The 55,961-nt window shown below is 66.0% G+C and carries 55 protein-coding genes and 1 other RNA gene (1 of these 56 only partly in view); 18 read left to right on the top strand and 38 right to left on the bottom strand.

The annotated features are described in order from the left end of the window. On the top strand, nt 1–492 hold the 3' portion of the coding sequence (locus tag DVH29_RS03795) for a shikimate dehydrogenase family protein (protein ID WP_114644825.1). 318 nt of this gene lie to the left of the window's left edge; the window shows 492 of its 810 coding nt (coding positions 319–810); its start codon lies off the left edge, out of view; it ends in the stop codon at nt 490–492. 66 nt (nt 493–558) lie between these two features. Here the strand turns inward: DVH29_RS03795 and DVH29_RS03790 are convergent, their stop codons facing one another. From DVH29_RS03790 to DVH29_RS03735, 12 genes are all read right to left on the bottom strand, one after another. Next, entirely contained in the window at nt 559–1,389 is an 831-nt protein-coding gene (locus tag DVH29_RS03790) for a shikimate dehydrogenase family protein (protein WP_114644824.1), read from the bottom strand. Then, entirely contained in the window at nt 1,386–2,204 is an 819-nt protein-coding gene (locus DVH29_RS03785; RefSeq protein ID WP_114644823.1) for a sugar phosphate isomerase/epimerase family protein, read from the bottom strand. Before DVH29_RS03785 ends, DVH29_RS03790 begins: the two co-directional genes overlap by 4 nt. A gap of 14 nt (nt 2,205–2,218) precedes the next feature. Then, entirely contained in the window at nt 2,219–3,043 is an 825-nt protein-coding gene (locus tag DVH29_RS03780) for an ABC transporter ATP-binding protein (protein ID WP_114644822.1), read from the bottom strand. Nucleotides 3,044–3,057: 14 nt separating this feature from the next. Then, nucleotides 3,058–3,870, bottom strand: a complete 813-nt coding sequence (locus DVH29_RS03775) for an ABC transporter permease (protein WP_158541547.1) — start codon at nt 3,868–3,870, stop codon at nt 3,058–3,060. Nucleotides 3,871–3,953: 83 nt separating this feature from the next. Next, entirely contained in the window at nt 3,954–4,955 is a 1,002-nt protein-coding gene (locus DVH29_RS03770; RefSeq protein WP_114644873.1) for an ABC transporter substrate-binding protein, read from the bottom strand. Nucleotides 4,956–4,996: 41 nt separating this feature from the next. Then, nucleotides 4,997–5,755: an ABC transporter permease gene (locus tag DVH29_RS03765; protein ID WP_114644820.1), complete on the bottom strand. Its 759-nt coding sequence runs from the start codon at nt 5,753–5,755 to the stop codon at nt 4,997–4,999. Further along, complete coding sequence (locus tag DVH29_RS03760; protein WP_114644819.1) at nt 5,752–6,576, bottom strand: IclR family transcriptional regulator; 825 nt, start codon at nt 6,574–6,576, stop codon at nt 5,752–5,754. Before DVH29_RS03760 ends, DVH29_RS03765 begins: the two co-directional genes overlap by 4 nt. Nucleotides 6,577–6,699: 123 nt before the next feature. Then, nucleotides 6,700–8,088, bottom strand: a complete 1,389-nt coding sequence (locus tag DVH29_RS03755) for an NAD(P)H-dependent flavin oxidoreductase (protein WP_114644818.1) — start codon at nt 8,086–8,088, stop codon at nt 6,700–6,702. Continuing rightward, complete coding sequence (locus DVH29_RS03750; protein WP_114644817.1) at nt 8,085–8,453, bottom strand: DUF488 domain-containing protein; 369 nt, start codon at nt 8,451–8,453, stop codon at nt 8,085–8,087. Before DVH29_RS03750 ends, DVH29_RS03755 begins: the two co-directional genes overlap by 4 nt. Before the next feature lie 78 nt (nt 8,454–8,531). After that, complete coding sequence (locus DVH29_RS03745; protein ID WP_114644816.1) at nt 8,532–9,230, bottom strand: MOSC domain-containing protein; 699 nt, start codon at nt 9,228–9,230, stop codon at nt 8,532–8,534. Between the two features lie 10 nt (nt 9,231–9,240). Next, nucleotides 9,241–9,636, bottom strand: a complete 396-nt coding sequence (locus DVH29_RS03740; protein ID WP_199562515.1) for a YbaN family protein — start codon at nt 9,634–9,636, stop codon at nt 9,241–9,243. A gap of 12 nt (nt 9,637–9,648) precedes the next feature. Further along, entirely contained in the window at nt 9,649–10,842 is a 1,194-nt protein-coding gene (locus tag DVH29_RS03735) for an NnrS family protein (RefSeq protein ID WP_114644871.1), read from the bottom strand. Nucleotides 10,843–11,036: 194 nt separating this feature from the next. On the opposite strand from DVH29_RS03735, the gene DVH29_RS03730 reads away from it, so the two are divergent. Beyond that, nucleotides 11,037–11,726: an NnrU family protein gene (locus DVH29_RS03730; protein WP_199562514.1), complete on the top strand. Its 690-nt coding sequence runs from the start codon at nt 11,037–11,039 to the stop codon at nt 11,724–11,726. 42 nt (nt 11,727–11,768) lie between these two features. Here DVH29_RS03730 and DVH29_RS03725 read toward each other — a convergent pair whose 3' ends face one another. Beyond that, on the bottom strand, nt 11,769–13,040 hold the full coding sequence (locus DVH29_RS03725; RefSeq protein WP_114644815.1) for an O-acetylhomoserine aminocarboxypropyltransferase/cysteine synthase family protein: 1,272 nt from the start codon (nt 13,038–13,040) through the stop codon (nt 11,769–11,771). A 225-nt stretch (nt 13,041–13,265) separates the two neighbouring features. Here DVH29_RS03725 and fgd point away from each other — a divergent pair, with 225 nt between their 5' ends. Then, nucleotides 13,266–14,270 carry a glucose-6-phosphate dehydrogenase (coenzyme-F420) gene (gene fgd, locus DVH29_RS03720; protein ID WP_245944866.1) on the top strand — a complete coding sequence of 335 codons (1,005 nt, stop codon included), beginning with the start codon at nt 13,266–13,268 and terminating at the stop codon, nt 14,268–14,270. A gap of 17 nt (nt 14,271–14,287) precedes the next feature. On the opposite strand, the gene sseA is transcribed toward fgd, so the two are convergent. The 5 genes from sseA to msrB form a co-directional block, all read right to left on the bottom strand. Continuing rightward, nucleotides 14,288–15,163 (bottom strand): 3-mercaptopyruvate sulfurtransferase, encoded by an 876-nt coding sequence (sseA, locus tag DVH29_RS03715; protein WP_114644813.1) that lies wholly within the window; start codon nt 15,161–15,163, stop codon nt 14,288–14,290. Nucleotides 15,164–15,253: 90 nt separating this feature from the next. Then, the gene (gene glgX, locus DVH29_RS03710; RefSeq protein WP_114644812.1) at nt 15,254–17,320 is read right to left on the bottom strand and encodes a glycogen debranching protein GlgX; all 2,067 of its coding nucleotides are present in this window, start codon (nt 17,318–17,320) and stop codon (nt 15,254–15,256) included. Continuing rightward, on the bottom strand, nt 17,313–18,416 hold the full coding sequence (locus tag DVH29_RS03705) for a sugar phosphate nucleotidyltransferase (RefSeq protein WP_199562513.1): 1,104 nt from the start codon (nt 18,414–18,416) through the stop codon (nt 17,313–17,315). The genes glgX and DVH29_RS03705 overlap by 8 nt, the downstream gene beginning before the upstream one ends. A gap of 194 nt (nt 18,417–18,610) precedes the next feature. After that, entirely contained in the window at nt 18,611–19,315 is a 705-nt protein-coding gene (locus DVH29_RS03700; protein ID WP_114644811.1) for a glutamine amidotransferase-related protein, read from the bottom strand. Between the two features lie 54 nt (nt 19,316–19,369). After that, the gene (gene msrB, locus DVH29_RS03695) at nt 19,370–19,852 is read right to left on the bottom strand and encodes a peptide-methionine (R)-S-oxide reductase MsrB (protein WP_114644810.1); all 483 of its coding nucleotides are present in this window, start codon (nt 19,850–19,852) and stop codon (nt 19,370–19,372) included. A gap of 141 nt (nt 19,853–19,993) precedes the next feature. Between msrB and argB the strand changes: the two genes are divergently transcribed. From argB to DVH29_RS03680, 3 genes are all read left to right on the top strand, one after another. After that, on the top strand, nt 19,994–20,881 hold the full coding sequence (argB, locus tag DVH29_RS03690) for an acetylglutamate kinase (RefSeq protein WP_114644809.1): 888 nt from the start codon (nt 19,994–19,996) through the stop codon (nt 20,879–20,881). A gap of 65 nt (nt 20,882–20,946) precedes the next feature. Further along, complete coding sequence (locus tag DVH29_RS03685; protein WP_114644808.1) at nt 20,947–21,651, top strand: pyrimidine 5'-nucleotidase; 705 nt, start codon at nt 20,947–20,949, stop codon at nt 21,649–21,651. A gap of 148 nt (nt 21,652–21,799) precedes the next feature. Continuing rightward, the gene (locus DVH29_RS03680; RefSeq protein WP_114644807.1) at nt 21,800–23,029 is read left to right on the top strand and encodes an aq_1923 C-terminal domain; all 1,230 of its coding nucleotides are present in this window, start codon (nt 21,800–21,802) and stop codon (nt 23,027–23,029) included. 39 nt (nt 23,030–23,068) lie between these two features. Here DVH29_RS03680 and DVH29_RS03675 read toward each other — a convergent pair whose 3' ends face one another. Then, nucleotides 23,069–23,950 (bottom strand): LOG family protein, encoded by an 882-nt coding sequence (locus tag DVH29_RS03675; protein ID WP_114644806.1) that lies wholly within the window; start codon nt 23,948–23,950, stop codon nt 23,069–23,071. A gap of 216 nt (nt 23,951–24,166) precedes the next feature. On the opposite strand from DVH29_RS03675, the gene dapD reads away from it, so the two are divergent. The 8 genes from dapD to DVH29_RS16340 all read left to right on the top strand — a co-directional run bounded on the left by dapD (nt 24,167) and on the right by DVH29_RS16340 (nt 32,567). Further along, complete coding sequence (dapD, locus tag DVH29_RS03670) at nt 24,167–25,012, top strand: 2,3,4,5-tetrahydropyridine-2,6-dicarboxylate N-succinyltransferase (protein WP_114644868.1); 846 nt, start codon at nt 24,167–24,169, stop codon at nt 25,010–25,012. Nucleotides 25,013–25,041: 29 nt separating this feature from the next. After that, nucleotides 25,042–26,211, top strand: a complete 1,170-nt coding sequence (gene dapE, locus DVH29_RS03665) for a succinyl-diaminopimelate desuccinylase (protein WP_114644805.1) — start codon at nt 25,042–25,044, stop codon at nt 26,209–26,211. Nucleotides 26,212–26,286: 75 nt separating this feature from the next. Beyond that, the gene (locus DVH29_RS03660; protein ID WP_114644804.1) at nt 26,287–26,856 is read left to right on the top strand and encodes a hypothetical protein; all 570 of its coding nucleotides are present in this window, start codon (nt 26,287–26,289) and stop codon (nt 26,854–26,856) included. After that, nucleotides 26,856–27,458, top strand: coding sequence for a hypothetical protein (locus tag DVH29_RS03655; protein WP_114644803.1), 603 nt, complete (start codon nt 26,856–26,858; stop codon nt 27,456–27,458). The genes DVH29_RS03660 and DVH29_RS03655 overlap by 1 nt, the downstream gene beginning before the upstream one ends. A 233-nt stretch (nt 27,459–27,691) precedes the next feature. Then, nucleotides 27,692–28,912, top strand: a complete 1,221-nt coding sequence (locus DVH29_RS03650) for an NAD-dependent epimerase/dehydratase family protein (protein WP_114644802.1) — start codon at nt 27,692–27,694, stop codon at nt 28,910–28,912. Next, nucleotides 28,909–30,552, top strand: coding sequence for a cellulose biosynthesis cyclic di-GMP-binding regulatory protein BcsB (locus DVH29_RS03645; RefSeq protein WP_114644801.1), 1,644 nt, complete (start codon nt 28,909–28,911; stop codon nt 30,550–30,552). The genes DVH29_RS03650 and DVH29_RS03645 overlap by 4 nt, the downstream gene beginning before the upstream one ends. A gap of 5 nt (nt 30,553–30,557) precedes the next feature. After that, the gene (locus DVH29_RS03640) at nt 30,558–32,339 is read left to right on the top strand and encodes a glycosyltransferase family 2 protein (protein ID WP_114644800.1); all 1,782 of its coding nucleotides are present in this window, start codon (nt 30,558–30,560) and stop codon (nt 32,337–32,339) included. Between the two features lie 69 nt (nt 32,340–32,408). Continuing rightward, nucleotides 32,409–32,567, top strand: coding sequence for a hypothetical protein (locus tag DVH29_RS16340; RefSeq protein ID WP_158541546.1), 159 nt, complete (start codon nt 32,409–32,411; stop codon nt 32,565–32,567). A gap of 2 nt (nt 32,568–32,569) precedes the next feature. Here the strand turns inward: DVH29_RS16340 and truA are convergent, their stop codons facing one another. The 3 genes from truA to def form a co-directional block, all read right to left on the bottom strand. Continuing rightward, on the bottom strand, nt 32,570–33,310 hold the full coding sequence (gene truA / locus DVH29_RS03630) for a tRNA pseudouridine(38-40) synthase TruA (RefSeq protein ID WP_114644798.1): 741 nt from the start codon (nt 33,308–33,310) through the stop codon (nt 32,570–32,572). A 268-nt stretch (nt 33,311–33,578) separates the two neighbouring features. Beyond that, complete coding sequence (gene fmt, locus DVH29_RS03625; protein WP_114644797.1) at nt 33,579–34,502, bottom strand: methionyl-tRNA formyltransferase; 924 nt, start codon at nt 34,500–34,502, stop codon at nt 33,579–33,581. A gap of 32 nt (nt 34,503–34,534) precedes the next feature. Further along, nucleotides 34,535–35,050 carry a peptide deformylase gene (def, locus tag DVH29_RS03620; protein WP_114644796.1) on the bottom strand — a complete coding sequence of 172 codons (516 nt, stop codon included), beginning with the start codon at nt 35,048–35,050 and terminating at the stop codon, nt 34,535–34,537. A 102-nt stretch (nt 35,051–35,152) separates the two neighbouring features. Here def and DVH29_RS03615 point away from each other — a divergent pair, with 102 nt between their 5' ends. Further along, on the top strand, nt 35,153–36,298 hold the full coding sequence (locus tag DVH29_RS03615) for a DNA recombination protein RmuC (protein WP_114644795.1): 1,146 nt from the start codon (nt 35,153–35,155) through the stop codon (nt 36,296–36,298). Nucleotides 36,299–36,320: 22 nt separating this feature from the next. Here the strand turns inward: DVH29_RS03615 and DVH29_RS03610 are convergent, their stop codons facing one another. The 6 genes from DVH29_RS03610 to DVH29_RS03585 all read right to left on the bottom strand — a co-directional run bounded on the left by DVH29_RS03610 (nt 36,321) and on the right by DVH29_RS03585 (nt 42,546). Beyond that, nucleotides 36,321–38,717: a bifunctional diguanylate cyclase/phosphodiesterase gene (locus DVH29_RS03610; RefSeq protein WP_114644867.1), complete on the bottom strand. Its 2,397-nt coding sequence runs from the start codon at nt 38,715–38,717 to the stop codon at nt 36,321–36,323. Between the two features lie 116 nt (nt 38,718–38,833). Continuing rightward, the gene (gene recR, locus DVH29_RS03605; protein ID WP_114644794.1) at nt 38,834–39,436 is read right to left on the bottom strand and encodes a recombination mediator RecR; all 603 of its coding nucleotides are present in this window, start codon (nt 39,434–39,436) and stop codon (nt 38,834–38,836) included. A gap of 17 nt (nt 39,437–39,453) precedes the next feature. Then, nucleotides 39,454–39,777 carry a YbaB/EbfC family nucleoid-associated protein gene (locus DVH29_RS03600; protein ID WP_114644793.1) on the bottom strand — a complete coding sequence of 108 codons (324 nt, stop codon included), beginning with the start codon at nt 39,775–39,777 and terminating at the stop codon, nt 39,454–39,456. Then, nucleotides 39,774–41,513 carry a DNA polymerase III subunit gamma/tau gene (locus tag DVH29_RS03595; RefSeq protein WP_114644792.1) on the bottom strand — a complete coding sequence of 580 codons (1,740 nt, stop codon included), beginning with the start codon at nt 41,511–41,513 and terminating at the stop codon, nt 39,774–39,776. Before DVH29_RS03595 ends, DVH29_RS03600 begins: the two co-directional genes overlap by 4 nt. A gap of 52 nt (nt 41,514–41,565) precedes the next feature. Next, nucleotides 41,566–41,660: signal recognition particle sRNA small type (gene ffs / locus DVH29_RS03590), an RNA gene on the bottom strand. Nucleotides 41,661–41,712: 52 nt separating this feature from the next. Continuing rightward, complete coding sequence (locus tag DVH29_RS03585) at nt 41,713–42,546, bottom strand: prephenate dehydratase (RefSeq protein ID WP_114644791.1); 834 nt, start codon at nt 42,544–42,546, stop codon at nt 41,713–41,715. Nucleotides 42,547–42,833: 287 nt separating this feature from the next. On the opposite strand from DVH29_RS03585, the gene DVH29_RS03580 reads away from it, so the two are divergent. Both DVH29_RS03580 and DVH29_RS03575 read left to right on the top strand, forming a co-directional pair. After that, nucleotides 42,834–44,366, top strand: a complete 1,533-nt coding sequence (locus tag DVH29_RS03580; protein ID WP_114644790.1) for a c-type cytochrome — start codon at nt 42,834–42,836, stop codon at nt 44,364–44,366. Between the two features lie 84 nt (nt 44,367–44,450). Continuing rightward, nucleotides 44,451–45,392 (top strand): 2-hydroxyacid dehydrogenase, encoded by a 942-nt coding sequence (locus tag DVH29_RS03575; protein WP_114644789.1) that lies wholly within the window; start codon nt 44,451–44,453, stop codon nt 45,390–45,392. On the opposite strand, the gene DVH29_RS03570 is transcribed toward DVH29_RS03575, so the two are convergent. Beyond that, complete coding sequence (locus DVH29_RS03570) at nt 45,386–46,729, bottom strand: leucyl aminopeptidase family protein (protein WP_114644788.1); 1,344 nt, start codon at nt 46,727–46,729, stop codon at nt 45,386–45,388. The genes DVH29_RS03575 and DVH29_RS03570 overlap by 7 nt on opposite strands. Before the next feature lie 189 nt (nt 46,730–46,918). Here DVH29_RS03570 and DVH29_RS03565 point away from each other — a divergent pair, with 189 nt between their 5' ends. After that, nucleotides 46,919–47,662, top strand: a complete 744-nt coding sequence (locus tag DVH29_RS03565) for a tetratricopeptide repeat protein (RefSeq protein WP_158541545.1) — start codon at nt 46,919–46,921, stop codon at nt 47,660–47,662. A gap of 4 nt (nt 47,663–47,666) precedes the next feature. On the opposite strand, the gene DVH29_RS03560 is transcribed toward DVH29_RS03565, so the two are convergent. The 9 genes from DVH29_RS03560 to DVH29_RS03520 form a co-directional block, all read right to left on the bottom strand. Beyond that, complete coding sequence (locus tag DVH29_RS03560) at nt 47,667–48,647, bottom strand: type II secretion system F family protein (RefSeq protein WP_114644786.1); 981 nt, start codon at nt 48,645–48,647, stop codon at nt 47,667–47,669. 9 nt (nt 48,648–48,656) lie between these two features. Then, on the bottom strand, nt 48,657–49,634 hold the full coding sequence (locus DVH29_RS03555; RefSeq protein ID WP_114644785.1) for a type II secretion system F family protein: 978 nt from the start codon (nt 49,632–49,634) through the stop codon (nt 48,657–48,659). Between the two features lie 3 nt (nt 49,635–49,637). Then, nucleotides 49,638–51,095 (bottom strand): TadA family conjugal transfer-associated ATPase, encoded by a 1,458-nt coding sequence (locus DVH29_RS03550; protein ID WP_114644784.1) that lies wholly within the window; start codon nt 51,093–51,095, stop codon nt 49,638–49,640. Nucleotides 51,096–51,118: 23 nt separating this feature from the next. After that, a complete protein-coding gene (locus DVH29_RS03545) occupies nt 51,119–52,396 on the bottom strand; it encodes a CpaE/TadZ family protein (protein ID WP_114644783.1) in 1,278 nt (425 codons plus the stop codon). A 72-nt stretch (nt 52,397–52,468) separates the two neighbouring features. Further along, nucleotides 52,469–53,824: a type II and III secretion system protein family protein gene (locus DVH29_RS03540; RefSeq protein ID WP_114644782.1), complete on the bottom strand. Its 1,356-nt coding sequence runs from the start codon at nt 53,822–53,824 to the stop codon at nt 52,469–52,471. Next, nucleotides 53,825–54,730, bottom strand: a complete 906-nt coding sequence (cpaB, locus tag DVH29_RS03535) for a Flp pilus assembly protein CpaB (protein WP_114644781.1) — start codon at nt 54,728–54,730, stop codon at nt 53,825–53,827. A gap of 242 nt (nt 54,731–54,972) precedes the next feature. Beyond that, nucleotides 54,973–55,473, bottom strand: a complete 501-nt coding sequence (locus DVH29_RS03530; protein ID WP_439331606.1) for an A24 family peptidase — start codon at nt 55,471–55,473, stop codon at nt 54,973–54,975. A gap of 7 nt (nt 55,474–55,480) precedes the next feature. After that, nucleotides 55,481–55,657 (bottom strand): Flp family type IVb pilin, encoded by a 177-nt coding sequence (locus tag DVH29_RS03525; protein WP_114644866.1) that lies wholly within the window; start codon nt 55,655–55,657, stop codon nt 55,481–55,483. An 80-nt stretch (nt 55,658–55,737) separates the two neighbouring features. Beyond that, nucleotides 55,738–55,941 carry a Flp family type IVb pilin gene (locus DVH29_RS03520; protein WP_114644865.1) on the bottom strand — a complete coding sequence of 68 codons (204 nt, stop codon included), beginning with the start codon at nt 55,939–55,941 and terminating at the stop codon, nt 55,738–55,740. Nucleotides 55,942–55,961: the final 20 nt, after the last annotated feature.

Below are 55,961 nucleotides of genomic sequence, written 5' to 3'. Positions count from 1 at the left end.
TTCCGCGGCTATCAATTCGACGGCGTGGGCTTTGTCGGCGGGCTGAGGGCGAAGAATATCCCTCTCGAAGGCCGCGACGCGGTGATGGTGGGGGCCGGTGGCGCCGCCATGGCCATCGCCTTCGCTCTCCTCGAAGCGGGCATCGCAAGACTCACCATCGCCAACCGCACGCCATCCAAGGCCGAGGCGCTGGTCCAGGCCATCAACAGCGCCGCCGGCCGCAATTTTGCCGTGGCCGGCCCGGTGGTGCCGGAGCGCGGCGCCCTCGTCATCAACGCGACGGCTCTGGGCATGGCGGCGAGCGACCCGCTGCCCTTCCCTCCCGATGTGCTCGACGAGACGATGACGGTAGCCGAAGTGGTGGCCAAGCCCGAGATCACCGCGCTGCTCGAAGCGGCGAGGGCCCGTAACGCCCAGATTCATTCCGGGCTTGAAATGATCCATGGGCAGGTGGGGCTGACCGCCGAGCACTTCATGGCAATCTGGGCTTAGGTTCTCTGTTTTATCGCGTTTCCGAACCGGAAAACCGGTTCCACTTTTCCTGGAAACGCTTTGGCCTCAAGCGACGAGTGCCGTCCCGGCCGGCAGGCCGGCTGCGAAGCCGGCGATGATGGCGATCTGGGCGGTGAGCATGTCATGGCCGTCAGAGGTCGCGCAGCCCCGGCGCCGGGCGGCTTCGAGCAGCGGGGTGATCTTGCCCAGTGCCGCGATATCGGCGACCAGCATGCCCGGCTCCAGCGCCGCCTCGGGCACCGGGAAGCGGGCGTCGCCCTTGAGCCCGATCGGCGAGGCATTGACGATCACGTCATGGTCGAAGCGTCCGCCTTCGGCCGGGAATGCGATCTCCTGCCCGGCGGCGGCATTGGCGATGGCGGCGGTGTCGGCGATCGATTGCGGGCTGAGATCCATGAGATCGAGCCGGGCCACCCCCGCTGCGGCGAGCGCATGGGCAATAGCCCGCCCGGCGCCACCGGCCCCGACCATCAGCACGCGGGCATTGCGGAGCCTGTCGGCCGCATCGCCCAGCCCGGCAACGAAGCCGACCCCGTCGAACAGCGCGCCATGCAGACGCCCCTCGCCATCGCGCTGGATGGAATTGACCGCGCCCACCGCCTGGGCCGTATCGGTCAGCGTATCGCAGCGCTGTGCCGCCGCGATCTTGTGCGGCACGGTGACGCCGATCCCGGCAATATTGGGCAGGGCGGCCAAAGCGTCCCAGGTGGCCGGGAAGGCGGCGGCGGTCACGTGGAAGGGCACCGCGAAGAGATTGCGCCCGGCGGCGGCGAACAGGGGGTTGATCAGGGCCGGGGTCTGCACCTGGGCGATCGGGTCTCCGAACACCGCATAGATGCGCGAGCTCCCGTCGAGATTGGGAATGAGGTCGGTCATGCCGCGAGCGCTCCGCCAAAAATCGCCGCGCAGCGTGCGATGGAAAGATCGATCACCTCGGCCGCGCTGCGCCGCGCCCAGTCGTCGGAAAAGATCTCCACCTCGATGGGGCCGGCAAAGCCGGCGTCGCGGACCATCCGGGTCACCCCGGCAAGGTCGATCACCCCATCGCCCATCATGCCGCGGTCGCGCAGCAGATGCCGGGTGGGGACGAGCCAGTCATTGACGTGATAGCCGACAATGCGCCTGGCTTGCCCGGCGCGCGCGATCTCGGCGCCCAGCCTTTCGTCCCACCAGACGTGATGCACGTCGATGACGATGCCGACCCCCTCGCCCAGCGCATCGCACAGGGCATTGGCATGGGAGAGGCTGGCGAGGGTGGTGCGATCGCCGACCAGCATGGGATGGAGCGGTTCGAGGGCGAGCGTGATCCCCACATCGCGGGCCAGATCGAGCAGACTACCGATGACATCCTCGTGGCGGCGGCGGCAGGCGGCGAGATCGCGGTCTCCGGAGGCCAGCCCGCCGGTGAAAACCAGCACGTGATCGGCCCCGAAGCGCGCCGCCCGTTCGAGCTCGAAGCGGGCCCGGTCGAGAAATTGCGGCTCGAATGGGCCGACCCGGTTATAGCCCGACACCTTGAGGCCGGTTTCCTCGAGCGCCGCGCGGGCCGCCTTCTCTCCCACCTTGTCGATTTCCGAACCCCAGATGGAGACGGTATCGAGCCCGCGCTCGGCGCACAGGCGCGCAAAGGCCACCATGTCGGCGGTCTCGCGCACCGTGGCGTGATTGATGACGATCCTGCCCGCCGACACGATAACTCCCCGTCTCAAAACTTGTAGACGCCGAGCTTGGCGAAGATCGAATAGATCTTCTCGGCATAGGCGGAAAATTCGGGATATTCGCCCAGATGGGCCGGGCGCGGGCGCGGCAGGTCGATCTTGATCTCCTCGATGATCCGCCCCGGGCTGGTCGACATCACCAGCACCCGGTCCGAAAGGCCCACCGCCTCCTCGATGGAATGGGTGATGAAGAGGACCGTCTTGCGGGTTTCGAGCCACAGCATTTCCAGGTCGTGGCGGATCTGGGTGCGGGTGATGGCGTCGAGCGCGCCGAAGGGCTCGTCCATCAGCAGCATGGAGGGGTCGTGCACCAGGGCCCGGGCGATCGACACGCGCTGGCGCATGCCGCCGGAAAGCTGGCGGGGATATTTCTTCTGGGCGCCCTTGAGCCCCAGCCGGTCGAACAGCATGTCGGCGCGCTCGCGGATGACGGCCTTATCGAGACCGCGGATTTCCTGCTGCAACATGACATTGTCGAGCGCGGTGCGGAAATCGAGCAGCAGATGGTCCTGGAACACGATCCCCACCTCCGAAAGGGGCCTCGTGAGCGGCTTGCCGTCGACCTCGAGGGTTCCCGAACTCAGGGGCTCGAGCCCCGAGGCGAGCAGCAGCGTCGTGCTCTTGCCGCAGCCGGAGGGGCCGATCAGGCTGACGAACTCGCCGGGCTTGATATCGAGATCGATGGGACCAAGGGCATGGAAGGCGGCCGGGCCTTCGCCATAGGTCTTGGTGATGGCCTGTGCGGTGATGGAGGCTCCGGCGACGGAGGTCTGGCCGGTCGACAGGGCGCTTGTCATCGATACTTGGTTCATTGTGCTGAGCTTTCCTAGTGTCCGGCCCGCGACCAGGGCATCAGAACCCGTTCGGCCACGCTCATGGCGCCGTTGAAGAACAGGGCGACGATGGCGGCGGCCACCAGCCCGGCGAACATGAGAGAAATATCCATGAAGGCGGAGGCCTGCATGACCATGAATCCCAGTCCGCGATTGGATGCGATGAATTCGGCGACGATTACGCCCTCGACGGCCTTGACCACGCCGATCTTCATCCCGGAAAAGATATGCGGCATGGCGGCCGGCAGGCGGAACTTCCAGAAGCTCTGCCACTCATTGGCGCCCATGGTGCGCGAAATGTAGAACAGGCGCTTGTCGACGGCCTTGAAGCCGGACATGGCGTCGACCAGGATGGGGAAAAAGCACATCAGGAAGACGATGAGCGCCGCGACCAGCGGGCCGATCCCGAACCAGACGATCAGAATGGGCCCGATGACGGTCTTGGGCATGATGTTGAGAAAGACGATCACCGGATAGAGCCCGCGCTCCAGGGCGGGAATGGCGGCGATGGCCAGGGCGAGGGGAACGGCGATCAGCACGCCGAGCGCAAAGCCCTCGACGATGGTGATCGAGGTGGCGATGGCGTGGCCGCCGATCATCTGCCAGTCCGACACCAGCCGGCCGAGGAAGTTGGAGGGCTTGGGCACCAGCCAGAGCGGCACGTTGTAAAGCGTCGCCAGCCACTCCCACAGGCCGAGCAGCGCGGCGATGGCCAAAAGGCCGAGCACGGCCGAGCCCGCGAAGGACGAGCGGAGGCGGTCCAGCCTGTACCAGAGGGGGGAGCGTTCGGTTTGAGGGGTGCTCAAAGCCTGTTCCGACATGATTGCAGCCTATGATCTGTTTCGAGCGGGCGATGGCCCGCTCGATCTTGGCGCGGAGCCGTTGGCGCTCAATTGCAGAGAACGTCCGTTTCCGGGGTGTAATCGAGCGTATAGTAGTCGGCGACCGGCCGGTCGGCGGAGAGGTCCATGGCCGTGGTCATCACGTCATACATCTCGTCCCAGGTTTCCGCCGAGGTGTAGCCGATGATGTCGCCTTCCCCACCCGGGCAGACCGAGGCGAAGCTGTATTCGGCGGCCTGGAGCAGCGCTTCGCGCGAATGTTCGGTTTCGGGGAACATCTCCATCAGCGCCTCGACGGCGGCTTCGGGGTCCTGCATGGCTTCCTGCCAGCCCCTGGCCGTGGCCTCGAGGAAGCGGGAGAAGACCTCCGGACGCTCGGCCAGCTTGTCCTCGCGGCCGACGAGGCTGAGGCTCGCCAGCGGTACGCCATTGGTGTAGAAATACATGTTGTTGGCTTCGATGCCCTCGGCGGCCAGCGGCACGACGATGTTTTCCGGCGTCTGGGACACCGCGTCGACCTGACCCGAGGTCAGAAGGCCGATAAAGGCGTTTTCCGACGAGTTGGTGATCTCCACGTCGCCCTCGGCGATGCCATTGGCGCGCAGGAACACCGGAATCAGAGGCAGCATGGCCGAGCCGGGTGAAACGGCAAGGCGCTTGCCGATGAGGTCCTGGGGTCCCTCGATCCCCGAATCGGCCAGGGACTGGATGCCGAACTGGCCGGATTTCCAGATGGTCGAGATGATGCGGATCGGCGCACCCTGGGACGCCACGTTGAGCGCGGCGACCGCGTCGGCATAGCCCAGATCGACCTGACCCGTGGCGACGAGTTGGGCAGCGACGGCCGAGCCGCGCCCCTCGATCATCTCCACGTCGAGATCGTATTCGTCATAGATGCCCAGGCTCTCGGCCATGGCGAAGCCCAGATGGGCGGAGTCCGCCGTCCAGTTCATCTGGACGCTGACATGGTCCTGGGCGAGGGCCGCTCCCGGCAGCGCCGTCGCCATCAGCAGCGAGACGATAAGAGCCTTGGTTGAACATGCAGTCATGATATCCTCCTTGAAGTGAAGCTTTTTCTCCGCTTGCGCCGTCAGGCCTGTTTCCACGGCAGCAAGAGTCTTTCGGCCAGCGTCACGCAGGCGCTCAGCGCGACCCCGATCATCGAGCCGACGAACAGGATGGCGAACAGGAGCGGCGTGTTGGAGCTGTCCATGGCGCGCAGCACCAGATAGCCGAGCCCGGTCTGGGAATTGAGCCATTCGACGACGATCACCACGGTGACGGCGACGACGACGGTGATGCGGAAGCCCGAGAAGATGTAGGGCGCGGCGGTGGGCAGCTCGAATTTGGAGAAGGTCTGCCACCAGGAGGCGCCCATGGAGCGGCTGAGATAATATTGCCGCTTGTCGATGGAGCGAAAGCCGGTGACCGCATCGACCAGCACGGGAAAGAAGGTGATCAGCGCGGTGAGCAGGATTTTCGGGAAGTCGGAAAAGCCGAACCACACCAGCAGCAGCGGCGCCAGGGTGATCTTGGGCAGGCCCTGGATGAACACCACCACCGGATAAAGGATCTGCTCGGCCAGACGGAAACGCGCGATGAGATAGGCGAGGATCAGCCCCGGAACCGCACCGGCCACAAAGCCGATAAGGATCATCTGGGTGGTCGCCCAGCCATGCTGGGCCAGCCTTTGATAGTCGACCACCATCTGGGTGAGAAACTGGCTCGGCGCGGGCAGGATGAAGGTCGGCACGGCGAAGCCCCGCACCAGGATTTCCCAGACCACAAGAAGGCCGACGAACCAGAGGGCCGGCTCGGCCACCCGCCGAAGCATCGATATTTGCGTCATGATACGGCCTCTACGGCAGCAGAATGATTGAGACGGCCGCGCTGGCGGCTGCGCAGCGGCCAGATGCCGGCGATTTCCCGCGCCGCCTCGTGCAGCGCCTCGGCCAGTTCGCCGAACCGTTCGGGCGGGATGCGCACGGTGGGGCCGGCCACGCTGATCGTGCCGGCCACCGCCGCCCCCGGCGCGGTGCTGGAGAAGAACGGCACGGCGATGGCCGCGGTGCCGGCCTCGGCCTCCTCGAGCGAGATGCCGTAGCCGCGCTGGCGGGTCTCGGTGAGCTTCTGGCGGAACTCGTCGATGGTCGAGGCGCTTTTGGGGCCCAGCTCGCGCTTGGCGGAAAAGCCCCTTGCATAGACGATGCGCAAGGCTTCTTCTTCGGGCAGGGTCGAAAGCCAGGCCTTGCCGTTGGCGGTGGCGTGGAGGACGATTTCCTGACCCATGTCGGGGTCGTAGCGCAGGCCGGTCACCGCACCCTGGGCCCGCGCCACCCATACAAGATCCTCGCCCTCGACAATAGCCAGGCGGCAATATTCCCGGGTGCGGCGGGCCAGTTTCTGCAATACGGCGCTCACCACATCGGGCACCGCGCGGGCATCGAGATTGCGGAAGGCGAGCGTCGCCATGCGGAGCGAGAGCGCATAGCGCTGGCTGTGCGGGTCCTGCACCACCCAGCCCTGGGCGATCAGCGTGGTCATCAGCCGGTGCAGCGCACTGGCCGGCATGTCGAGTCGCGCGGCCAGATCGGTCAATTCAACCGATTCCGCCTCTCCGGCCAAAGCCTCTAGCACGTTCAAGCACCGGGCAACTGCGGCAACTGTCATCTGGGCTCTCCTTGGCCGGGACGTTACGATATTTGTTTCTCAATTGGAATAGCATTCCAAATTATTCACAGCGCGGCCGACCGCGCCAACCGGAAATGGCATCCGAAGACGGAGCAAAAACCCTCAAACGACAGGAATCGCCCTGGTTTCCAGCGCCTGCGCCAGCGCCAGCAATCGCCGCCGGCCCGCGGTCTCCGGCAAGCGCGGCAGGACGGCGCGCACCCGGGCGGCAATGGCGGCCGGCAGGGCCTCTGGCGCCACGCCACTTTCGGGCGCGGGCCGACCAGGCGATCCGGAGGCAAATGGCCGCAGGGCGAGGATATGGCGGGCATAGAGCGGATCGGCCCCTTCGAAGGGCGGCTGATTTGGTCCGTCGCCCCGCCGCTCCAGCGCGGCGATCAGCCCCTGCGACAGGAGCGCGAGGATGGCGTCCATTTCGGCCGCTGTCTCGGCGTCGTCAAGGAGGCCCATATAGGCGCCGCCCATTTCCCCGGCATAACAGGTCGGGGAGGCGGAGACTGCGTGTTCGGGGTCGCCGTCCTCATCCAGGAGGGCGTCGGCCCCAGCGAGGATGTCGGCAATAATGGCGGCGGCAGGCCGGATGGCAGTGACAGCGCCGACACCGGTGCCGGCATAGAGCGCCATGGCCTCGAAATCCCCGCTCATGGAGCGCAGGGGGGAATCGGTGGAGAACAGGTAGATCGGCCGCCCCTCCTCCTCGCCGATCACTTCCGAGGCGCCGCGCGGGTCGCCGCGCTCTCCCCGGGTCACCGCGCTCGCCAGCACCCGCACCATGGCGCCGTCGGGCCAGTTGACGTGGAAAGCGTCGGTGAGGAGCGTATCCTCGGGCCGGGCGGCAATCAGCCTTTGGCGGTGATGGTCATGGGCAAAGGATTCTCTCGCGGCGATCAGCGCGGTGCCGAGAACGATGCCGTTCGCGCCGAGGGCCCGGGCGGTGACGAGATCGGTCCCGGTGGCCAGCCCCCCAGCCGCCAGCACCGGCACGGCGACCGCGCGGCAGACCGCAGGCAACAAGCGGCGCAAGGGAGTGGTGCCGCGCACATGCCCGCCTGCCTCGCACCCCTGGGCGATGATCGCCTGCGCCCCGGCCTCCACCGCCTCGCGCGCTTCCTCGGGCGATCCCACCTGATGCACCACGGTGACCCCCGCCGCGCGCAGGCGCCGCACCACAGGGGCGTCGACGGCCCAGAACAGCATGGCGGCGGGAACGCCGAGATCGATGATGGCGTCGACCTGCCGCTCCAGCAGGTTCTTGTCGGTCGCGGCGGGGATGAGGTTGACCCCGAAGTTCCGATGGCCCCGCGCGCGCAGCGCCTCCACCTCGCTCCGGATCAGGCCGACGGGCTCGCGCACCATGCCCAGAAAGCCGAAGCCGCCGGCTTCGGTGACCGCCGCGACCAGATCCGAGCGCGCCACCCCGCCCATCCCGGCCAGCACGATGGGGTGGCGGCAGCCCAGCAACGCCTCGACACGCCCCTCCTCCCGGCTCATTTATGGCTCCTCTGCCGCTCCGCCAGATATTCGGCGAGCACCCGGGCCTGATTGTGCGTCTCGTCGCGGGCGGAATAGACCAGCGTCAGCTTGCCCTTTTTGGCCAGCGCCGCCAGCTTCTCGACATCCGGATTGTCCGACAGTTCCTTTCGGTAGCGGCGGCGGAACTCGGGAAAACGTTCGGGATCGTGGTTGAACCATTTGCGCAGTTCGGTGCTGGGGGCCACGTCCTTCAGCCATTCGTCGAGCGCAGCATCGTCCTTATGCAGCCCGCGCGGCCAGAGCCGGTCGACCAGCACCCGGTAGCCGTCCTCCTTGTCGGCCGGCTCATAGGCCCGCTTGATCGCTGGGGAATTCCCGGTCATTGGCGTTCGCGCCTTCGCGCGCCTCACATCTCTTTGTGTTATCCACCCGCGGGCCCGATGGGGCAAGGCCCATCGCCATCATTTGCGCCCGTCGAGCCGCGCGGACCAGTCCTCCACCCGGCCGCTGTGCAGCCGTTTCGCCGCGCGGGCCCGCCACCCCTCGGACAAGACCGCAAGGTCGGCCATGCCGCGCAGCGCCTCGCGGTCGAGGCGGTCGACATAGAAGACGTGCCAGAGCCGGTGGAGGGTCCAGTCCGGCGCCACGCGGTCGACAAGGGTCAACCGGTCGCACGGCGTAACGGTGCCGGGTTCGAGCACGCGGTAATACCAGCCCGTGCGCCCGGTCCGTTGCACCCGCCGCGCCATGTCGGGCTGACCGAAACGCAGATTGAGCTTCCAGCAGGGCTGTCGTCCCTGCGACACCTGCAGCAGCGACGTGCCAAGGCGGAACACGTCACCCACCGCGACCATATCCTCGGTCAGCCCGTCAGCGGAGATGTTCTCCCCGAACGCTCCGGCGGTGGCGAGCACCGGGCGCAGGCCCAGTTCGCTCCGCCAGTAAGGATAATGATCGGCGGCATAATGGTGCACGGCCTTTTCGGGCCCGCCATGCACCTTGCGGTCGCCCTGCTCGTCGCCGTCGAAGCCCTCGCGCCCCAGATGCAGCGGGCCGGCCGACGGCCGTTTGTCGATGCCGCTCACCTCCGTGCTGCCGGCGAGCGGAACGGCCCGCCCGACAAGTAGCGTGGTCGCCGTCGTGAAGCCCGCCGCCAGCATCGCAGCGCTCCTATGGGTTGGCGGGATTGCCCGCGCCCCGGTCCCGGCGGGTGGGGGCCGGGCGGGACAGGATGAAGGCCGCCGCGCTGGCCAGCACCAGGGCCTGGATCAGCAGGACATGCAGGGGCAGCGCCAGCGCCACGGTGATGGCGATGGCGAGCGCCATGCTGGCCAGCGCCATGGTCTTGGCCCCCGGGCCGATGGCACCCTCGGCCTGCCAATCGCGGATCAGCGGGCCGAACGTCCGGTGGCCGAGCAGCCAGGCATGCAGCCGCGCCGAACTGCGAGCAAAGCACAGCGCCGCCAGCAGGAGGAAGGGCGTGGTCGGCAGGATGGGCACCGCCATGCCGACCAGGCCGATGCCCACGCAGAGCAATCCGAGGATGAGGAAGACGAGACGCAGCATGGACACGCTTTTCTAGTTGGAAGCCCTCACGCGGGGCGAGAGCAGGACCGGGGCATAGACCCAGGTGAAGGCGGAAAAGGCCAGCACCCACAGGATGCCGCTCGCCGCGAGCATCGTCATATGGTGCTGCGGCGCGAGATCGACCAGGGGCCGCGCGATGGCGGCGGCAAAGACGAGGATATAGGCGAGGACCGTCAGGCGGCTGGCCCGTATGGGACGGCCGGTGTGCCCCAGCGCCGCGCGGGACATGACCGCCAGCGTCATGCCGCCGATGGCGCCGATCAGCATGAGGTGGATCGCCGCCTCATAGCCGAGCCAGCCCATGGCCGAGGCCGCGACGAGGGCGAGGCCGGCCACCAGCATCAGATAGGCGACGTGCAGCACGGCGACGATAGGTTCGGCGAGGCAGGCATATCCACGCCAGCGGACCAGCCGCACGGCATGGATCAGCGCCGCGGCGGCGCAGAGGACGGCCGTTACGGGCCCCTCGGGCCAGACCGTCCAGGCGAGGAGGCCGATGGCGGCCATGAGGATGGCGGCCTGATCGAGACGGCCGAAGGCTGCGGGCAGGTTCTTGCTCCCCTGGCGCGCCAGCCAGTTGCGCGTGAAGCTGGGGATGATGCGCCCGCCGACCAGCATGATCAGCACCACCCAGGCGCCGATGGCGAGACGCAGCGGCGCGGCCGGCACCCCGCCCCCGGCCAAATGCACATGAAACCAGATATCGGCACCGGCAAGGGCAAGGATGGCCCCGAGGATCTTGAGGTTCTTCCAGTTGCGGCCGGCGACGATCTCGCGCAGGGCGATGAGGGCCAGGGCCGGCAGGAAGGCGGCCTCGACGATGAGGGAAACGCCGGCGCCCAGAAGATCGGGCACGAGAAAGACCAGGCGGCCGGCCAGCCAGATCAGCACCAGGACCAGAAGCGGCGGCCCGGAGACCGGCAATCGGCCGGTCCAGTTGGGGATGGCGGTCAGCATGAAGCCGGCCAGGACGGCGCTGGTATAGCCGAACACCATTTCATGGGCATGCCAATGGACCGCGCCCAGGCTGCCGCCGATGGCGAGGCCATAGGTCAGCGCGGCGATCCAGAGGGCCATGGCGGCGATCGCCCATAGGCCGGCCGCGAGGAAGAACGGCCGGAAGCCATAGGAGAGGATGGCCGGCCCCGTTTGCGCCACGCCGCGGGGGATGCCGCCGCTCGCCATGCGCTGGAAAAAGAGTTTCACCACGCCACTCGTTCGATCGTGCCCTTGCTGGCCTATAGGATGTGCCTCTCCACGATCGGGCGCAAGGTGCGCGCATGGACATCGTGTCGCAGCGCCCGTTAGCTCTGGATCGAACCCCGGGCCCCGCATAGGCTCAGCGGCAAGCCCGCCCGGCAATGGAAGAATGACTGACCATGTTGCATCTCGCCCTGGCGCTTGCGGTGTTCCTGATCCTCCATCTCATCCCGGTGATCCCCGGCATGCGCGACAGGATGATCGAGCGGCTGGGCCGACCGGGCTATATCGCCCTCCATTCGGTCCTTTCGACCCTTACCCTCATCTGGCTGATCCTCGCGACGCTCTGGGCGCCGGTGGTGGTCCTGTGGCCGATGGCGGGCTGGCAGGCCTGGGTGACGATCGGGCTGATGCCGGTGGCGCTGTTCCTGCTGGTGGCCGGCCTCATCTCGCCCAATCCACTCTCGCTCAGCCTGCGGCCGGGCGCAACGGACACGCGCAGCGGCATTGCCCGCATCACGCGGCATCCGGTGTTCTGGGGGGCGCTGCTCTGGGCCCTTTCGCACATTCCGCCCAATGGCGATCTGCGGTCGGTGCTGCTGTTCGGGAGCATGGCGGCGCTTGCGGCGGCGGGATTTGCGCTGGGGGACCGGCGGGCCCGGCGCAAGCTGGGCGCGCGCTGGGACGCTCTCGCCGCGACCAGTTCGGTGATCCCCTTCCTCGCCATGGCGCAGGGGCGCACGCGTTTGCGGATCGACCTGCCGATGGTGATCGCCGCGCTTCTGGCCGCCGGGCTCAGCGCCTGGCTGCTCCATGGCGGCCATGCAGCCCTGTTCGGCGTCGATCCACTAACCTCCACCGGCTTTTAGAAGGAAAGGCCCGCAAAGCGGGCCTTTCTCATGGGGTTACAATCAGACCGCGGCGAGCGCCTGCTCGACATCGGCGATGATGTCCTCGATATCCTCGATGCCCACCGAGATGCGGACGAGGTCTTCCGAGACGCCGGCTTCCTCCAGTTCCTGGGGGCTGAGCTGGCGATGGGTGGTGGTGGCGGGATGGCAGGCCAGCGACTTGGCGTCGCCGATATTGACCAGCCGGTAGATCATCTTGAGATTGTCGATGAACCGGCCCCCGGCCTCGCGGCCGCCCTTGACCCCGAAGCTGACGATGCCCGAGGCCTTGCCCTTGTAGAGCCGGTCGCAAATGGCCTTGTAGGGGCTCGAGGCGAGCCCGGCATAATTGACCCAGTTCACCTTGGGATGGTTTTCGAGATATTGCGCCAGCGCCAGGGCGTTTTCGCAATGGCGCTGGATGCGCAGGCCCAGGGTCTCCAGCCCCATGAGGATGAGGAAGGCGTTTTGCGGGGCGAGCGCCGCGCCGGTATTGCGCAGCGGTGCCACGCGGCAGCGCCCGATATAGGCCGCGGCTCCCAGCGCCTCGGTATAGACCACGCCGTGATAGGAGGCATCGGGCTCATTGAGGATGGGGAAGCGGTCCTTGTTGGCCACCCAGTCGAACTTGCCGGAATCGACGATGATGCCGCCGATAGAATTGCCGTGCCCGCCGATATATTTGGTCAGCGCGTGCACGACGATATCGGCGCCCAGATCGAAGGGGCGGCACAGATAGGGCGTGGCGACGGTGTTGTCGACGATCAGCGGAACCCCATGGCGATGGGCGATCTCGGCGAGCTTTTCGATATCGACCATATTGCCGGCCGGGTTGCCGATGGATTCGCAGAACACCGCCTTGGTGTTGGCGTCGATCAGCCGGTCGAAGGCCTCGAAATCGTCGCCCTTGGCCATGCGCACCTCGATGCCCTGGCGCGGCAGCGAATGCATGAACAGATTATAGGTGCCGCCATAGAGCTGGCTCACCGAAACGATATTGTCGCCCACACCGGCAATGGTCTGGATGGCATAGGTGATCGCCGCCATGCCCGAGGCCACGGCGAGAGCGCCGATGCCGCCCTCCATGGCCGCCACGCGCTGTTCCAGCACCGCATTGGTGGGGTTCATAATGCGGGTATAGATATTGCCTTCGACCTTGAGGTCGAACAGGTCCGCGCCATGCTGGGTGTTGTCGAAGGTATAGGACGTGGTCTGGTAGATGGGCACCGCCGCCGACCGGGTCGTGGCTTCGGGCGTATAGCCATGGTGCAGGGCAATGGTATCGAGCTTCATCGAAAAGTCCTCCAAGACGATTTTGGCGGGACCTTAGTCCATTTGCCGTGCCCGCGGGGAGCGGGAAAAGAGAACGGTTTTCTCAAAAACCCCTTTTGCACACACATTATCGTTCCCTTTGGCCGATGGGCGAGAGGGGGCTTTCCGAGCCGGCCGCGACAGGGCAGGATCACCTCGGGCCGGCAGCAGTCCGGCCGGCAGCGATAAAACGACAAAGGGCCCATCATGCGTTTCGGATACAAGGCTTCGGCCGAGCAGTTCAGCCCCTCCGCGCTTCTCGGCTTCGGCATCGCGGCGGAAAAGGCCGGGTTCGATTCCGTCTTCATCAGCGATCACTTCCAGCCCTGGCGGCATACGGGCGGGCATGCGCCCTTTTCCCTCGCCTGGCTCGGGGCGCTGGGGGCCAGCACCTCGACCATCACCATGGGGACCAGCGTTCTCACCCCGACCTTCCGCCATCATCCCTCCATCGTGGCGCAGGCCTTTGCGACGCTGGGCCAGCTCTATCCCGACCGGGTGATCCTGGGGATCGGCACCGGGGAATCGCTCAACGAGGTGCCGGCGACCGGCATGGAGTGGCCCTCGCCCAAGGAGCGCTTCGCCCGCCTGCGCGAGGCGGTAACGCTGATGCGCACGCTATGGGCCGGGGAGCGGGTCGATTTCGAGGGCGAGTATTATCGCACCGAGCAGGCCACCATCTATGACCGGCCGGAAAAGCCGGTGCCGATCTATGTCGCAGCGGCCGGGCCGCAAACGGCCAAATATGCCGGCCGGGCCGGCGACGGCTTCATCTGCACCTCGGGCAAGGCCGAGACCCTTTACACCGAAACCCTGATCCCCAATCTGGAAGCCGGGCTTGCCGAGGCGGCCGATCCGCAAAAGCCCTTCGAGCGGATGATCGAGGTCAAGGTCTCCTTCGACACCGATCCCGGGCGGGCGCTCGAGGACACACGGTTCTGGGGCGCGCTGGCGCTGACGCCGGAGGAAAAGATGAGCGTCGAGGACCCGCTGGAAATGGAAAAGCTGGCCGACGCCCTGCCCATCGAGAGGGTGGCCAAGCGCTGGATCGTATCCTCGGACCCCGACGAGCATGTGGAGCGCATCTGGCACTATGCCGAGCTGGGCTTCGACCATCTGGTGTTTCATGCCCCCGGTGCCGACCAGGACCGCTTCATGGCGCTCTACAGCCAGCACATCCTGCCGCGCCTCAGGGCCCGGGCCGGACAATAGGGCGGCCCTGCGGGGCTTTACGGCTTGCCGTCGCTGCCGGTGGCGAGCGGCAGGTCGTCCCGTGCGCCCCATTCGGCCCAAGACCCGTCATAGACCGCGGCGGGCGGCAGGCCGGCCTGCTCGATGCCCAGCGCGAGGACCGAGGCGGTGACGCCGGACCCACAGGTGGTGATCACCGGCTCGTCGCCGGTAACGCCCTTCTTCCCGAGCAGGTCGCGCAGGTCCGCAGCGTCCTTGAAACGCCCCTCGGCGAGCAGTTCGGTATAGGGGAGATTGGCCGCGCCCGGCATATGGCCGGCGCGCAGGCCGGGGCGCGGCTCGGGGACCGTGCCGGCAAAGCGGGCGGCGCCGCGCGCATCGAGGATATTCGCCCCGCCGGAGCGCAGGGTTTTGTCCACCCTTTCGAGGCCGGCGATGCGGGCCGGATCGGGCCGGGCGATGAAATCGCCCGGTTGCGGGGTGGCGGGCTTGCCGGATTCGAGTGCTCCGCCCCGGCGCTTCCAGGCCGGAAAGCCGCCATCGAGCACCGCCACCGCGTCATGGCCCATGGCCTTGAACATCCACCAGGCGCGCGGGGCGGAAAAAATCCCCGCGCCATCATAGCAGACGATGACGCTCGTTTGGCTGATGCCGAGCTTGCGCGCCTCGGTCTCGAACCGCGCGGCCGAGGGCAGCATATGCGGCAGGTCGGTATCGGGATCGGCGAAGCGCGTATTGAAATCGAAGAAGCGCGCGCCGGCGATGCGCTCGATCTCGAATTCGGCGGCGCCGTCGCGCCCGGCATCGGGGAGATACCAGCTGGCGTCGAGGATGACCAGATCGGGATGAGCCAACCGGCTGTCGAGCCAGGACGTATCGACCAGCGGGCCGGAGAGGCTGAGTTCCCTGTTCATTGGTTAAGTCTCCCATGCCAAGGCGGAAAGCCTTAGCCTACCCGGTTCGGGGCGCCGCTGTCCAAGGGCTTGAGGGCCCTTCCCCGGCCATTATTGCGGCGGGACCAGCGCCAGGACCGACTGCCAGGAGATGGGGATGGTGCCTGAGACGGGCTCCTCGCAGCCCACCGCATCGCGCGCCGTGTCGATCCGCAGGATCCATTCGCCCTCCGGCAGGGCGAATTCGGCGTCGTCGCCCGCATTGACGAGGATCAGCACGTCCCGCCCCTGGCCTGCGCACAGATAAAGGCCCATGGAGCGCAATTGGGCATCCTGCCAATCCTCCTCGCCCATGGCGCCGCCGCGCGGATGCAGCCATTGCGCGGTGGGCTGGATGTCGGGTTCGTCGGTTTCGGCCACGGTGAAGCGCGCCTTGGACATCTGCGTCTCGGCACGGAAGGCGGCCAAGGCCGCCATGGCCTGCTGCAGTTCGGGGCGCGCCCGCGCCCAGTCGAGCCAGGAAATCTCGTTGTCCTGGCAATAGGCATTGTTGTTGCCGCCCTGGGAATTGCCGAACTCGTCGCCGGCCAGGATCATCGGCACGCCCTGGCTCAGCAGCGTCGTCGCCAGCATGGCGCGGGCGCGGCGGATGCGGGCCGCGACGATCCCCTCGTCATCGGTCTCCCCCTCCGCCCCCATATTGTCGGAGAGGTTGTTGTCGTGGCCGTCCTGATTATCCTCGCCATTGGCCTCGTTGTGCTTGTCGTTGTAGCTCAGCGTGTCCCATAGGGTGAACCCGTCATGGGCGGCGACGAAATTGACGCTCGAGGTCCCCGGGCGGTGGCTGTGGTTGAACTGGACGGGCGAGCCGGCCAGCCGCTCGGAGAGGGCCGGCAGGATGCCCGGGTCCTTGCGCCAGAAGGCACGGGTGTCGTCGCGGAACTTGTCGTTCCACTCCCGGAACGGCCAGCGGTAGCCGCCCACCTGATAGCCGCCATCGCCCACGTCCCAGGGTTCGGCGATGAGCTTGACCCCGGCCAGCACCGGGTCCTGCCGCAGGGCGTTGAAGAAGGAGCCGTCGCGCTCGAAGCCTTCCGATTCGCGCCCCAGCGTCGAGGCGAGGTCGAAGCGGAAGCCGTCCACATGCATGGCCTGCACCCAGTAGCGCAGGCTGTCGAGCACCATGCGCAACACCATGGGATGGGCGACGTTGAGCGTGTTGCCGGTGCCGGTGGTATCGAAGCTGTGGCGGGGGTTTTCCGGCGAAAGCAGGTAGTAGCTGGCATTGTCGATGCCCCGGAACGACAGGGTCGGACCCTGTTCGTTGCCCTCGGCGGTGTGGTTGAACACCACGTCGAGGATGACCTCGATCCCCGCCGCGTGGAACTGGCGCACGGCGTGCTTGACCTCGCGGATCTGCCCGGTGTGGAGATAGGGCGCGTGCGGCGCGAAGAAGGCCAGGGTGGAATAGCCCCAATAGTTCGACAATCCCTTGTCGACCAGATAGCGGTCATTGGCGAAGGCATGCACCGGCAGCAGTTCGATGGCGGAGACCCCGATAGATTTGAGGTGAGAGACGATCGGCTCGGTCCCCAGCCCGGCAAAGGTGCCGCGCAGCTTTTCCGGCACTCCGGGGTGCTGCATGGTCAGCCCGCGCACATGGGCCTCGTAAAGCACCGTATCCTGCCAGCGGTTGCGGAGCACATCGTCTGTGTCCCAGTCGAAATGGGTATCGGCGACCACGGCCTTGGGCATGAAGGGCGCGCTATCGCGTTCGTCGAAGGAGAGGTCGTCCTCGCCGATGCGATAGCCGTGCAGCGCGTCGTCCCACACGATCTCGCCCTTGATCTCGCGGGCATAGGGATCGAGCAGCAGCTTGTTGGGGTTGAACCTGTGGCCCTCCTCGGGGGCGTAGGGGCCGTGCACGCGATAGCCATAGACCTGGCCGGGTCCGATGCCGGGGAGATAGCCGAACCAGATGCCGCCCTCCATGGCCGGCAGGTCGAGGCGGTGAATCTCGGTCTTGCCTTCGGGGTCGAAGAGGCACAGCTCCACCCGCGTGGCGTGGTCCGAAAACAGCGCGAAATTGGTGCCCTCGCCGTCATATTCGGTGCCGAGACTATCGGCCCGCCCGGCGTGATGGTCGAAACGCGGGGCAGCATCGAGCTTTTTATGCATTTGGATTGTCCAGTGCGGGGCGCAGGCGGGCGCCGAGGGCCGTGGGAGAGACCGAGCGCAGGGCGACCAAGGTCTTGCGCGGACGCAGTTGGGCGCGGCGTTGGAGCATGGCGGGGGTGACCAGCACCGTGCCGCCCTCGGTGCGGCGGAACCAGCGGCGGTCCTCGACCGGGTCTTCGCCCACCACCAGCCCCGGCGGCAGATGCGCTCCGGGCGAGACGATGGCGCGAGCCAGCCGCACGAAGCGCGATACGCTGGCGCCGGGCATCAGGACGCTGTCGCGGCCGAACCGCCAGGAATGCGCATCAGCCGCATCGGGCAGCGGAACCGGCAGAGCCTCGGCGAAATCGAGCTGAGTGAGCCGCAGGGCGTCGAGGGTGCCCACATCGCGCCAATAGGCCCGTCCGGTTTCGGGGCTGGCCGGCAGGCGATAGGCCATGGCCACCCCATCGGCCACGGCGCGCGGGATGAGATGATGGCCGAAATCGAGGGCGTCATCGTCAGCCAGCGCCGCGTCGAGCCAGCAGCGGGAAAAGACATAGACGCCCATGCTGGCCATGGAGAAGCCCGGCTCGCCGATAATGGCCGGGGGATCGGCAGGCTTTTCGCGAAAGGACACGATTCGTCCGGAACGGTCGGCCTGCATGACGCCGAATTCGCGCGCTTCAGCCTGGGGCACCACATCGACGGCGACGGTGACCTCGGCGCGCGCCGCCCGATGGGCCTGGATCAACTGGGCGTAATCCATCGCGTAGACATGGTCGGCGGCCAGGACCAGAATCTCCTCGGCGCCCGATTCGACGAGAACGGGCCAGTTCCGGCGCACCGCATCGGCGGTTCCGCGATAGGCGTCGCGCCCGTCCCTGACGAGCAGGCTGCCCGGCGAGAAGTGGCTCCCCCAGTGCAAGGGGATATGGGCCGCGAGGGTGTGCGGCGCGAACTGGGTGGCGACCAGCAGCCGCTGCAAGCCCGAGCGCACGATATTGGCCATGGCGAAATCGACGATGCGGTGAGAGCCGGCGAAGTGGATCGCGGGCTTGGCCTCCGCCTCGGTCAGCTCGTGGAGCCGCGTCCCCCTCCCCCCTGCGAGAAGCACAGTCGCAACCGAACCGATGTCGGGAACACACCGAGACAGAACCGCTTGCATGCCGGTCATCCTTTTCGTGAAAACCCGATCGCACCGCCGGTCAGGCGCAGGAGAACGCACAAAAGGGTCCTCCGTTCCCTTTTGTGCGCCGGGCTTAACGCAGGGCTAGGCCGGGCGCTCCAGCGTCGGTTTTCGTTCCGATCCTAGGCGGCGAGGAAGCGGATGATGGCTCGCGCCAGCACCGGGCCGTCCGAGGGCCTGGCCATGGAGGCGAGGCCGGCCTCGATCACCGCGTCGGGGGCCCGCCCGCGCCGCAATTGCACCAGTTCGCGGGCATAGGCGTCGTCGAACTCGGGATGCGGCTGGACGGTGAAGATCCGGCCCGTTTCATAGACCAGCCCCGCATTGGGGGTGAAATCGGAGCGCAGCACCACCCACGCGCCCAGAGGCGGAGTGATCACCTGGTCCTGATGCGAGCAGGCGATGGCAAGGCTCGGGCGGCCGGGGTCGAAATAGGGCGGGAAGGGCACGACCTCATAATCGTGCCGCCCCAGCCCCCAGCCCTTTTCCGATTTGCGCACCACCCCGCCCAGGGCATCGGCGATGATCTGGTGCCCAAAGCAGACGCCCACCATTCTGGTCCCCGCGTCATGGGCGGCGCGGATGAACTGGCGCAGCGGCGGCAGCCAGAGATGGTCCTCATAGGCGCCGGCCGGCGAACCGGTGATCAGCACCGCATCGAGCCCTTCGGGGGCGGGCAAGGGAGCGCCGTCGAGGATTTTCACCACCTCATGGCCGAATCCGGCCTCGTGCCGGGCGAACATGGCCTGGAACATGTCCGGATAGGAGGGGAAGCGCCCGGCGAGCGGCGCCGGCGGCGCGCCGGCTTCAATAATGGTGAGTTTCATGGCGGCGAGACTGGCACGGGCGGTCCAAGTCCACAAGCCCGGGTCGCGGGCCGCTCAGGCGGGGGCGAACCGGAGCGCCACGCCGTTGATGCAATGGCGCTTGCCGGTCGGCGGAGGGCCATCGTCGAAGATATGGCCCAGATGCCCGCCGCAATTGGCGCAATGGCATTCGGTGCGCACCATCATGAAGGCGGTGTCGGTGGAGGTGCCGATGGCGTCGGGCAGCGATTCCCAGAAGCTCGGCCAGCCGGTGCGGCTGTCATATTTGACCTCGGAGGCATAGAGCGCCGCGTCGCACCCGGCGCAATGATAGACGCCCGGCTCGTAGAATTTGTCGAGCGGCGAGGTGAAGGCGTGTTCGGTGCCATGCTGGCGCAGGACGAGATATTCCATGTCCGAGAGCCGTTCGCGCCAGTCTTCGTCGGACAGGGCGAAGGGAAAATCCTCTTGCGCCGCGCGAACCCCGAAGGGATAGGCAAAGGCGGCCATGCCGGCCAGCGCGATCCCGCGCGTGAGAAAAATGCGGCGTGCGATCATGTCCGGTCTCCTCTCGCCCCCTTTTCGCATGCCCGGCGCCGGCCCGTCCAATCAATCCCGTGTGTGGGTCGCCGAAGCCCTATTGAATTGCCACACGATTGGGATAGACAGGTTTCATCATAAGAGGAGACGCCAAGCCCCATGGCCGGACTGGAAAACGCTTACGACGCCGAGGTGCTGTCCAAGGCGCTGCCCTTCATGCAGCGCTACGAGAACAAGACCGTCGTCATCAAATATGGCGGGCACGCCATGGGCGATCCCGAGCTGGGACGGGCCTTCGCCCGCGACGTGGCGCTGCTCAAGCAATCGGGGGTCAACCCCATCGTCGTGCATGGGGGCGGCCCGCAGATCGGGGAGATGCTGGGCAAGCTCGGCATCGAATCCAAGTTCGAGGGTGGGCTGCGGGTCACCGACCGCAAGACGGTCGAGATCGTCGAAATGGTGCTCGCCGGCTCGATCAACAAGGAGATCGTGGCGCTGATCAATGCCGAGGGCGAATGGGCCATCGGGCTGTGCGGCAAGGACGGCAACATGGTGTTCGCCGAAAAGGCCAAGAAGACCGTGATCGACCCGACCTCCAATATCGAGCGCATCCTCGACCTGGGCTTTGTGGGCGAGCCGGTCGACATCGATCGCACCCTGCTCGACCTCCTGGCCCGTTCGGAAATGATCCCGGTGATCGCGCCGGTGGCGCCGGGACGGGACGGGGAGACCTACAACATCAACGCCGACACCTTCGCTGGCGCCATCGCCGGGGCGGTGTTCGCCAAGCGGCTGCTGTTTCTCACCGACGTCCCCGGCGTCCTCGACAAGAAGGGAGACCTCATCCCCGAGCTCTCGGTGGAGGAAGCCCGGGCGCTGATCCGCGACGGCACCATCTCGGGCGGCATGATCCCCAAGGTCGAAACCTGCATCGAAGCGCTCGACCGGGGCGTGGAGGGCGTGGTGATCGTCAACGGCAAGACCCCCCACTCGGTGCTGCTCGAACTGTTCACCGAGCACGGCGCGGGGACGCTGATGGTGCGGTAGGACGAGGTGATCACAGCTGCGTTTTCAGTCATGTGCCGTTCACGGATTTGAGGCATAATGGGGTCATGAACCAGATGTCTTCCCCCTCGCCCGCCTTCGATCGGATCACCGACTGGATTTTCGATCTCGACAACACGCTCTATCCGCGTGAGTGCAACCTGTTCGCGCAGATCGATACGCTGATCACCCAATATGTGATGGAGGTGGCACGGCTCGATTTCGCCGCAGCACGCGACCTGCAAAAGCTCTATTACCGCGATCACGGCACGACGCTGAACGGGCTGATGAAGTCGCACAAGGTCGATCCCGAGCATTATCTCCAGACCGTCCACGCCATCGATTACGGCCCGGTCAACGCCCATCCGGAGCTGGTGCAGTCCATCGCCCTGCTGCCGGGGCGCAAGTTCATCTTCACTAATGGCAGCGTCTCGCACGCCGAGGCCGTGCTGGCCCGGCTGGGCGCGCAGGACCTGTTCGAAGGCATCTTCGACATCAAGGCCGCCAAATACCAGCCCAAGCCGCTCGAAGTCGCCTATGCGGGATTTCTCGATGCCCACGGGGTCGATCCCGGCCGCGCCATCATGTTCGACGACCTGGAAAAGAATCTGCGCGTCCCCCACGAGATCGGCATGACCACCGTGCAGGTGGTGGCAGGGCCCGATTATGCGCACGAACAGTGCGATGTGTGGGAGCTGGGACGCGCCGAGGGCGAAACCCATGTGCACTATGTCACCGACAATATCGCCGATTTCCTCGTCCGCTGCCGCTGATGCCTTGTTCTCGCCGCAGGCTTGACGATAGATTTCGCTCCGGCAACGCAAACGCGGTTGAGCGCGTTAGGCCGTCATGGGCGGTGCGGCCGTCTGTGAAACCAATTTGAACAGCGCTGGATTTCATGGCGCGCACACGGGGACCATCATGATCAAGAACGTTACGCGTCTCATGCTTCTTTCCGCCGCCCTGCTCGGCGGAACCAGCACCGCCGCCCTGGCGCTCGAGGCGGACCAATTCGCCGACCGGCTGGTCGAAACCGCCCGCATCATGGGATTGAGCTTCGCCTATGACGCGGCGACGGCGGATGGGGATACGATAACGATTTCCGATTTCACCATCCTGCTGCCGGGCGAAGACCCCATCGAGGTTCCCGGCGACCTGGTCTTCGAGGGCGTGGTCGAAACCGCCGATGGCGGCTATACCGCCGCCCGCGCCACCATTGCCGATGTCGATTACACCGACGAGGATGAAGGCTTCTCGGTGAGTCTGGTCGACATCGCCGTCGAGGGCATCGAACTGCCGGCCCAGGTCAGCGTCGCCAATGCCATGCAGATCGGCATGAGCCTCTACGACCGCATGGTGGCCGGCCCCCTCGCCGTCACCGATCCGGACGGCAACGAGGTATTCACCGTCGCGCTGATGGAAAGCGCAGTCAGCGAGAGCGCCGCCGATGGCGGCATCACCTCGAGCTATGACGTTTCGGGCATAAGGGTCGATCTCAGCTCTCTCGAGGAACCCGAGGCCCGCAAGGCGCTGGAAGCGCTGGGCATGGAGGTGTTCACCGGCTCCATGGGCGGTTCGGGCACCTGGTGGCCGGATACCGGCGTGGTCAGCCTCGACGACATGAGCTTCGTCGCCGACGATCTCGCCTCCTTCTCCATGGCCTTCGCGCTCGAAGGCTATACCGAGGAACTCTACACCGAGATGATGAAGATCAATCTCAAGATGGCCGAGATGACCGAGGCCGGCGAAGAGCTCTCCGACGAGCAGGTGATGGCCATGTCGCAATCCATGCTGGCCAGCATGGAAGACGTCAAGCTGGCCAGCGGCTCGCTGCGCTATGACGATGCGTCGCTGTTCATGAAGGTGCTCGAGATCATCGGGGCCGAGCAGGGCGTGGATGCGGACACCTTCAAGGCCGGGCTGCAGTTCATGGTGCCCATGGCGCTGGCCGAAGTAGAGGATCAGGCGTTCAAGACCATGGTGACCAACGCGGTCAACACCTTCATCGCCGACCCGCAGAATTTCACCATTTCGGTCGCTCCCGACGAGCCGGTGGCCTTCTCGACCTTCGAGGAGCGCGCCGACGAGATCGAGTCCGATCCCTTCGTCCTCGTCGACTTGCTGAACGTGCAGATCACCGCCAACGACTGATCCTGCCGCGGACGCCGCGGAGGGGCAGGCCTGCCCCTCTCAGTGCCCGCTTTCGGTGGCGGGCACTTCCCCCATCTCCTCGGCGACATGGGGGAGATTGTAGGTCTTGCGCACGATTTCCCACGCTTCCTCGGCGGTATCGACGAATTCGAACAGCTTGAAATCGTCGGGCGAGATGGTGCCCTCCTCGGCCAGCGCCTCGAGATTGAGCACCCGCTTCCAGAAGGCCCGACCGAACAGCAGCAGAGGAATCCGGTCCATGCGCCCGGTCTGGATGAGGGTCAGCGCCTCGAAGAACTCGTCCATGGTGCCGAAGCCGCCGGGGAAGATGGCGACCACCTTGGCGCGCATCAGGAAATGGATCTTGCGCGTCGCGAAATAGTGGAAATTGAAGGCGAACTGGGGCGTCACATAGGTGTTGGGCGCCTGTTCGTGCGGCAGGACGATATTGTAGCCGATCGAAGGCGCCCCCACATCGGCGGCGCCGCGATTGCCCGCCTCCATCACTCCCGGGCCGCCTCCGGTCGCCACCACATATTCGCTGAACCCCGAGGCCTTGGAGGTGAGCGAGGCCAGCCGCGCGAAGCGCCGGGCCTCAGTGTAATAGACCGCGTTGCGCTCGAGATTCTTCTTGGCGGTCTCTGTCTTGGCGGCCCAGGCGGGTTTTCCCGGCTCGGGAATGCGGGCGCCGCCGAACAGCACCACCGTCGAATTGATCCCTGCCTCGCGCAGGCGGAACTCGATCTTGAGATATTCGAGCTGGAAGCGCACGCCGCGCAGGTCCTCGCTCGTCATGAACTCCTCGTCGGCGAAGGCGAGGCGATAGGCGGCCGATTGAGTCTGCGGCGTCTGCGGCGTGTGGCGGACGGCCTCCATGTCCTCCTTGGACGATCTCAGCGAGGAATGGCGTTTGCGGCCCATCGACGGCTCCCGTTCGTTTCGATTCTCTTTACCATGCCAGCGCGGTGTTAAGGATCGGTGCCTGATTTTCCAAGCCCCATGACGCGGTTGTGCGTGCGAACGCCCATGCCTGCTATCTGACCCGGATCGGTTCCCAATTGTGGGTTTCGCGCCCCCGGCGGTTCGGTTATGGTCCGCGCCGTGCCCTCCGCAAACCTCTCCAAGGCCAATGACATCATGTCCATGACCGACCTCGCCGCCACGATCGATGCCGCCTTCGAGGCCCGCGGCACCATCGACTACCAGACGACCGGAGTCGTCCGCGACGCCGTCGAGGAGGCGCTGGCGCTGCTCGATTCGGGGCGGGCGCGCGTGGCGGAAAAAGGCGCCGACGGCCAGTGGACTGTCAATCAATGGCTCAAGAAGGCGGTGCTGCTCTCGTTCCGCCTCAACGACATGCAGGCCATCGCCGGCGGGCCGGGGGGCGCGCAATGGTGGGACAAGGTGCCCTCGAAATTCGCAGGGTGGAGCGAGGACGCCTTCCGCAAAGCGGGCTTTCGCGCTGTGCCCGGCGCTATCGTGCGCCAATCGGCCTTTATCGGCCGCAACGCCATCCTGATGCCCAGCTTCGTCAATCTGGGGGCCTATGTCGATGAGGGCGTCATGGTCGATACCTGGGTGACCGTGGGCTCCTGCGCGCAGATCGGCAAGCACGTCCACCTCTCGGGCGGCGTCGGCATTGGCGGCGTGCTCGAGCCCCTGCAGGCCGGACCGGTGATCATCGAGGACAATTGCTTTATCGGCGCGCGCTCGGAAATCGTCGAGGGCGTGGTGGTGGGCGAGGGCTCGGTCATCTCCATGGGCGTGTTCATCGGCCAGTCGACCAAGATCGTCGACCGCACCACCGGCGAGATCTTCCATGGCCGGGTGCCGCCCTATTCGGTGGTGGTCTCGGGCTCGCTGCCCGGCCAGCCGCTGCCCGACGGCACGCCAGGGCCCAATCTCTACTGCGCAGTGATCGTCAAGCGCGTGGACGAGAAAACCCGCTCGAAAACCTCGATCAACGATTTGCTGCGCGACTGAATTCCTCCTTCCGGACACCGACACCCATCATGGCCCATCCCGCCGTCTCGCTGCTCGCCGATCTCATCCGCCGTCCCTCAGTCACCCCGGTCGAGGCGGGGGTGCTGGACGTGCTGGAGGCCTTTCTCACCCCGCTGGGCTTCGCGTGCACGCGGTTGCGCTTCGAGGGCGACGGCTCCTACCCTGTCGACAACCTTCATGCGACCCGCAAGGGCGAGCGGCCCGGCCCGCATCTGCTGTTTGCCGGCCATACCGATGTCGTCCCCCCGGGGGACACCGCCGACTGGAGTCATGACCCCTTTTCGGCGGGTATCGTCGACGGGGTGATGTGGGGCCGCGGGGCGACCGACATGAAAAGCGGGGTGGCGGCCTTTTGCGGCGCCATGCAGCAGCTTGCCGCCCAGGGCGGGCTGGAGGCCGGCACGGTGTCGCTCGCCATCACCAATGACGAGGAAGCCGACGCGGTCAACGGCACGAAAAAGCTGCTCGAATGGGCGGCGGCGCGCGGCGAGACCTATGATTTCGCCATTGTGGGCGAGCCCTCCTCGTTCGAACGCTTCGGGGATTCGATCAAGATCGGCCGGCGCGGCTCGCTGTCGGGGCGCATCACGGTGACCGGCAAGCAGGGCCACGCCGCCTATCCCCAGCGCGCCAACAATCCCATGCCCGTCGCGGCCGAGATCGTGCGTGCCCTCTATGCGCCGCTCGACGCCGGCACCGAGCATTTCCAGCCGACCAATCTCGAGGTCACCGGGATCGACACCGGCAACCCGGCCGCCAACGTCATCCCGGAACGGACCACGCTGCGCTTCAACGTCCGCTTCAACGACACCTGGACCGGCGAGACGCTGCTGGCCGAGATCCAGGCCCGGCTGGCCGCGGTCGAGACGCGCGGCTGCCGCGTGGATTTCGAGCAGGTCGGCCCCATCTCTCGCTGCTTCATCTCCCCGCCGGGCGGGCATGTGAGCCATCTGTGCGACGTCATGGAAGCCCATAACGGCATCCGGCCGCAGTTGTCGACCATTGGCGGCACCTCGGACGCCCGCTTCATCGCCCAATATTGCCCGGTGGTCGAATGCGGGCTGATCGGGGCGACCATGCACCAGGTCGACGAGCGCGTGCCGGTCGCCGATGTGGAGCGGCTCTCCGATTTCTACGCCCGCTACGTGGCCGCCTTCCTGGGGCGGGCGCCGGCCTGACATGCTTGCCGGATGCCCCGCCGCCCTCTACATGTTGAACTCCGACCCGACCACGCGAACCGAGAGCCGATTGTCGTGACCACCGCCCAGCCGACCCTCATGGAAGAAACACGCGCCGCGATCGTGGGGAGCTGGCGGCTGATCCTGGGGCGGCGGGACGCGCCGGGCTATTTCTTCACCGATCTGCGCGGACTCGCGTCGAGCTTCGTCGCCCTCTTGGTCTCGGTGGTGGTGACCTTCGCCATGTCGGCCATCATCGCCCCCGGGGGCACCGGCGGCTCGACCTTCGCCGCCCTCATCCAGAACGCCCTGCTTTATGGCGGGATCATGGGCAGCTCCTGGGTCGTCCTGCGCCTCACCGGGCTCAGCGACCGATTCGTCGCCTTCGTCACCGTCGAGAACTGGGTCAACGCCATCGTCTCGCTGATCCTGGCGGTGGTCGCCATGGTAACGCTGTCGGCCGAGCTCATCCTGTTGCTGGCCGTGGTGATCGGCTTTCTGGCCCGCATCAACAATGCGCGGCTGGTGGTGGGTATGAAGGCGGGGCAGATCGTCATGCTGATCGTGGTGCAGACCATTGGCATGCTGATCGCGCTGCTGGCCGTGGGCGTGCTGTTCGCCCCCGTGGCGCCAACCGAAATCTGATGTCGGCCGTCCAGCCCCTGCCCACGCTGCTCGCCGAAGCCCGCGATGCGCTGAGCGGCGTCCTCATGCTGGTTCTGGGGCGGGCCGCTTCCGGCCAGTGGTTCGAGACCAGCCAGCGCGGGCTGGCCGGCAGCTTCATCGCGCTGATCCTCGCCCATGTGCTGCTCGCCGCGTTCGCCGGGCTGGGCGATGCGGGACGGGGGCAGCATTCGCCAAGCCTGCAACTCTTCATCGCCGGCGTTCTCGTGGCGCTGCGCTATGGCGCCATGCGGCTGCTTCTGCCCCGCTTCGGCGCGCTGGGCCGCTTCCGGGCCTTCATGGTGGCCAGCAACTGGACGCAGGCGATTGCCATCTCTGTCCTGCTCATCGCCACCTTCGTCTGCGCCTTCGCGGGCGCCCTGCTGCTCGGGCCGCAGGCGGGAGAGCGGATCGTCACCCTGGTGCTGCTCGTCTGGGCCGCGGTCGCCATCACCGCCCTCATCGCCGAGATCAACATCGCGCGGCTGATGGTCGACCTCGATGTGGCGGGAATCATCCAGGCCTTCGCCGCCCAGGGGTTTGCGCTTATCGGGGGAATCATCTTCCTCGCTCTGCTCCTGTAGACCGCCAGCCCCACTGTGACAGAAAAGTGACAACTGATTATCGCGCGGCGCGGCAATGCTCCGTTCGTATTTTAGCCTACTTGGTAAACTCAGGTTAAGGCGTATTTACCAATCGAAGTTTTCGTATTGGTTGTCTTGATGACGCTTAGGTCAATCAAGCAAGCGGGGCACACCGGGAACTCCAAATGTGACATCGACCGGCGCAATGCGTCCGGCGACCAAGGAGATATTGCGTGCCCCTTTCCATTCTCGTTCTCGGCGGCGACGGCTTTTGCGGCTGGCCCACGGCGCTGCATCTTTCGCGCCTCGGCCATGCCGTGACCATCGCCGACAATTTCTCGCGGCGCCGCATCGCCGACGAACTGGACGCGCCGAGCCTCACCCCGATCTCGCCCATGAACGATCGCCTCACGGCGTGGCGGCGCGTCAGCGGCCGGACCATCGACTTCGTCGAACTCGACATCGCCCAGGATTTCGCCGGGCTGCGCGCGCTGCTGGCCGATCTTCGCCCCGATGCGGTGGTCCATTTCGCCGAGCAGCGCGCCGCGCCCTATTCCATGCGCGACACGCGCCGCAAGACCTATACGGTCGACAACAACATCAACGGCACCCATAACCTGCTCGCCGTCCTCGCCGATCTCGAACACGACACCCATCTGGTCCATCTCGGCACCATGGGGGTCTATGGCTATGACGGGGACGGGCTGGAAATTCCCGAAGGCTATCTCGACGTTACCGTCGAGGGACCGGACGGCACGCGCTATCCGCGTTCGATCCTCTATCCGACCCGGCCGGGCAGCGTCTATCACCTGACCAAATCCCTCGATCAGCTGATGTTCGCCTTCTATGCCCGCAACGACCGTCTGCGGATCACCGACCTGCACCAGGGGATCGTCTGGGGCACCCAGACCGCGGAAACAAGGCTCGATCCGGCGCTCGTCAACCGCTTCGACTATGACGGCGACTATGGCACCGTGCTCAACCGCTTCCTGATGCAGGCCGTGGCCGGCCATCCGCTCACCGTGCACGGCACGGGCGGACAGACCCGCGCCTTCATCAATATCCAAGACACCGTGCGCTGCGTGGCGCTGGCCATCGCCAACCCGCCCGCCAGGGGCGAGCCGGTCAAGATCCTCAACCAGGCGGCGGAAACCCATCGCGTGCGCGACCTGGCCCGGCTGGTGGCCGAGGTGACCGGCGCAAGCGTCGAATATGTCGACAACCCGCGCAACGAGGCGGCGGAAAACGACCTGCGCGTCTCCAACGCCACCTTCCGCGCCCTGGGGCTCGATCCCATCCTGCTGCGCGACGGGCTTTTGGCGGAAACCACGGAGATCGCCGCCAAATATATCGACCGGCACAATCCCGACGCCATTGCCGCCACCGCGCTGTGGACCCGCGACAACGCTCCCGGCCTTTCCTCGGCCGACGCTCTGGGAAGAGCCGCGCAATGAAGGACTTCCTGCGATTGCTCCTGATCGCGGTGCTCAGCTTCGTGATCGTGGGCGCTGCCATTGCCTATACGCGGGGCGGGGACGTGCTCGACCGGCTGCTGACCGCGGTCTCCGTCGACAGCCTGCCCCACCTCACCCTGTCCGACACGCCGCCTGAAGCCGGGCTCAACCGGGTCTGGGTGCCGCGCCCGCATCAGGAGCGCTGGATGGGACTGGCCGGCTTCCCCGATTCGAGCGAAATCCGCTTTCCCCTGCCCGCGGGGATCAATGCCGCATCCGCCGTCCTCAGGCTGGCGTTCGAGGCCGAGCTCAGCGCCGATGGCGATGGGCGCATGACCATCGCCGTCAATGGCGACCGGCGCGGCGAGATCGTCCTCAATGCCGGCCGCTCGCGGCACGAGGTGGAGATCGCGCTCGACGCGGCGGACATGCTGGGGCACCTCGTCATCGTGACGCTGGAAGGCCGCGGCACCACCAGCGGCGGGCAGATCTGCCCCGTCGACGCCACCAATTCGGGCGCGGCCATCACGCTGCTGGCCGAAAGCGGGCTGGAAGTGATGACCGCCGATGCCACGGACACCCTCCCGGTGCGCATCGCCACCCTGGCCGACCCGGCCCGGCTCGACCGCGGCGTCTCGCCCGAGGAGCAGGCGCTGGCCATCTGGGGCCGCGAGGTGCTCGAACGCAACGGGGTCGCGGTGCGCTGGGCGACCGAAGACCACGCCGCCGACATCGTCATCGTCCAGGAGGGGGCCGAGTCCGGTCTCGCCCTCGATGCGGCGAACCGCATCGTGGTCTCGGGGCGAAGCGGAATCCACACCCTGTTGCGGACGCGCGGCATCGCCCCGGTGGCGCAGGCCATCGAGACCTGGCCGATTTCCGTCGAAACCCTCGGCGCGGAAACGCTGCTCAAGACCTTCCGGGGCTCGCGGCGCTGGGCCATTCCCTACGCGCTGGCCGACCTTCCCGGCGGGCTGATGCCACGCACCTTTCGCCTCGCCATCAAGCCCTCCAAGCTGGCGGCAAACACCGACTGGATGGTCCGCGTCTCGCTCAACGAGAACCTTTTGACCACCGAGCGCTTCGACGGGCAGAGCGAAACCCTCGCCCTCGACGTCTCCCTGCCCATCGCGGTCCAGGCCCTCGCCAATGTGCTGCAGGTCGAACTCATCGATACCAGCACCAACACGTCCGTCTGCCAGGTCCTGCCGAGCGCGCAGGCGCAATTGCTCGGCCAGTCCAGCCTTACCGTTGCCGGCACCCAGCCCCGGGAGGGCCTGCCGCTGCTGGTGCGTGAGATGGCCAATGCGGGGACCCTCGGGCTGACCGTCGCGACCCCGCTCGATGCCGGGTCGCAGCGTGTGGCAGCGGCCATGCTGGGCAAGCTGTTGCCGGCCTCGGCTGAGGTGCGCTTCGGGGCGGAGGCGGGGGAGGCACCCATCTCCATCGCCGTCACCACGGCGGGCGGCTTGCGCGCCGCGTTGCGCGACATCGGCGAGATCGGGGCCGACTTCAATATGCGCCTCGTCATCGCCAATGCCGAGGACGGCAGCGCTCCGGGCCTCGTCTCCCTGTTCGAGGCCCTGCCGATGGTCCAGGACCTCGCCGGGGATACCGTCATCTTCATGGTCACGCGATAGCACCCATGCTCCAGCCTGCATCGAGGGACCATGATTACTGGTCGGTGGACAGCGCGCCGGCCCGGCTGACGCGGCCGCTCTCGGTGTGGGCGGCCCCCACCCTGTTGGTGCTGTTCACCATGGTGGCGACGGTGCTGCTCGCCTTGATCAGCACCGAGCCGCTGCGCTCCTGGTTTCCCAATGGGGACGTGGTGTTCTCGCCCTATCTGGGGGTTCATTCGATCCCGCTGCGCATCTTCATCGTCTCGTTCACCGTGGCCTTTTCCGCCGTAGTGGGCGCGCGTGCGCCGGGGCGACTCAAATTCTTCCTCGAGGTGACGCTCTATTATCTCGTGGTCTGCGCCGCCTTCGACCTCATCAACATCGTCGCCTTCCGGCTGACGGGGTTTGTCTATTCCATCCATGTGGTGGAGATCCTGTCGGGCCTTTTCGGCTTTTTCATCTTCTCGACTCGCCTGCTCGATCAGGGCACCATGCCGCCGCGCGCGCCCTCGGCCCCGTTCAGGCTGGCGCTCAAGCCCCTGTCCTTCCTGTCGATCCTCGCCGCCGTCGCCCTTGCCATGGCCATCTCGCTCTGGGTCGACGGGCTGGCCCTGCCGCTGGTCGACGATCTGCGCTCGGTCGCGCTGCTGGGCGGCACCGGGCCGGGGGTCTTCCTGTTCCTTCCCGTCCTGTTCTTCATCCTCTACGTGCTGGGAACGCTCAAATCGGTGCTGGGGCGCAAGCGCCGGTTCAGCCCCGCCGTCACCGTCATCATTCCCGCCCATAACGAGGCCCATATCCTGCCGCGTACCCTGGCGGCGCTCGATGCCGCCGCCGCCCGCTATGAGGGCGAGGTGCATGTGCTGGTGCTCGACAATTGCTCGACCGACACCACGCCGCAGGCCGCGACCGAGGCCTTCGCGGCGCTGGGCCATATTCTCGGCCGGGTGGTTTCGGTCCCCGTGCCGGGGAAATCCAATGCCCTCAATGCGGGGATCGCCGCCACCGACACGCCGTTCGTCATCCGCATCGACGCCGACACCCAGATCCATCCCGATGCGATCCGGTACGCGCTGCGCCATTTCGCGAGCCCCGATATGGGCGTGGTAGGCGGGTTGCCCATCGCACCGGGGACGGGGAAATTCGACCGGGCCCGCGATCTCGAAACCCTCCTCAAGCACGGCTATTATCAGGTGGCCTATGGCGCGGTGGACGCCATAGTCGGGGTGCCGGGCATGTTCGCGGTCTATCGCACCCAGGCGGTGCGGGAAGCCGGCGGCTTCGTGGGCGGCATGAATGGCGAGGACACCGACATGTCGCTGCGCATCGGGGAGATGGGCTACCGGATCGTCGGCGATCCCACCATCACCTATGTTTCGGAAGTGCCCCGCAGCTGGACGCATCTGCGCGAGCAGCGCATGCGCTGGTTCCGCTCGGTCTATCACGTCTCGGCCCGCAACCGCGCCTATCTCGATGGCTGGACGGGGTCGGTGCGCGGCAAAATCATCCTGCCCTTCATGCTGCTCAATTCCGGCCGCCGCGCGATGACCGTGCCGCTGGTCATCTTCGGCGTCCTCTATTATTTCGTGGGCTTCAACCCGATGACGCCGCTGACCCTGCCGGCGGTGGTCGCCGTGGTGCTCGGCGCCCCGGCCCTGATGGCGGCCTTCGCGGCGCTGGCCAATGGCCGGGTGAAGGCGCTGGTGGGCCTGCCCGAATATATCCTCTTTCGCCTTGTGCGGTCCTATCTGACGCTGGAATCGGTGCTCTCGATCGCCTTCGATAAAATGCAATCGAACCGGTAAGCGCGCCCTTCGCATCTCGCCGTCATGATGCCTCCAATGCCCGATCCGGCGGGCAGGGAGAGTTCGATCATGCGCTATCCGCTCTGGGCATTCCTGTTCGTCTTCGTCGTGCCGCCCTTTGCGCTCCATGCGGTGCTGGCCGGCAAGGCCGGGTTCGAACCTGCTGCCGCCGAGATGCGGCTGGCCGCGGCCGAGCCGCCGCCCAGCATCGTGCGGCATCGGTTCTAGTGTTAGGGATAATCCACGGCCATCAGATAGAGCCCTGCCGCCGGGGCCATGGCGCCGCAGCGCGTGCGGTCGCGGGCGTCGAGGGCGGCGCGGAAATCGCCCGCCGACCATTTCCCCTCTCCCACCAGCTTCAACGAGCCCACCATGGAGCGCACCTGGTGATGGAGGAAGGAGCGGGCCGAAACCTCGATGGCGATCATGTCCCCCTCGCGCCGCACATCGAACCGGTCGAGGGTGCGGATGGGCGATCTGGCCTGGCACTGGGCGGAGCGGAAGGTGGTGAAATCGTGCCGGCCGAGAATGGTCTGCGCCGCCGCCTGCATGGCGTCCGCATCGAGCGGAACCGCGACGTGCCAAACCTTGTTGGCCTCCAAAGCCGGCCGGGCGCGGCGGTTGAGGATCAGATAGCGGTAATGGCGCGCGGTCGCCGAAAAGCGGGCCTCGAAAGCGGGGTCGACGATCTCGCAGGCCAGAATGGCGATAGGGTGCGGCTTGAGGTGGAAGTTGAGCGCCTGGAGCACGGTGAACGGCTCCCATTGGCGCTCCAGATCCACATGAGCCACCTGCCCGCGCGCATGCACCCCCGCATCGGTGCGCCCGGCGGTCTGGATGCGCAGATCCTCGCCCGAGAGGCGCTGGATCGCCGTCTCGACGGCCTCCTGCACGGAGAGCGCATCGGCCTGACGCTGCCAACCGACAAAGGGGGTTCCGTCATATTCGATGGTGAGCTTGTAGCGGGGCATCGCTAGGGTCGACACTCAACTATATCACGCTCACGACGCTGCCGGATGTGTTCGGCTCGGCAGGAAAGACGCGACGCCCGTGTCCTGACACGGGCAAGCGGCTTGACGCACCGGACGGGCACAGCCGGCGCGCCCCTCCGGGGTGGGACGAAAATGGCCAGCTGGTGCGTCAGAAAGCTTACCCGTATTTCGATACGCGCTACGCTCTCTTCCTGCCATCTGGCCATTTTCGTCTCCATCGTGAACGTGATATAGTTGAATGTCGACCCTAGCCCACCACGGCTCCACGGAGGTCGCCCATGCCGCGCAGGAAGGCCTCGGCGTCCATGGCGCCCTTGCCCTCGCGCTGCACGCGGGTGAGGCGCACGGCGCCCCCGCCACAGGCGACGACCAGCCCCTCGAGCACGGTTCCCGGCGCGCCATCGCCCTCGACGACCGCCGAGCGCAGGGCCTTGACCCGCACGGGCTTGCCATCGCGCACGATCTCGAACCAGGCGCCGGGAAAGGGCGACAGGCCGCGAATGTGGTTGTGGACCTCAGCCGCGGAGCGGGAAAAATCGATGCGGCTCTCCGCCTTGTCGATCTTTTTGGCGTAGGTGACGCCCTCGTCCGGCTGCGGGGTGAATTCGAGCGCGTCGCGTTCGAGCGCCGCCAGCGCGCGGCCCATCAGGTCGGCTCCGGTGCGCATCATCTCGTCATGGAGTTCGCCGGCGGTCATGTCGGGGGCGATGGGGATGATATCGATAAGGCTCACCGGGCCGGTATCGAGCCCTTCCTCCATGCGCATCACCGACACCGCCGTCTGCCGGTCCCCGGCCATGACGGCCCGCTGGATGGGCGCCGCGCCGCGCCAGCGCGGCAGGAGCGAGCCATGCAGGTTGAGGCAGCCCTTGTCGGGAGCTTCGAGAATGGCTAGGGGCAGCAGCAGGCCATAGGCGACCACCACGGCCGCCTCGGCCCCCAGTGCCGCGAACACCGCCACATCGGCCGGGTCGCGGAAATTTTTGGGGGTGAAGACCGGGATGCCGAACTCCTCGGCGGCCAGATGCACCGGGGACTTGCGCTCGGCCTGCCCGCGCCCGGCCGGCTTGGGCGCACGGGTATAGCAGGCGATGACCTCGTGCCCGCGCATGACGATTTCGGTCAGCGTGGGCACTGCGAAATCGGGCGTGCCCATGAAGACGAGCTTCATCGTCATTCTCCGTTAAAGTCGGCCACATGCAACTAGGAGGCGAGCTTGGCCCGCTTCTGGAATTTCTTCATCACCCGGTCGCGCTTCAGCCGCGAGAGATAGTCGATATAGAGCACCCCATCGAGATGGTCGATCTCGTGCTGCATGCAGACCGCGAGACGGCCGGTGGCGTGGCGGGTGACTTCCTCACCCTCGGGCGTCCGGTATTTGACCGTCACCTCGGCGGGCCGCTCGACCTCGTAGTAGAATTCGGGGATCGACAGGCACCCTTCCTCGGAGATTTCCGTGGTCTCGCTGACGCCGACGATCTCGGGATTGACCATGGCGATCTTGCCCGAATCGGGATTTTCCTCATCGGCGAGGTCGATGACGATCACCCGCTTCATATAGCCGATCTGCGGGCCGGCCAGCCCGATGCCCGGGGCCTCGTACATGGTCTCGAACATGTCCTCGACGGTCTTTTTCAGCTCGTCGTCGAATTCGGCGACAGGTTCGGCCACCTTGCGCAGCAGGGGATCGGGCAGGATAAGAATTTCGCGAACGGCCATTGAACGTCTCTTGTGGGTTGGTGCGCTCTGGTTAATCCACGCGCCCCGGCGCGGTCAAGCAAGCCTCATATGGGACGCGGCGAATCAGATAACAAGAACATTATGGAAACAGTGCTTTTCGATATCGGCGGAACGCCCGTCACTCTCGCCATCGCCCTGGTGCTCGGGCTTGCCGTCGCCGTTGTGGGGCTGGTCCTCATCCTCGCAAGCCAGAACCGGGCGGCGGCGCGGCGCGAGGAGCAGGCTGCGGGCGATGCGGCCAAGGCGGCCGAAATGGAACGGCACATGGCCGACATGATGCGCATCCAGTCGGAAATGACCGGGCGCATGCAGACCATGAGCGAGATTTTCGGCAACCGGACCTCGGATCTGGCGCGTCTGCTCACCGAGCGGATCGACGCCAGTTCGCACCGAGTGAACCAGTCGATGACCGAGACCCGCACCAAGACCGAGGAAACCCTCACCAAGCTCAACGAGCGGCTGGCGGTGATCGACAGGGCGCAGACCAATATCGCCCAGTTGTCCGGCGAAATCGTCTCGCTGCAATCGATCCTTGCCAACAAGCAGCAGCGCGGGGCATTCGGCCAGGGGCGGATGGAGGCGATCATCGCCGACGGGCTGGCCTCGAACGGCTATTCCTTCCAGGCGACGCTGTCGAACAATTCGCGCCCCGACGCGCTGGTCCACATGCCCAATGGCGCCCCCTCGCTGGTCATCGACGCCAAATTCCCCCTCGAAGCCTGGCAGCGGCTTTCCGAGGCCGAAACCCCCGAGGCGGTGCGCGCCGCCATGACCGGCTTCCGCAATGACTGCACGGTGCATGTGCGGGCCATCGCGGAAAAATACCTGATCGCGGGGGAGACCCAGGACACCGCCTTCATGTTCGTGCCTTCGGAATCGATCTTCGCGGACCTCCATGAGCGCTTCGAGGATGTGGTGCAGAAGGCGGCGCGGGCCCGGGTGGTCATTGTCTCGCCCTCGCTGCTGATGCTCTCGATCCAGGTGATCCAGGCCCTGCTGCGTGACGTGCGCATGCGCGAACAGGCCCATATCATCCAGAAGGAAGTCATTGCGCTCCTGGCCGACGTCAACCGGCTGGACGAGCGGGTCGGCAAGCTCAAATCGCATTTCGCCCAGACCCAGGCCGATGTGGAGCAGATCCTGATCTCCACCGGCAAAGTCACCCGGCGCGGGGAAAAGATCGAGGCGCTGGAATTCGAGGACGAGCGCCCCAGCCTCATCGACTGATCACACCCCCATGGCGGATCGCCTAAGCGGAGCGTTTCTCGCCGAGCGGCGGCAGGTGCGCATCGAGGGTCCGGCGCCGGCCGGAGATGACGTCGGCATAGACCCCGATATGCTGCGGCCGCCCGAACCAGTAGCCCTGGGCCGAATGGCAGATTTCATTGCGCAGGAATTCCAGCTCCTCGGGGCGTTCCACCCCTTCGGCCAGGATGGGCAGGTTGAGCCCCTTGCCCAGCCCCAGCACGGCGCGCACGATGGCGGCCGACTGGTCGTTGTCATGGACCGCCCGGATGAAGGACTGGTCGACCTTGATACGGTCGAAGGGGAAGGCGCGCAGGTTCGAGAGCGAGGAATAGCCGGTGCCGAAATCATCCATGGCCACCTTGACCCCCAGCGCCTTGACCTGGCGCAGATTGGAGATGGCGCGGTTGATGTTGCGGATCATCGCCGTCTCGGTGATCTCGATTTCCAGCCGCGCGGGCGCGAGGCCGGTGGTACGCAGCACATCGCGCACGAAATCGACGAAATGGGTCGCGTGGAGCTGCACCGCCGAGACGTTGACGGCGACCGAAAGGGGATTGGACCAGCTCGCCGCCTCCTTGCAGGCGGACCGCATGACCCATTCGCCCAATTGCATGATGAGGCCGGTTTCCTCGGCGATGGGAATGAACTTGGCCGGCGGCACCGCACCGCGTTCGGGATGGGTCCAGCGCAGCAGCACCTCGAAACCTGTCACTTCGGCGGTCTCGATATCGACCTGGGGCTGGTAGACGAGGGCCAGCTGATCGCGCGCCAGGGCCAGCCGCAGATCGTGCTCGAGCAGGCGGCGGTCGCGCACCTGAGCACCCATTTGCGGCTCGAACAGGCGATAGGAGCCTCGTCCCTCCTCCTTGGCGCAATAGAGCGCCGTGTCGGCGAAGGTCATCAGCTGGTCGGCTTCGACGGTGTGGTCGGGATAGAGCGCGATGCCGATCGAGGCGGAGATCATGCCGCCCTCGATGCTGCCGATATTGGAATCGGCGAAGGCTTCGAGAAGGACGATGGCCGCCTCTTCCGGCTTCTCCCCCACAGCGGGGGCGATGATGGCAAATTCGTCGCCACCCAGCCGGCCGGCAAACTGGCCGGGAGCCAGCGCCCCTTCCATGACGGTGGCGACCTTCTGCAACAGCGCGTCGCCCGCCGCGTGGCCGAACAGGTCGTTGACCTCCTTGAAGCGGTCGAGGTCGATGCACAGCACGGCGAGGCGCTGCCCGGTCAGCCGGCTGCGCTCCATTTCCTCCTCGAGCCGCTTGCTGAAGCTGGTGCGGTTGGCGAGCCCGGTCATGGCGTCGTGATGGGCGAGGAAGCGGATATGGTGCTCGGCCTGCTTGCGGGCCCGCAGGTCGCGCACGGCAATGGCGCGATGGGCCTCGACGCCGAAATCGACGTCGCGCAGCACCACCTCGACGGGAATGCGCTCACCGCTGGCGGCGGACAACTCCATTTCGAGCAGTTGGTTGGGCTGTGCGAACAGCATGTCGCAATCGGGCGGAGGCAAGAAGTCCTCGACGGCGCGGCCGGCCATTTCGCCCGTATCTCCGATCAGCCGCTGGAAACTTTCATTGACGGCCACCACCGTGCGCTCATGGCAGACGATCAGCCCCTCCACGGCCGCGTCGGCGAGGCTGCGCAGGCGGCTGTCCTCGGCGGCCATGCGCTTGCGGTCGCGCAGGTCGAGCATCACGCCCCCCAGCGCGGCGATCAGGATGAGGATCGACGCCGCTCCGACGATCAGCGACAACAGGCCGGGACGGATATCGTCCGGACCCACGATGGCGTAGCAGTTCTCAAAGCCCGCCGCGCCCATGGCGGTGAAATGCATGGCGCAGATGGCGAGCGTCAGAAGCCCGGCCCCCGCCAGGCGCAGGCCGAAGCGGTTGCGGCGGCTGCCCAGGGTGAAAGCCAGGGCAGAGAGCGCCATGCCGAAGATCACCGAGAGCGCGACGAGGCCCGAACTCCAGCTCACCTCGCCCCCCACCTGCAGGGCGTGCATGCCGGTATAGTGCATAGTGGAAATACCGACCCCGACGATGGCGCCGCCCAAGGCGAGGTCGGCGGTCCGGTTGCCCAGCACGGCCATGGCGACGCCGGTGCCGCATATGGCGATGGCGATGACCAGGGAAGCGGCCGTCAGCCCGACATCATAGCTGGCCGGAAAGCCGATATCGAAGGCGAGCATGGCGATGAAATGGGTGGCCCAGATGCCGAAGCCGACCGAGACGGCGGCGACCCCGATCCAGGCCGCCCGTGCCCAGCCCGCCGAGCGGCGGGCATGGTTGAGGATCGAGATGCAGGCAAAGGCGGACAGCGCGCAGATCGCCGCGGCCAGCAGCACGAAGCGGATATCGTGCTGAAAATAAAGAGAAGTGACGATTTCGCTCATCTCCGCCATCCCCAAAAATGCGTATGGAATACCGCCTATGGGGCCGCAAGCGTAAACAAAGAGCGATGTCCCGCCCGCAGGCGGGGGAACTCACGCGGCAGGCTTAACGAAGGGTTTCAAAAGCGCGTGCGGGCCTTGAGCGCCTGGCTGAGCGTGCCCTCGTCGAGATAGTCGAGTTCGCCCCCGACGGGCACGCCATGGGCCAGCCGGGTGATGGTCACACCGGTTCCGGCCAGGCGGTCGGTGATGTAATGGGCCGTGGTCTGCCCCTCGACCGTCGCATTGACCGCCAGCACGATTTCCGAATAGTCCGGCGCGCGGCGCAGCAACTGGTCAATGGAGAGGTCGTCGGGCCCCACCCCGTCCAGCGGCGAGAGCACCCCGCCCAGCACGTGGTAGCGCGCCGGCCCGATGCCGGCCCGCTCCAGCGCCCAGAGGTCGGCGACGTCCTCGACGACGATCAGAAGGCCCGATTCGGCGCGCCTGGGGTCAGAGCAGATGCCGCAAGGGGAGACGGTATCGATATTGCCGCAACTTTCGCACACCCTCACCGCCGCCACCGCGCGTTCGAGCGCGGCAGCGAGCGGCACCATCAGCTGCTCCTTCTTCTTGATCAGGTGCAGCACGGCCCGCCGCCCGGAGCGCGGGCCGAGGCCGGGCAGCCGGGACAGCAGCTGGATCAATTGTTCGATTTCCGGCCCGCCGGTGGCGTTCGCCATAGAAAACGGCCCTGCGTCTAGAACGGAAACTTCATGCCCGGCGGAATGGGCAGGCCGGAGGTGATCTCGCTCATCTTCTCGGCCAGGAACTCCTCGCCCTTGCGGCGCGCATCCGCATGCGCCGCGACGATCAGATCCTCGACGATCTCGGCGTCCTCGGGCTTGAGCAGGCCGGGGTCGATCTTGATGCCGCGCAGGTCGCCCTTGGCGCTCATGGTGACGCTCACCATGCCGCCCCCGGCCACGCCCTCGACGAGATGGCTGGCTGCCTCGTCCTGCATCTCCTGGGCGCGCTGCTGGAATTCCTGGGCCTTCTTCATCATGCCCATCAAGTCTTTCATTCATCGTCCTCCGGATCGATTGGCGCCATCTCTGGCCCTTCGGCTGAAGCCTCGGCCTCTTCGGTATCGGCGCGGGTGCGGATATCGACCAGCCGCGCGCCGGGAAAGGTCTCCATCACCGCCTTGACCAGCGGGTCTTCCAGCGCGGCATTGCGCTGGTTGTCGCGTTCGGCCTCGCGCGCCTCACGCAGGGTGGGGGCGTCGACCTGCCGGGTCGAGACCGTGACCATCCAGGGTCGCCCCGTCCACTCCTTGAGCCGCGCCGACAGCGTCGAGACGATGGCCAGATTGGCGGTCGGGGTGAGGGCGATCTCGATGCGGCCGGTCTCGAAGGCGACGGGCTTCAAATCCGATTCAAGCGCGTGCTTGACGAGGAGATCGCGTTTCTCACCGGCCAGCGCCACCAATTGCTCATAGGATTTCGGCGCCGGCAAGGCGGCGGCCTGCGGCGCCGCCGCGGCGACCGGGGCCAGCTGCAAACGCTGGACAGGGGCCATGGCGCGGGCCTGCATGCCCCCGCCGCCCGCGGAAACCGAAGGGCCGGCCAGCGGCCCTCCGCCCTCGGCGGGCGGGCTCGACAGCTTTTCGATCAGTTCCTCGGGGCCGGGCAGGTCGGCGGCATAGGCGAGGCGGATCAGCACCATTTCCGCCGCCTGCAGGCCATTGCCCGACTGGGCGATCTCGGTCAGCCCCCGTGAGAGAATCTGCCAGGTGCGGGTGAGGATGCGCAGGCCGAGCCTTTGCGCCAGGTCAGCACCCCGGCCGCGCTCGTCGGGGGTGAGCACCGGGTCCTCGGCCGCCGAGGGTACGATCTTGATGCGGGTGATGAGATGGGTCAGTTCCGCCAGGTCGGCGACGATGGTGGTGGGGTCGGCGCCCGAATCATAGAGCGCTCGCGCCTCGTCGAGCGCCCCGGCGATATCGCCGCCCATCAACTTTTCAAACAGGTCGATGATCCGCGCCCGGTCGGCCAGCCCGAGCATGTCGCGCACCGATTGCGCGGTGATCTCCCCGCCGCCATGGGCGATGGCCTGGTCGGTCAGCGACAGGCAGTCGCGCGCCGAGCCTTCCCCCGCCCGCACGATCATCGACAGCGCTTCGGGCTCGAAGAACACCGCCTCGCGCGCCAGCAGCCCGCCGAGATAGTCCGTCATCACCTCGGGCGCGATGCGGCGCAGGTCGAACCGCATGCAGCGCGACAGGATGGTGACCGGCACCTTGCGGATCTCGGTGGTGGCGAAGATGAACTTGACGTAGGGGGGCGGCTCTTCCAGCGTCTTGAGCAGGCCGTTGAAGGCCGAGGTGGAGAGCATGTGCACTTCGTCGATGATGAACACCTTATAGGGCGCGCTCATCGGCGGGGTGCGGGTCATGGCATTGATTTCGCGGATGGAATCGATGCCTGTATTGGAGGCCGCGTCCATTTCCATCACATCGACATGGGTGCCGGCGATGATTTCGGCGCAGTGCAGCCCCTCCTTGGAGAGGTCGAGGGTGGGCCGGGCGCCGGCCGCGTCGGCATAATTGAACGCGCGGGCCAGAATGCGGGCCGTGGTGGTCTTGCCCACGCCGCGCACGCCGGTGAGGATGAAGGCGTGATGGATGCGCCCCACCTTGAAGGCGTTGTCCAGGGTCTGGACCATCGCGTCCTGACCAACAAGGCTCTCGAAGCTCGACGGCCGGTATTTGCGGGCCAGAACCTGATAGGGCGTTGCTGGGGTCGTCGAGGTCACCATCACATGCCGTTATGCGGGGGGAAGGGCCGCGCCATCGAATTCTGGCGGGTTAGCAGGAGGCTGACGACGACCCGTGCCGTACTCGTTAGGGCTGCTTCCTTCCGGACCTGACCCGGTTGGCGAGCGGTTCGTCCGCCACCAACCTCCCGGCCCCTATGTGCTGCATCGGCGCGCGGTTTGCAAGGGGCGGGACGGCTTTTTACGGCGCGGAATCGGCGACCGGATAGATGCCCAGAAGTTTGAAGTGATCGGAGAAGAACCCCAGTTCCTCCAGCGCCAGCTTGACGTTGTGGTCGTCCGGATGGCCCTCGATATCGGCATAGAACTGGGTGGCGGTGAACGATCCGCCGACCATGTAGCTTTCCAGCTTGGTCATATTGACGCCATTGGTCGCGAACCCGCCCATGGCCTTGTAGAGCGCGGCGGGCACGTTGCGGACCCGGAAGACGAAGGTCGTCTTGACCTGGGTGCCGTTGGGCCTCGCGTATTGCGGCTCGCGCGACATGATGAGGAAGCGGGTGGTGTTGTGGGCTTCGTCCTCGATATTTTCGGCGATGACGTCCAGACCATAGGTCTCGCCGGCAAATTTCGAGGCGATGGCGGCGAGGCTGCGGTCGCCCTTCTGCGCCACTTCGCGGGCCGATCCGGCCGTATCCACGGCATTGATGGTGCGCAGCCCGTGGCGAGCGATGAACTTGCGGCACTGGCCCAGCGCCACCGACAGCGATTGCACCGCGGTGATCTCGGAGAGCGTCGTGCCCTTGATTCCCAGAAGGTTCATCCGCACCGGCAGGTAATACTCGCCGATGATGTAAAGCCCGCTATCGGGCAGGATATGGTGGATGTCGGTGATCCGCCCATAGAGGGAATTTTCCACCGGCACCACGGCGTAGTCGGCCTTGCCGGTCTGCACCGCGCCGATGGTGTCCTCGAAGGTGACGCAGGGCACGACCTCGTCATGGGGAAACACCGCCATGGCCGTCGCATGGCTGAAAGCTCCCAATTCCCCCTGAAAGGCGATCTTGCGCGACATGTGACACCATCCTTGACCTTTGCGCGTGCACCTAACGCCTCGTCCCAGGGCAAGTCAATTGTGCACGGGCTCCCTATTCCCTCTTGCGGGATTGTCGCACCCGGCCTATGCCGGTTGCGCGGGCCGTGGCTTCCATTATACAGTCCGCGCGCGGGCCATGCAGGCGAATCCGAGCCTTTGGCGCAGGGGTGCAAACCTCGTGCAGCCGGGTTTGTCGGAGCTGGGCCGTAATTTGCGTTCGGCTGCCGGGGCTCGGGCGGGGATAACGGTACGGAGAGACCGAGATTATGAATTCTTTTGAGGTCAACAAGATTTTCGGCGCCATTCTGGGCACCCTGGTCTTTGTCATGGGTGTCGGCTTCATCGCCGACGAAATCTATGCGCCCATCGAAGGGCGCGGAGCGGGCTACGCCCTGCCGGAGCCCGTCGAGGATGGCGCGGCTGGAGGCGCCGAGGAGGTGCCGGGCGTCGCTCCCATCGCCGCGCGCATGCAGACGGCGTCGGCCTCTGCGGGCCAGGGCCTCATTGCCCGCTGCCAGGCCTGTCACGATTATTCCCCCGAGAACGCCAACCGCACCGGCCCGGGCATTTATGGCGTGGTCGGTCACCCGATCGCCAGCCATGACGGCTTTGCCTATTCCGACGTTCTGGCCGAGATGGGCGCCGAGGGCGAGGTCTGGGATTACGAGCATCTCGACGCTTTCCTCGAAAGCCCGCGCAATTTCGCCCCGGGCACCAAGATGAGCTTTGCCGGCCTCTCCAATCCCGAGGACCGCGCCAATCTGATCGCCTTCCTGCGGGAAAATTCCGACGACCCCTATCCGCTGCCCGAAGCACCCGCCGAGGAGCCGGCGGCCGAAGGCGCCGGGGATGAAGCCGCCGCGCCGGCCCAGGACGAACTCAGCACGCTGCTTGCTTCGGTGACCCCGGAACAGGGCCAGGCGCTGATCGTGCGCTGCCAGGCCTGCCATGACTATTCCGCCGCCAACGCCAATCGCGTCGGCCCGGGCATCTACGACATCGTGGGCCAGGAGATCGCCCACCACGCCGAGTTCGCCTATTCGGACGCCCTGGCCGCCATGGGCGTCGATGGCGAGACCTGGACGCCCGCCAATCTCGACGCCTTCTTCGAAAGCCCGAGCACGTTCGCTCCCGGCACCAAGATGAGTTTCCCCGGTCTCTCCTCGCCGGAAGATCGCGCCGCGCTGATCGTCTATCTCAACACGCTGTCGGACGATCCCACCCCGCTCGTCGAAGCGCCGGCCGAGGAACCCGCCGCCGAAGAGCCGGCGGCTGAGGAAGCTGCTGAAGCTGCTGAAGCCGCTGTCCCCGCAGAGGAAGCCGCCGCGCCTGCCGATGACGAGCTCGTCATGCTGCTCGCTTCGGTGACCCCCGAGCAGGGCCAGGCGCTGATCGTGCGCTGCCAGGCCTGTCACGACTATACGGCCGCCAACGCCAATCGCGTCGGCCCGGGCATCTACGACATCGTGGGCCAGGAGATCGCCCACCACGCCGAGTTCGCCTATTCGGACGCCCTGGCGGCGATGGGCGAGGCCGGCGAGACCTGGACCCCCGCCAATCTCGACGCCTTCTTCGAGAGCCCGCGCGATTTCGCCCCCGGCACCAAGATGAGCTTCCCCGGCCTCTCCTCGCCGGAAGACCGCGCCGCGCTGATCGTTTTCCTCAACACGCTGTCGGACGATCCCATGGACCTGACCGGCGGCGGTGGCGCCCCCGCGGAGCCCGACCAGCCGGTCGCCGACGAGGTCGACGCGCTGACCCTCGAAGGCGAGGACGCACCCGCCGCGCCCGCCCAATGACATAGGCTCGAAGAGCCGCTATGAACGGGCCGTTTCCCCGACCGGGAGACGGCCCTTTTTCTGCGCAGTGAAGGATGTCCCACCATGGCGATGCTGATTCATCTCACCGGTATAAACGAGACGGGCTGGACCGAAGGGTTCCGGGCCGCCCTGCCCGGCTATCCGGTCAAGCAGCGCTCCGACGCCTATCAGCCCGCCGACATCGACTACATCTTCACCTGGAAGCCGGCTGCCGATGCCTTTGTCGGGCTCGACAACCTCAAGGCCATCTTCTCGCTCGGAGCCGGGGTCGATGCCCTGTTGCAGCACCCCGCCCTCCCCGACGTTCCCATCGTGCGCTTCGTCGATGACGAGTTGACCCATTGCATGAGCGATTACGTGATCTCCCAGGTCAGCATGCATCAGCGCCTGTTCACCCGCTATGCGGCGCATCAGAAAAAGAAGGTGTGGAGCCAGCTCTATCCGCCCGCCAGTCACGAGATCGGCGTCGGCATCATGGGGCTGGGCGTCCTGGGCGTCGACGCGGCGCACAAGCTCAAGGCCATCGGCTTCGACGTCGCGGGCTGGAGCCGGTCGGCCAAGACCATCGAGGGCATCGAGACCTTTGCCGGCAACGACCAGTTCGACGCCTTCCTCGCCCGCACCGATATCCTCGTCTGCCTGCTGCCTCTCACCGCCGAGACGGCGGGCATCCTCAACAGGGAGACGTTCGGCAAGCTGCGGCGCGGGCCGCTGATTGGCGGGCCGGCCATCGTCAACGCGGCGCGGGGTGGGCACCAGAAGGAAGCCGACATCGCCGCGGCGCTGGGCGACGGCACGCTGGCCGCCGCCAGCCTCGACGTCTTCGAGGTCGAGCCGCTGCCCAAGGACAGCCCGCTCTGGGACATCGAGACCTGCTTTATCACCCCCCACATCGCGGCGATCTCCAACGAGCAGAGCGGGGTGCGCTACTTTGCCAAAATGCTGCTCGACCACGAGGCGGGCCAGCCGCTCGCCAATGTCGTCGACAGGGGCAAGGGCTACTGACCGAAACGCGCCTTCAGCGCCGCATAAAGCGCCCTGATGCCCTGATCGGTCCCGCCATAGGGCCGGCCGGGGCGCGCCTCGGGGGCCCATGCATAGATGTCGAGATGCAGCCAGTCGGTCTCGGGCTTTACGAACCGGTTGAGAAACAGCGCCGCCGTGATCGATCCGGCCATGCCCCCGGTCGAGATATGGCTGACATCGGCGATCTTGGAGGCCAGCAGCCGGTCATATCCCGGCCAGAGCGGCATCGGCCAGAGCGGGTCGTCCAGGGCAGCGCCGTGTTCGCACACCGCCCGCCCAAAGGCTTCATCCCGCGCATAGAGCGGCGGCAATTCCGGTCCGAGCGCGACCCGCGCCGCGCCGGTAAGGGTCGCCATGTCAATGATCAGTTCGGGGTCGTCCTCATCGGCGAGGGCCAGGGCATCGGCGAGAATCAGCCGCCCTTCGGCATCGGTATTGCCGATTTCCACCGTCAGGCCCTTGCGCGAGGGAAGCACGTCGCCGGGGCGGAAGGCCGAGCCGGATATGGCGTTTTCGACGATGGGGATCAGAACCCTCAGGCGCACTTTCAGCCCGGCATCGATGATGGCATGGGCGAGGCCCAGTATATTGGCCGAGCCGCCCATGTCCTTTTTCATCAGAGCCATGGAATTGCCCGGTTTGATGTTGAGCCCGCCGGTATCGAAGGTCACGCCCTTGCCGACCAGGGTCAGCTTGGGATGGGCCGCATCGCCCCAGGAGAAATCGACCAGACGCGGCGCCTGGTCGCTGGCACGCCCCACCGCATGGATCATGGGGAAATTGGCGTCCAGCAGCGCATCGCCGCGTGTCACCTTGAGCGCGATATCCCGCTCGGCGCAGAAATCGGCGATCCAGGCTTCATAGGCATCGGGGCCCAGATCGTTGGAGGCGATATTGACCAGATCACGGGCGATGAAGGCGGCTTGGGTGAGCCGTTCCACCTCGGCAGCGTCGGCGCCTTCGGGGAGGTCGAGCTCGACCTGTTCCCCTTCCTTGCGATAGCGGTCGAAGCGATAAGCCCCCAGCCGGAAGCCGAGCGCCGCCGCGGTCGCGTCGCCAAACGAGCCATCGAGCCGATAGCGGCCAGTGGGGAGGCCGGCGGCGGCTAGGCCGACCACAAGCGCCGAGCGGTCCTTCCCGTCCCCCATGCCGAACAGATAGGCCGCGACCCCGCCCTCGGCGTCGGGCAGCGCCAGGAGCTTGCCCGCCTGTCCGGTGAACCCGTTGGCTCTGGCCCAGGCGAGGTGCTGCGGCGTAAGGCCGGCGCCTTCGAGCTCGGATGGGCTGACGCAAACGATCGCGCGGGTCTGGGACACGGAACACCTCCGGATGGGACGAAAACTCCCCGCCCTTCTATCGCCTCGCCCGCCATGGGGCAATCGTGCCCACAGGCGGCTTAACCGCGCGTTAGGGTTAATGAAGTATTTCTGGGATCGAACCCGGGAAGCGCCCGCGGCGCGAGGACATCGATCATGACTCCGTCATCGCTGATGAGGACGACGCGTATGGTATTGCTGGCAGGCGTCGCGGCGCTCGTCCTCGCCGGATGCGCGACCAATCGGACCGCCGCGTTCAATGCCGATTATTCCAATCTCTCGGGGCCGCAGATCCAGGCCAGCGTCGCTGATCTGGCGCAGCGCTATGCCGCCAATCCGCGCGACAAGTCGCTGGGCATTCACTACGCCGCCGCGTTGCGGGCCGCGCAGCAGAACGATCAGGCGGTGATCGTCCTGGAAAACCTCATGGGCACCTATGGCGGCGATGCCGATGTGGGGCTGGCCTATGGCAAGGCGCTGTCAGCGGCCGGGCGCTTCGAGCAGGCGCTGAGGGTGGTCGACAATGCCACCAATCCGGTGGCGCCCGATTGGGAAGCCCTGTCGGTACGCGGGGCGATCCTCGACCAGATGGGGCAGCACGAGCAGGCCCGCCAGAGCTATCGCCAGGCGCTGCTGCTGGCGCCGCAGGCCAGCCAGCTCCATGCCAATCTGGGCCTTTCCTACGCCATGACCGGGGAATTGCAGGCCGCCGAAGCCCATCTGCGCCAGGCCATGAGCCTCCCCGGCGCCAATGCCAGGACCAGCCAGAACCTCGCCCTCGTCCTCGGCCTGCAGGGCCGCTTTGCCGAAGCTCGCCTACTCTACGCCGCCGTGCTGCCCGCCGAGGCGGTCGAGCCGACCATGGACTATATCCGGGCCCTGCTCACCCAGCAGAACCGCTGGCAGCAGATCGAGGGCGATACGCCCGCCTAACCTCTCAGAGCGCCATGGCGGTGATGATGGCCGGCGCCATGATCACGATGAACAATACCGGCAGGAAAAAGAGGATCAGCGGCACCGTCATCTTGGGGGGCAGCGCCGCGGCCTTTTTCTCCGCCTCGTTCATGCGCATCTCGCGCCCTTCCTCGGCCATGACGCGCAGGGCCTGACCGACCGAAGTGCCGTAGCGCTCGGCCTGGATCAGCGCGGTCATCACCGAACGGACGCCGTCGAGCCCGGTGCGGCGGGCCAAATTGTCATAGGCGCGGGTGCGATCCTCAAGAAACGACAATTCCGCCGTGGTGAGGGTCAGTTCCTCGGCCAGTTCCGGGCTTTGCAGGCCGATTTCCCGGGCCACGCGCTTGATCGAATGCTCGATGGACATGCCGGCCTCGACGCAGAGCAGCATGAGATCGAGGGCATCGGGCCAGGCGCGCTTGACCGATTGCTGGCGCTTCTGCGTCCGGTTCTTGAGCAGCAGCAGCGGCAGATAGGCGCCCACCAGCCCCACGCCGATGGCATAGACGAGATTGATGAACAGCGGCCGCCCGCCCGGGGAGATGACGAGGAGATAGAGAGCCGCCACGCCGAGCAGCACGAACGGGGTGACGAAGCGCAGGAACAGGTGCTTGGTCAGCTCCCCCTGTCCGCGCAGGCCGGCCTGGGCCAGCCGCTCCATGGTGTTTTCGTCCATGAAGGCCTTTTGCAGCGAAAAGCGCTCCACGGTGGATTTCATGTAGGAGCGGGCGTCCGCGCCGCGGATATTGCCGCGCGCCGCTTCCTTGCTGCCCGCCTGGTTGCGCAGGCGCGCCATCTCGCGGGCCCGCAATTGCTCGCGCTCCAGTGCGACCTTCTTCATGCGGTCCTTGCGCTCGATGCGCTCGAACAGGTGCGCGCCGAAGGTAAAGACGATGGCCGCCGCCGAAATGGCCGCAAACAGCGCGATCAGGAAATCGGGACTGACGAGTCTTTCGACCATCTCGCGCTCCTAATAGTCGAACTGGATCATGCGGTGCATGGTGAAGATGCCCGCCGCCAGCATGATGCCGGCGACGCCGAGCGACAGCATGCCGCCGGGCGTGGTGACGAGCGGGGTCAGATAGGTGGGGCTCACCACCGAGACGCAGGCCGCGACGACGACCGGCAGCGCGCCGATGATGATGGCCGACGCCTTGGCCTCGGCGCTCAGCGCCTTGACCTTGGCCTTCATCTTCTTGCGGTTGCGCAATACGCCCGCAAGGTTGGTCAGCGCCTCCGAGAGGTTGCCGCCGGCATGCTGCTGGACGTTGATGACCACGATGAAGAAATTGACCTCGGACAAGGGGACGCGGTCGAACAATACCTCGACGGCCTCGGCCATGTTCTTGCCGATCGATTGCTGCTCGAGCACCCGCACGAATTCGGATTTGACCGGCTCCTTGACCTCCTTGGCCACGAGGCGGATCGAATCGTTGAGCGGCATGCCGGCCCGCACGCCGCGCACGATGGCTTCCACCGCATTGGGCAATTCATCGAGATAGGCGGCCTGGTAGCGCTTGCGCTTGCTGGAAATGTAGAAATTGGGCAGCACATAGGCCGCGGCCGCGGCAAACACCGCCGCATAGAGCAGGGGCAGTTGGACGAGGAGTAGCACGACGAACAGCACCACGCCGCCGATGATGGTGTTGCGGATCCAGACGCGCGGATCGACCGCCATGCCGGCCTGGAACAGGCGATGCTTGAGCGATTTCTTGGCCCGTTTGGCGTTGAGCGCGTCGGTCTGCTGCTTGAGCGCATCCTGCACCGTGCGCCGGCGGCTTTCGCGCGTGCGCTCGATGGATGCCGACTGGCGGCGGACCTGCACGTCGGTGCGCAGCGCCTTCATACGCTTGTCGGCCCGGCTCGACCCGGCCAGCGACGGCACCAGGGCCAGGCCGAGGGCGCCGACGCAGACGATGACCAGTACGGAGAGGAGCAAGGGTGTCATGGTCTAGCGCAGCAATTCGTTGTGTTCGACATTGGAGCGCTCCAGCGCCTCGACCAGCGCCATCTCCTCGTTGAAATAGCGCGCCTTCTCGGTGAAATTGGGCTTGGTGATACCGGTGGAGCGGTGCCGGCCGATGAGGTTGCCGTTCCCGTCCTCACCCATGATGTCGTAGAGGAAGACGTCCTGGGTGACGATCACGTCGCCTTCCATGCCCAGCACCTCGGTAATATGGGTGATGCGGCGCGAGCCGTCGCGCAGGCGGGCCGCCTGCACGATCACGTCGATCGAGGAGACGATCATCTCGCGGATGGTGCGGCTGGGCAGCGCAAAGCCGCCCATGGTGATCATGGATTCGAGACGCGACAGCGCCTCGCGCGGCGAGTTGGCGTGCAGCGTCCCCATGGAGCCGTCATGGCCGGTGTTCATGGCCTGCAGCAGGTCGAAGGATTCCGGTCCGCGCACTTCGCCCACGATGATGCGTTCGGGCCGCATGCGCAGGCAGTTCCTGACCAGTTCGCGCATGGTGATCTCCCCCTCGCCCTCGAGATTGGGCGGACGGGTTTCCAGCCGCACCACATGCGGCTGCTGCAGCTGGAGCTCGGCGGAGTCCTCGCAGGTGATGACGCGCTCGTCCTTGTCGATGAAGGCGGTGAGGCAGTTGAGAAGGGTCGTCTTGCCCGAACCCGTACCGCCCGAGATCAGCACATTGGCCCGCACACGGCCCAAAATGCGCAACACTTCGGCGCCTTCCGGCGAAATTGAGCCGAACTTGACCAATTGTGCGAGGGTCAGCTTGTCCTTCTTGAACTTACGGATGGTGAGGGCCGGGCCGTCGATCGAGAGCGGCGGGGCGATGACGTTGACGCGCGAGCCGTCGGGAAGCCGGGCGTCGCAGATGGGCGAGGATTCATCGACCCGGCGGCCGACCTGGCTGACGATGCGCTGGCAGACATTCATCAGATGCGCGTCGTCGCGGAAGCGCACATTGGTGAGCTTCACCCGCCCATTGACCTCGATATAGCACTTCTGGGAGCCGTTGATCATGATGTCGGCGATGTCGTCGCGGGCCAGGAGCGGTTCGAGTGGGCCATAGCCCAGGACGTCGTTGCAGATGTCGTCGAGCAGATCCTCCTGCTCGGAAATCGACATGACGAAATTCTTGAGCGCGATGATCTCGGCGACGATGTCGCGGATTTCCTCGCGTGCCGAATCCTGATCCATCGCCGCGAGCTGGCTGAGATCGATGGAATCGATCAGCGCGTTGAAGATCGAAGATTTGGTCTGAAAATAGCCCTTGTCGCGATTGGCCTTGTCGACGGTCTCGATCGCCTCGGCGGATTCCGCGGGCTTTTCGGCAGGGGAGACCGCGCCGGCGCGTTCGAACTCGGGCATGGCCGTCGGGGCCGGACGGGCCGGGGCCGGTTGGCTGTTGCCGCCAAAACTCGTGCGCTTGCCGAACATTTCGCGTCCTCGTTCTTGTTCCGTCAGGCCCGCTTGAGCTTGCGCAGAAGGCCTGGAAGATTGATCGATCCGGCCCGTCCGCCGGCCTCGACCGTCTGGCGCCCCGTCAGTTGCAGGCCGAGCGAGCGGAAGATGTCGTTGACCTTGTGGGTCGCGGAGACCTCGGCGATCATCTGGCCGTTATTGGCCGCGGTCCCGAACAGGGCCGGCTCGAAGGCGATCTGGCCGGCCAGGCGGCACTCGATCGAGGAGGCGAACTCGCCGGCCGGAATCTCGGGGCGCTTGGCGATGCCGGTCTTGTTGACCAGCAGCACCGGATCGTTTTCGCTGGGGCGCATGGCCTTGATCGTGTCGGCGAGCGCCTTGGCATTGCGCAGATTTGCGAGATCGGGCTCGGCGACGATGACGATCTCGTCGACGGCGGCCAGGGTGCGCCGCACCCAGCCGGTCCACAAATGCGGAATGTCGAGGATGACGATGGGCACCTGCTTCTGGCTCAGTTCGATGATCTGCTCGAAGCTGCTTTCATTGAGGTCGTAGGTCCGGTCGAGGCTGGCCGGCGCCGCCAGGAGGTTGATGTGGTTGGCCGCCTTGCTCATCAGCCGGTCGAGCATCACCGCGTCCATCTTGTCATTGGCATAGACCGCGTCGGCGATGCCCTGGGGCGGGTCCTGGTTGAAATCGAGCCCCACCGTGCCGAAAGGCAGGTCGAGATCGACCACGAGCACGTCCTGGCGCAGCGATTTGGCGATCGACCAGGCGACATTGTGCGAGAGGGTCGAGGACCCCGCCCCGCCCTTGGCCCCGATAAAGGCGATCGAGCGCCCGATGCGGCCGGCGCCTTCGCTGGCGAACAGGTCGGAAATGGCGTTGATGATGGTCGCGCTGGTAGCGGGCATGACGAGATATTCAGACACGCCGGCCCGGATCAGGCTGCGATAGAGCATCACGTCATTGGCATGGCCTATCACCACGACGCGGGTCGAGGCGTCGCACACATCGGCCAGCCGCTGCAACGCGGCTTCGATGCGGTCGGCCGGCAGCGTCGTCTCGACGATGATCAGATTGGGCGTGGGATTGGTGCGATAGGTCTCCACCGCCCCTTCCAGCCCGCCATTATGGGTGGTGAGCGCCACCTTGGACATGCGCCGGTCGTGGGTCGTGTCCTCGATGATCTGGGCGGTCTGGGAGTGCTCGCAAAACGCCTGGATGGTGATGCGCGGGATGAGACGCGCACCGGTCACGGCATCGCCCGGGGCTTCGATGTCGGTCTGTGGAGCGTCGGTTTCGATAAAGGTCATCGCATCTGGTCCCGCTGGGAATTGTCCTGGACTTGCGGGGACGTGGCGGCTGCCGCGCCCCCTTTTTCGCATTCAGTCGAGCATGAAGCCCACCGAGCCGCGGAATTCGCCGCCCCCGCCTGATCCGTTGACACCGTAAAGCGTTTCCATCCGGCCCAGGAACATGGCCTCGGCATTGGAGGACGGCACGGAGATGTCGGTGGGCAGCACCGGCGCCACATGGCTGGGCTGGGCGATCATCGGCGTCACGAGGATCACCAGTTCGGTCTGCTCGGAGACATATTCATAGGAGCGGAACAGGGCGCCGAGGATGGGGATATTGCCCAGGCCCGGCAGTTGCGAGACCTGCCGCCGCATGCGCTCGTCAATGAGGCCGGCGATGGCGAGGGTCTGGTAGGCCTGCAATTCCACCGAGGTCGAGGCGCTGCGGGTGTTGAGGGCATTGTTGAGCTGGGGCTCGGAAATCTCGGTCTCGATCTCGAGCCCGATCAGGCCGTTCGAGCGCACGGTGGGGGTGAAGTTGAGCTGGATGCCATAGGGCTTGTAGTCGTAGCTCTGCTCGCCGTCCTTGATGACCAGGATGGGCAATTCGCCGCCCACATGGAAATCGGCGCTCTGGCCCGACATGGCGGTCAGCACCGGCTCGGCGAGCAGGCGGACGGCATTGCGGCTTTCCATGGCGCGCAGGGCCGCGTCGATCGAAAAGCTCCCCTGGCTGAAATTGCTCGTATAGCCGTTGGCAAGGTTCGATTGCGTGGAGTTCAGCCCCAGGTTGAGCGCCCCCACCGAGAGCGCGCCGGAGAGGTTGATGCCCAATTGCTGGGCCGCATCGCGCTTGATCTCGGCGACGGTCACCTTGAGGGCCACCTGCTGGCCGCCCGCCACGTTGATGACGCTGGTGACATTGCCTTCCCCGCCCACATATTGCGCGGCGATCTGGATGGCCTTCTGGGCATCGTCGCCCGACTGGACATCGCCCGAGAGGATGACCGATTGCGCGAAGGACTGCACCTGCACCCGTGCACCGGGCAGCAGGCGGTTGATGGTCGCGGCCAGCCCCGAGGAATCCTGGGCAACCGAGATTTCGATCACCGCGATGCCGGCGCCCGAGGGATCGAGGAACAGGATATTGGTCTCGCCCGCCGCGACGCCCTGGATCACCGCCCTTGTGCGGGTGCGCATGATGGCATTGGCGACGCCGGGCTGGGACACGATCACCTCGCCGGCCTCGGCCGGCAGGTCGATGATCATGGATTTGTTGACGCCGATCTCGACGAACTGGGTGCGCCCGATCTCGCCATAGGCGATCCGCAGATGCGGCGTGGTCGCCCCCAGGGCCGGGGTGGTGAGGATGGCCGCACCGACGAGGAGGCCGGCAAGAGCGGCCCTGATCCGGCGCGCGTAGCTTCTATTGGACCAAGCAAACATCTAGCGGACCTCGATTGCGGGCGTTGCATCGGCACCGTCCGGGGTTGCGACCGGAAGGCTGAGGGCGGAAACTGTCGTGCCGGGACCCGATGCCCGGACCGCCGGTGTCGTCACCACCTGGGCCTGGCCGTTGCGGATCAGCCTGACCGTCTGGACGGTGTCGTTGCCGCCCGTCTCGGTCTCTGCCGTTTCGGCGAAATCGGCCACCGAGCGCAGCACGAGGGCGAGCCGCCCGGCCGTGCCGGCCTGGAGCAGCAGTTCGGACTGGCCCGGCGTCACCTCGAAGGTGGCGATCTGGGTGGTGTCGAAAACCTGGGACCTTGGGTCCTCGGGATCGGCCGGGCGGCCGGTCTCGCCCGATTCCCCGAGGCGCTTGCCGATGGCCAGCACCCGGACATTGGAGAGGATGGTTTCCGAGTAATCGGCACTGGAGCGGGTGAGGACGATATCGACCCGGTCATTGGGAACGATGTAGCCGCCCGAGGCGGAGTCGGGGGTAACCGACACCGAAACCGCCCGCATGCCGGGCGAGAGGACGGCGGAGAGATAGCCTTGGGTGGAGTTGACCAGCTTGGCCTCGCGGATCGGCTCGCCGGGGAAGAATTCGAACCGCGCCACGGCGCCGCTGACCTGGGCCGGCGCGTCGGGAACGGCGCTGGCGGTGATATATTCGGCCCGCACCGCACCGGCCGGCCAATCCTGCCAGCTTACATCCTCGGCGGCGAGACGCTGGCCGAGTCCGATGGCGCCGCTGGCCACCAGCACCCGCTCGCGCGCCTCCTGGACGATCTCTGCCTGGGCGGTCTGGGCTTGCGGAGCCGGAGAATTGCCGCGCGTCGCGAGGAAGGCGGCAAGCCCCCCGGCCACGACCGCTACGACGATGAGCAGAATGCGCGCCGGTTTCATATCCAATCGTACTCCCGCTGCCCCCGCCTCGTGGGAGGCGCTTGGCTCCGCCGCAATGCCGAAAGCAGGGCGGACCAGTGAAACTGGCTGAACTATTGCGGGAAAAGGGTCAAAACTTGGTTAAACTTTGATTTGCCGTAAAGGTTAACCAAAGGTTTCGCTGCGATTGCTTGATACGGGAAATGAATAAGCCCGGATCGATTGTCGAACCGGTCAGGCAATTCAATCCGCGAAGGGGGTGATCAGAAAACGAAGGATTGGGGATAGACCAGCATGGCGGCGATGGCCAGCGCGATGCCATAGGGCACCCCGGTCTTGGGATTATGCAGCCTCACGGCCCATTCGGCGCCCAGCAACGGTGCGGGCAGCGCATAATTGCGGGCCATCAGAAGACCCAGGGTCAGCGCCCCCCCGAGGATCGACGCATAAAGAAGGAAGGGCAGCAAAAGCCCGAAGCCCAGCCACAGTCCGATGGCCGCGGTGAGCTTGGCATCGCCCCCACCGATCCAGCCCATGGCAAAAAGGCCAAAGCCGATCGCGAGCATCAGCGCACCCGCCGCCAGATGCATGCCGATCGCCTCAAGGCTCAGCCCCATGACAAGCGCCACGCCAACAAAAGCGAGCACCACGATGCCCACCAGCCGGTTGGATATGCGCATGGTGAGCAAGTCCGAACAGGCGGCAAAAGCCATGAGGGCGGGGAAGATGAGAAGGAGAGATAACGCTGTCATCGATGCTGACATGCGATTTCTACTTTTTTCCGACGCTCTCGAACGCGTCTACTATGCTTGAAAATAATCCATTAACTGGATTGCTTAAGAAACCAAAAGCTATAATTACTATAATAGCAATTAGAGCAGTAATTAGGCCATATTCTACAGCCGTAGCACCATCTTCACTGGCAAACTCTAGAAATTTCTTCCTCATTTGCACCATGATGGCCTCATCTGCAAGTAGAAGGCAGGGAGGGGAGAAATTCCCCCTCCCATGCTCTATTCTAGAAATTATCAAACGCCGTCGCCGGTGCCGCCGGTGTACTGTTCTTTCGGATTAGTAAGCTGTTCCCCAATGCTTCCGAAGGACTTTTCGATCTCCGGCCCGAGAATGTTGATAGCCGCGATCACCACCACAGCCATCAGCGCTGCGATAAGACCATATTCGATAGCGGTAGCGCCGGATTCGTCGGCGGCAAATTTCTTGAACAGATTCATAACCAAGCTCCTGAGTTCGT

It is taken from the genome of Pelagibacterium lacus (assembly GCF_003345525.1).
Taxonomy (GTDB): Bacteria; Pseudomonadota; Alphaproteobacteria; order Rhizobiales; family Devosiaceae; genus Pelagibacterium; species Pelagibacterium lacus.
The sequence above is the reverse complement of the archived record's forward strand: the minus strand, read 5'-3'. Positions and strand labels throughout refer to the sequence as shown.

Coding starts and splice junctions, on each gene's coding strand:
- DVH29_RS03745 (WP_114644816.1), bottom strand. CDS start 9,230: ATGCTGGCGGCGGGCTTCACGACGGCGACCACGCTACTTGTCGGGCGG.
- DVH29_RS03770 (WP_114644873.1), bottom strand. CDS start 4,955: ATGACTGCATGTTCAACCAAGGCTCTTATCGTCTCGCTGCTGATGGCG.
- DVH29_RS03765 (WP_114644820.1), bottom strand. CDS start 5,755: ATGACGCAAATATCGATGCTTCGGCGGGTGGCCGAGCCGGCCCTCTGG.
- DVH29_RS03725 (WP_114644815.1), bottom strand. CDS start 13,040: ATGAAGCTCGATACCATTGCCCTGCACCATGGCTATACGCCCGAAGCC.
- sseA (WP_114644813.1), bottom strand. CDS start 15,163: ATGAACAGGGAACTCAGCCTCTCCGGCCCGCTGGTCGATACGTCCTGG.
- DVH29_RS03575 (WP_114644789.1), top strand. CDS start 44,451: ATGGCGATGCTGATTCATCTCACCGGTATAAACGAGACGGGCTGGACC.
- DVH29_RS03750 (WP_114644817.1), bottom strand. CDS start 8,453: ATGACCGGGAATTCCCCAGCGATCAAGCGGGCCTATGAGCCGGCCGAC.
- dapD (WP_114644868.1), top strand. CDS start 24,167: ATGTCCATGACCGACCTCGCCGCCACGATCGATGCCGCCTTCGAGGCC.
- fgd (WP_245944866.1), top strand. CDS start 13,266: ATGCGTTTCGGATACAAGGCTTCGGCCGAGCAGTTCAGCCCCTCCGCG.
- DVH29_RS03585 (WP_114644791.1), bottom strand. CDS start 42,546: ATGTCGCGCAAGATCGCCTTTCAGGGGGAATTGGGAGCTTTCAGCCAT.
- DVH29_RS03700 (WP_114644811.1), bottom strand. CDS start 19,315: ATGAAACTCACCATTATTGAAGCCGGCGCGCCGCCGGCGCCGCTCGCC.
- DVH29_RS03615 (WP_114644795.1), top strand. CDS start 35,153: ATGGAAACAGTGCTTTTCGATATCGGCGGAACGCCCGTCACTCTCGCC.
- fmt (WP_114644797.1), bottom strand. CDS start 34,502: ATGAAGCTCGTCTTCATGGGCACGCCCGATTTCGCAGTGCCCACGCTG.
- DVH29_RS03580 (WP_114644790.1), top strand. CDS start 42,834: ATGAATTCTTTTGAGGTCAACAAGATTTTCGGCGCCATTCTGGGCACC.
- def (WP_114644796.1), bottom strand. CDS start 35,050: ATGGCCGTTCGCGAAATTCTTATCCTGCCCGATCCCCTGCTGCGCAAG.
- DVH29_RS03740 (WP_199562515.1), bottom strand. CDS start 9,636: ATGCTGCGTCTCGTCTTCCTCATCCTCGGATTGCTCTGCGTGGGCATC.
- DVH29_RS03760 (WP_114644819.1), bottom strand. CDS start 6,576: ATGACAGTTGCCGCAGTTGCCCGGTGCTTGAACGTGCTAGAGGCTTTG.
- DVH29_RS03555 (WP_114644785.1), bottom strand. CDS start 49,634: ATGACACCCTTGCTCCTCTCCGTACTGGTCATCGTCTGCGTCGGCGCC.
- DVH29_RS03520 (WP_114644865.1), bottom strand. CDS start 55,941: ATGAATCTGTTCAAGAAATTTGCCGCCGACGAATCCGGCGCTACCGCT.
- DVH29_RS03565 (WP_158541545.1), top strand. CDS start 46,919: ATGGTATTGCTGGCAGGCGTCGCGGCGCTCGTCCTCGCCGGATGCGCG.
- dapE (WP_114644805.1), top strand. CDS start 25,042: ATGGCCCATCCCGCCGTCTCGCTGCTCGCCGATCTCATCCGCCGTCCC.
- DVH29_RS03655 (WP_114644803.1), top strand. CDS start 26,856: ATGTCGGCCGTCCAGCCCCTGCCCACGCTGCTCGCCGAAGCCCGCGAT.
- recR (WP_114644794.1), bottom strand. CDS start 39,436: ATGGCGAACGCCACCGGCGGGCCGGAAATCGAACAATTGATCCAGCTG.
- cpaB (WP_114644781.1), bottom strand. CDS start 54,730: ATGAAACCGGCGCGCATTCTGCTCATCGTCGTAGCGGTCGTGGCCGGG.
- DVH29_RS16340 (WP_158541546.1), top strand. CDS start 32,409: ATGCGCTATCCGCTCTGGGCATTCCTGTTCGTCTTCGTCGTGCCGCCC.
- DVH29_RS03545 (WP_114644783.1), bottom strand. CDS start 52,396: ATGACCTTTATCGAAACCGACGCTCCACAGACCGACATCGAAGCCCCG.
- DVH29_RS03730 (WP_199562514.1), top strand. CDS start 11,037: ATGTTGCATCTCGCCCTGGCGCTTGCGGTGTTCCTGATCCTCCATCTC.
- truA (WP_114644798.1), bottom strand. CDS start 33,310: ATGCCCCGCTACAAGCTCACCATCGAATATGACGGAACCCCCTTTGTC.
- DVH29_RS03735 (WP_114644871.1), bottom strand. CDS start 10,842: ATGGCGAGCGGCGGCATCCCCCGCGGCGTGGCGCAAACGGGGCCGGCC.
- argB (WP_114644809.1), top strand. CDS start 19,994: ATGGCCGGACTGGAAAACGCTTACGACGCCGAGGTGCTGTCCAAGGCG.
- DVH29_RS03790 (WP_114644824.1), bottom strand. CDS start 1,389: ATGACCGACCTCATTCCCAATCTCGACGGGAGCTCGCGCATCTATGCG.
- DVH29_RS03640 (WP_114644800.1), top strand. CDS start 30,558: ATGCTCCAGCCTGCATCGAGGGACCATGATTACTGGTCGGTGGACAGC.
- DVH29_RS03550 (WP_114644784.1), bottom strand. CDS start 51,095: ATGTTCGGCAAGCGCACGAGTTTTGGCGGCAACAGCCAACCGGCCCCG.
- DVH29_RS03530 (WP_439331606.1), bottom strand. CDS start 55,473: ATGTCAGCATCGATGACAGCGTTATCTCTCCTTCTCATCTTCCCCGCC.
- DVH29_RS03780 (WP_114644822.1), bottom strand. CDS start 3,043: ATGAACCAAGTATCGATGACAAGCGCCCTGTCGACCGGCCAGACCTCC.
- msrB (WP_114644810.1), bottom strand. CDS start 19,852: ATGATCGCACGCCGCATTTTTCTCACGCGCGGGATCGCGCTGGCCGGC.
- DVH29_RS03560 (WP_114644786.1), bottom strand. CDS start 48,647: ATGGTCGAAAGACTCGTCAGTCCCGATTTCCTGATCGCGCTGTTTGCG.
- DVH29_RS03755 (WP_114644818.1), bottom strand. CDS start 8,088: ATGAGCCGGGAGGAGGGGCGTGTCGAGGCGTTGCTGGGCTGCCGCCAC.
- DVH29_RS03645 (WP_114644801.1), top strand. CDS start 28,909: ATGAAGGACTTCCTGCGATTGCTCCTGATCGCGGTGCTCAGCTTCGTG.
- DVH29_RS03540 (WP_114644782.1), bottom strand. CDS start 53,824: ATGTTTGCTTGGTCCAATAGAAGCTACGCGCGCCGGATCAGGGCCGCT.
- glgX (WP_114644812.1), bottom strand. CDS start 17,320: ATGCATAAAAAGCTCGATGCTGCCCCGCGTTTCGACCATCACGCCGGG.
- DVH29_RS03600 (WP_114644793.1), bottom strand. CDS start 39,777: ATGAAAGACTTGATGGGCATGATGAAGAAGGCCCAGGAATTCCAGCAG.
- DVH29_RS03680 (WP_114644807.1), top strand. CDS start 21,800: ATGATCAAGAACGTTACGCGTCTCATGCTTCTTTCCGCCGCCCTGCTC.
- DVH29_RS03685 (WP_114644808.1), top strand. CDS start 20,947: ATGAACCAGATGTCTTCCCCCTCGCCCGCCTTCGATCGGATCACCGAC.
- DVH29_RS03675 (WP_114644806.1), bottom strand. CDS start 23,950: ATGGGCCGCAAACGCCATTCCTCGCTGAGATCGTCCAAGGAGGACATG.
- DVH29_RS03595 (WP_114644792.1), bottom strand. CDS start 41,513: ATGGTGACCTCGACGACCCCAGCAACGCCCTATCAGGTTCTGGCCCGC.
- DVH29_RS03610 (WP_114644867.1), bottom strand. CDS start 38,717: ATGAGCGAAATCGTCACTTCTCTTTATTTTCAGCACGATATCCGCTTC.
- DVH29_RS03525 (WP_114644866.1), bottom strand. CDS start 55,657: ATGAGGAAGAAATTTCTAGAGTTTGCCAGTGAAGATGGTGCTACGGCT.